Origin of the sequence: Paeniglutamicibacter selenitireducens (assembly GCF_051550675.1) — a bacterium.
Lineage (GTDB): Bacteria > Actinomycetota > Actinomycetes > Actinomycetales > Micrococcaceae > Paeniglutamicibacter.
In genome coordinates this window covers 169,800-225,410 of the sequence record NZ_JBPULF010000003.1, presented here as the reverse complement: position 1 = coordinate 225,410, position 55,611 = coordinate 169,800, and the positions used below count along the sequence as shown (strand labels likewise).

Sequence of the window (55,611 nt, the reverse complement as noted above, 5' to 3'; positions counted from 1 at the left end):
CTGGCGGCCCGTGATTCGGCGGCGGCGATCTTCGTCCCGGCCACTTCGATGGCAGTGGCGGCCTTTGCCTCCTCGCGCCCGAGCTCCTCAAGCCGCGCGGTTGCGGCGGCGAGGTCGGAGGCGGCCCGGGCGGCGGCCACCGAGGACTCGGTGGCTTCCCGGTGGGCCCGCGATGCTGCGTCGAAGTCGGCGGTTGCCGTATCCGGATCGAGGTCGCCGATCCTGTCGCGCACCAGCGCCAGCGCGGTGTTTGCCTTTTCCAGCCGGGCTGCGGCCCGGCCTTCGTCGGCTTCGGCCACGGCGGTCCGCTCCCGGGCACCCTCGATGGCGTCCGGTTCGATGAGCTCGCCGTCGGGCAGGCTCGCCGGCCGTGGGTGTTCCCGGGAACCGCAGACCATGCAGGGATCCCCCTCGCGCAGTTGCGCGGCAAGGGTTGCCGCGGACTGCTCAAGGCGGCGGCTGACCAGCACGGCCGCGGCTTCCCGCAGCGTCAGCGTACGGGTCTTGGCGTCGTTGAAATCGGTGTGCGCCTTGAGCTGGGCCTGTTCGGCCGTGCCGCGCGCCGACACCTGGGTTCGGCGTTCGGCGGCCGCCTGGACAGCTTGTTCAAGGGCCGGCAGGGATGCCAGCAGCGCGTCGGCGGTGGTGCATGCCGCCCGGAGCGCGGGGAGCCCGGTTTCCACCTCGAGCTTGTCCGCGGCGCGGCGGGACTGCAGCGCCGCTTCGGATTCCAACGCGGCGGTCAGGCCTTCAAGCTCTGCGCGGGTGGCCTCGAGTTCCTGCTCGTCGGGCAGTGCCGCCTCGATGACGGCTGCACCCTGCAGCGCGGCAGTTGCAGCAGCCCGCGCCTGCCCGGCCAGCTGCAGTGCCGTTCCCGGGTCCACCCCGGGCTCCTGGGCCGCGGCAAGGAGCGCCGCGGAGCCCTCTTCCGTACCGAAGTCCCCGCCATGCGCCCCGGGTGCGTCACCGCCGGTTCCCGTCCCGGATTCCAGGAGCTCGGCGGCGGCCAGGCGCAGCACGGCCTCCGCGCGCCCTGTGGCCTCCGCGGCGCGCAGTGCCTGCTGCCTGTAGGGCGTGAGAGCGGTGGCGGCTGCGTCGAGCTTGAGCCTGGCGGAGAGTTCCGCGACCTCGGACCCCTGCTGTTCATGCGCCAGGCGCAGGGCATCGAGCTCGGCGAGTTGGGCATGCCGCGCGGTGCGTTCCTTGAACACGGCTTCCGCGCTGCGCGCGGCGTCCGACTGCTCGTCGGCCGCCGCCAGCCGGTCCTTGAGGCCCAGCCGGGCCGTCGCCAACGTGCTGCCGAAGTACTCCCCCAGTGCCTCGAACGCACCGGCGTCATGCAGCTGGGCGGCGTCCTCGGGCAGCCCGGCGGCTTCCGGGTACAGGGTTGCCAGGGCATCGGTGACGAGCTGTTCAACGGTGGCCCGCTGGTTGCGTTCGGCGGCCTCGGCGTCGGCCTTGGCGTCGGCGAAGCGCTCGCCCAGCACCTTTTCGGTGAGTGCATACTCGCTGGTGTCGAAGAGCGAACGCAGCAGGTCCTCGCGGTCCTTGTCCTTGGCGCGCAGGAAGGCGGCGAAGGCACCCTGCGGCAGCATCGCGACCTTGGTGAACTGTTCCTTGTCCAGGCCGAGGATCTCACCGAGTGCGGCACCGACCTCGTCGTTGCGCGTGGACTTCTCGACCCAGCTGCCGCCGACGAATTCGCGAAGCCGGCTTTGGGCCTGGGCGGTGGTGGTGCCGTTCTTGCCGCGCTTGGTCGGCCTGTCCCACGCGGGCGAGCGGGTGACCTCGAAACGACGCCCCCCGGTGGAGAACTCGCAGACCACCTCGGGTGCCACGGCAGACTCGGCATGGTCGCTGCGCAGCGACTTGCTGCCCTGGCGGACCCCGGGCAGCGAACCGTAGAGCGCGTAGCAGATCCCGTCGAGCACGCTGGTCTTGCCGGCACCGGTCTCGCCGTTGAGCAGGAAAATGCCGCCCTCGGAGAGCGCATCGAAGTCGATGGCCGCGCGCTTGGCGAACGGCCCGAAAGCCTCGATCTCGAGTCTGTGGACCCTCACTTTTCAACCCTTTCGCTGCGTACCTGGGCCAGGACGGAGACGAGCAGCTCGTCCTCCGCCTCATTGAGCGGGCGGAGGCGGACGTGCTCGACGAACCCGGAGCAGACCTCCATCGGAGACTTGGCTACCGCCAGACGGTCGGCATAGCTGTGCGGGGCGTCCTCGGGCTTTTCGTCGGGATCGAAGTTCAGCACCAGGGTGTCGGGGAAGCGCGAGCGCAGCCGTTCCATGGCGGCAGCAGGCCGGTGCTTGTCGGTGAGCGTGATCTGGCACCAGGCGTCCCGGGCGGAGGCGTACTGCTCGTCGGTGAGCAGCTCGTCGATTTTTCCGCGCAGGATGCGCAGCTTCTTGGAGGCGGGCCAGTCGACCTTCCTGACCTCGCCCAGGCCCTCGGACGTCACCTCAAGCACCCATGCACCCTTGGCGTGGCCGGCCTCCGAGAAGGAGTACGGGATGGGCGAGCCGGAGTAGCGAATACCGTCGGCCAGTTTCTGGCGCCCGTGCAGGTGCCCGAGTGCCGCGTAGGTGAAGTCGCCGAAGTGCGTGGTGGGGACGATGTCCAGCCCGCCAATGCTCAATTCCCGCTCGGACTCGGCTCCTACTCCCCCGGAGGCAAAGACGTGTGCCAGGACGATGCCGTGGACCGGCGCCCCGGAATCGGACCGGCGCGTGGCCAGGTCCCCGCGTACCAGGTCCAACGCCGCCTTCACGACGGGGCCGTGGCCGGGCTCCTCGACGCCCAGCCGTTCAGCGACCATGCGCGGCTCCAGGTAGGGCAGGCCGTAGATCGCGACGGCGAATCCGGTGCCGTCCACTGTCACCGGCCTGTCGATGTCCTCGAGGCGCGTGCGCAGGTGAAGCCCGGCATGCTCCAGCAACGCAGACCCGAAGCCCAGACGCAGCGCCGAGTCGTGGTTTCCGCTGGTGATCACGATTTGCACCCCGGTCGCGCGCAGCCGCACCAGGGACCTGTCGAAGAGTGCCACGGCGTCGACCGACGGCAGGGCCCTGTCGTAGACATCCCCTGCGACAAGGAGCACGTCGATGCTCTCCTCCCGGATGGTCTCCAGCAGTCGGTCGATGAATTCCTCCTGGGCAGCGAGCAGGGAGGCCCCGTGGAAGGAACGGCCCAGGTGCCAGTCTGAGGTGTGCAGGATTCGCATGCCTCCAAGCCTATCGATGCCGCCGGACGCTTTGCCCACCGACGCGGGGGCCCGGGGGAAAACCCCTAGACTGGTGGGGTGAGTGATTCAATCGATCCGTACGCGCTTCCCGCTGATTTTTCCGACCGAGTCTTCGGCGTGCTTCTGGCCGCCGTCGACGGTGCCACCCATGCCCGCGACGGCCAGGAACCGGGCGAAAGCGAAACGCTCTCGCTCTTCCTGCTGGACGGATTGCTCGAGGCCCTGGAATGGGCCAACGAAGGTGTTGCCTCCGACGAGGCCGCCTGCATGTGGCTTGCCGGCCTGCGCTGGTACAAGCTCGTCATCAAGTCCTTCCCCGAGGGGGCACCCGAACCGCAGCTGCGCTGGATCGACGAGGCGTTCGAGGGCGCGGAGGACTTCGCCCCCGGAGACCCCCAGCATCTGCTGGCGCTCGTGAACCCCGACATGGCGTCCGTGGGCAGGCCTGCTTTCCCCGAGGCGGACTCCACCGGCGTGCTGGGCCGTGCGGCGTTCATGGCGTTGCTGCCGCGCGTGGACGAGGCAACGACCCACAAGCTCGCCACGGACGCCGCGGCCCTGACGCACGGCTCCCCGTTGGCGCATTCCGCCGCCGGCCAGGCCGCCCTCGTGGTGCGCGCCGCACTGGAAGACGGCTCCGCTGCCGCACCCCGCTGGGCCGCGCTCGTCGAGGGGCTCGAGGGCACCGCCGCGGAGGCACTGCGCACCGTGGTGGGGTTCGTCACCGAGGCCCTGGAAAACACCGACCCCACGGCCGCCTACGACGCGCTCTTCGAGCTGCTGGGCGAGGAGCCCGACGTCGAGACGGCATCCTTCGCCTGCGCCCTGCTGGCCGCGGTGCTGGGAACCGACGCCGTGGCCGAGCGTCCGGCCTCGGTGCTGGACCCGATCCTCGACCAGATGCACGAACGCTGGATCGGGCTGACCGTCGGAACCTGACCTCCGTGCCCGGGGGCGGGAGGCCGCCCGCACCCGGGCGCTCCCGCACGTAGCGTGGAATCGCGCCGGAACATGTTGTATCAAGGGAGGACCACCGCCCGCAGGGGCACCTCGGTGACGCACGGGACGAAGGGGCAACACATGGGCGCGACGGGCAAGCCGGACGGTGCGGAAGGCGCGCACGGCACACTTTCCGCGTTCACCGCCACGGCGCACGCCACGGTCTCCGGGGCCGTGGTCAAGGCGCCCTTCACCGTGGCGCTGATGGGGGCCATCGTGCTCTGCGGGCTTGTCACCGGCTCGCTCTTCCGGACCTCGGCGAACAACCGCTGGTTCGAGGACCTTGCCTACGGGCTGCCGGCGTTCGGCAACGGCGACTGGCTCACCGCCGTCACCGGCACCTTCGTCCTCAGCGAGCCCGTGTCCTACCTCCTGGTGGTGTTCCTGCTCCCGCTCAGCGTCGGCTGGCTTGAGGTCTCGCGCGGGACGCGCTCCGCCCTCACGACGTTTTTCCTGGGCCAGTTCGCTTCGCTCGCCGCTGTCGCCGCGGTGCTGCTGCTCTTCAGGGGCCTGGGCTCCCCCTGGATCGATGCGCTGGCGCGGGACCTCGACACGGGGCCCACCGGGGGCATCTTCGCCTGCCTCACATTCGCGGTCTGCCACCTCCGGCAGCCGTGGAGGCTGCGCTGGCAGTTCCTGCTGGCCAGCTTCGCCGTGGTGAGTGTGACGCTGGTCGGGGAAATCAGCGACCTCGAGCGCGCGGCGGCGATCACCCTGGTGCTGCTGTGGAACCTCCGCACGTTCGCGCGGCCGACGTTGCGCGAACAGCGCTTCATCGCCTGGGTCGGACTGCTCTCGCTGGTCGGCATCCAGGTGCTGACCATCATGGTGCCCACCAACGGGCCCTTCGGCCCCACGCAGGCAGGCGGAGGCATCATCGCGGTGCTCGTCGACACGCTGCTGGCCGTGGTGTTGACCCAGGGGCTGCGTGCGGGCCGCCGTGCGGTCTGGGTTGCGGCGATCGTGCTGTCCGTGCTGAACGTGCTGCGCGGGATCGTCGGCCTGACGCTCATCGTCACGCTCGGGCCCGAGCTCAGCCAGGGGTCGCGGATCGCCTCGTTTGCCGCGGCGCACGCTGCCCTGTGGGCGCTGATGCTCGCCTACCTGATCCTGTGCTGGCGTGCTTTCGGGGTGCGTCGGCGCCGCCACCTGCCGGCGGCCGCCGGGCACCGCGGGATGGATGCCGACGAGGTACTCGCCCAGCTGCGGCGGTACGGCGGCGGGACCATCTCGTGGATGGGCACGTGGCGCGGCAACCAGCACTTCCGTTCCGGCGGCGGGTCGTCCGTGGCCTACCAGGTGCATGCCGGATGCGCGATCGGCCTGGGCGAACCCATCGGCCCGCCCGCGGACCGGGATGCCGCCATGGCGACCTTCGCCACGGCTGCCGAAAAGGCCGGCCTGTGCCCGTTCTTCTTCTCCACCGATGCCCCGCTCGCCACGCCGCCGGATCGCTGGCGGGCCATGCAGATCGCCGAGGACACCCTGGTTGACCTGTCGGGGCTGGAGTTTGCGGGCAAGAAGTGGTCGGACATCCGCACCGCGCTGAACCGGGCCGCGCGGGAGGGGATCACGTTCAGGGCCACCCGGCTGGCCGACGAACCGGCCTCGGTCAGGACCCAGCTCGAGGACATCTCCAAGGAATGGGTGGGAGACAAGTCCCTGCCCGAGATCCGGTTCACGCTGGGCACGCTTCAGGAGGCCGCCGACCCGATGGTGGTGCTGGCCCTGGCCGAGGACACGCGCGGGGAGGTGCAGGGGTTCCTGAGCTGGATGCCGGTGCACGCCCCGGGCGGGCGGATCTCCGGCTGGACGCTGGACCTCATGCGGCGGCGCGACTTCGGCTTTGCCTCGGTCATGGAGTTCCTCATCGCCTCCTCCCTCAAGCACTTCTCGGCAGCGGGTGCCGACTTTGTCTCGCTCTCCGGGGCGCCGCTGGCGCACACCCTCCACACCGCCGCGCAGGAGCCTGTCGACAAGGTGTTGGCCTCGGTGTCCAAGGCGTTGGAACCGCTCTACGGTTTCGGTTCGCTGCACGCGTTCAAGGCCAAGTTCAATCCCCGCACGGCACCGATGTACCTGGTGTACCGGGACGAAAGCGACCTGCCGCGCATCGCCGGCGGGTTGACGCGGGCCTTCCTGCCCGAGGCCACGGTGGCCCAGCTGGCCCGCGAGGGCTTCGGTGCGCTTCGCGACATGCGTGCGCAGCGGCGCTAGGCCGCTCCGAAGCCGTCGATCAGCTGAAGGAACTCGCCCTCGGCCAGGATCGCCACGCGCTGGCCGGCCTCCTGGAGCCGCAGCACGCGCTTGGCCTTCCCGGTGAGCCGGCCGTTGGCCAGGTCCTCGGGAACGAACCCGTCGCCGACCACCAGGACGGTGGTGGCCTTGGTGACGCGGCTGGCCGTGGTGGCACCGCGTTCTGCAGCACCGTCCTTGGCCACCTGCCGGCTGATGCCGAGGTTTCCCGTAAAGACGACGGTTTCCCCGTAGAGCGGGTGCGCCGGGTCCGCCTCCAGGTTCGGTGCCGGGTCGTTGCCCTCCTGCGGCCACACCGCCCAGTCGGGCTGGACGGGCACGGTGTTGCCCCGCGCGGCCCAGCCCTGGGCGTCGCGGGTGGCCTTCGAGAGTTCGTCGCCCGGCGCATACGCCTGGGCGAAGCCCAGCTTGACCTTCAGCTTCCCGGCGGCCAGCGCCACGGTGTCCGCTTCCTGGCGCCGGGCGATGTCCACCATGATGGCGGCACAGGCATGGGCGTCGGCGAGCGCGTCGTGGTGGTTGACCATCGGCGAGCCGGCTTCCTCGGCGACGAAGGGCAGCGAGTAGGAGGAGAGCTCGTAGGTCTTCCTGGCCAGCTTCACGGTGCACGCGTAGTCGTAGGCGGGGCCGGAGAGTTCCGAGACCTCCAGGGCGGAGCGGATCACTCCCAGGTCGAAGGCCGCGTTGTGCGCCACCAGGATGTCGTCGCCGATGAAGTTGGCCATGGGGACGAAGAGCTCGCCGAAGCGCGGGGCGTCGGCGACCATGTCCGCGGTGATGTGGTGGATCATCGTGTTGCGCGCATCGAAGTGGTCGAATCCGGCGGGTGGGCGCATCAGCCAGGAGACTTCCTCGACGATTTTTCCGTCGCGAACCTTGCTCAGTCCCACGCTGCAGGCCGAGCCGCGGAATCCGTTAGCCGTCTCAAAGTCGATCGATGTAAAGTCCAAAGGCACGTGTGAAACGATACCGCCGATGACCGTCATTCCGGGAACCGCGGCCCCGGCATGTGGCGCGAATGACAGGGCCGCAGACAGGGCCAGCCTCCGCCTGCGCACCGCAAACGCACCACAAAAAGGTTGGCTCCCCACCTTCAGTGCGGGGAGCCGACCACCGGTCGCGGGTGTCCGCGCGGCCGGCTAGGTGGTCGCCTTGCGCAAGGTGACGTACGATCCCCCGGCCAGCAGCACGCACACCGCACCCATCATCAGGGAGACGCCCAGCGCGGAGAGCGAGCCCAGCCAGGTGCCGAGCGGGATCCACCAGTCGTTCAGGGTCAGCATTGCGATAAGGGCCAGCAGGAGCACGGCGGCGCCCAGGCCCACGATCAGCATCCCCGTGGCCTTCCAGCGCAGGTACACCGTCGCGCACCAGAATCCGATCATGAACAGCAGCACCATGGCCACGAAGTAGAACAGGATCTGGACCGCCGCGTTGTTCTGTGCGATCCAGTCCAGCGCGAAGAGCTGTCCGTTCATGCCCCAGCCGCCGGTGGCCTTTTCGATGAGCCCCAGCACGTAGTAGAGCACGGAGTAGGATAGCGCTATCACCGCGAACAGGCCCAGCGTGCCCAGGTAGAAGGACCGGCGGGAAACACTCATGGCCTGGGAGAAGGGGAACGTCAGCGTCAGCGACTGGATCCCGAGCGCCAGAAAGTACCACATGACGGCCTGCCCGGACCCGGAGAACAGGACCGCCTCGCTGGAGTTCCTTGTCACGAGGTACCAGATGGCGAAGGTGAACGACGTGCTTGCCACAAGGATCACCATCGGAATGCCCAGGAAGGTCCACTTGTTGATCAGTTGCATCCGCACAACGTTGACGATGCGGCTCATTTGAGGGCCTCCAGGCTTTCCTCGTTGTTTTCCTTGGATTGTTCGGCGAGCGTGGTGCGAACGACCAGCTGCTGCAACGGAACCGGGGAGAGTTCGAGCCCGAGCTCCGCGGCCATCTCGCGCTGGGTGTCGGTGAGCCTGGCCTTGATGGTGACCGAGGCGAGGGACCCCAGCGAGTCGCGGTGCAGCACCTCGTAGCCGTCGATGAACGCGCCGACCTTCTCCGAGTTGCCGGTCACGGCCACGGCGGATCCCCGCAGGGTTTCGGCGTCCTCGTCGAGCATGATCCGGCCCTTGTCGATGACTACCACGTGCTCGAGCAGGTTCGCGATCTCATCGATCAGGTGCGAGGACAGCACGATCGTGCGGGGGTACTCCGAGAAGTCCTCGACGAGGCGGTCGTAGAAGATCTGCCGGGCCACCGCGTCGAGCCCGAGGTAGGGTTCGTCGAAGAACGTGATCTCGGCCCGGGAGGCCATGCCGATGATGACGCCCACGGCCGAGAGCTGCCCGCGGGAGAGTTTCTTGATCCGTCGTTTCAGCGGGAGGGAGAACTCCTGGACCAGTCGGTCGGCGAGTTCCTGGTTCCAGTGCTCGAAGAAGAGCGAGGCGGCCTTGAACGCCTGCCTCGGCGTGAAGTCGTCGGGGTACTTCTGGGATTCTCGGATGAAGCAGATCCGCGAGAGCGTTTCGTCGTGCTCGAACGGGTTGGCACCGTAGATCAGCGCCTCGCCGCTGGTGGGGTATCCCTGCCCGGTCAGGATGGACATCAGGGTTGTCTTGCCGGCGCCGTTGCGGCCCAGCAACCCGTGGATCCTCCCCTCCTGGAGCGTGAGCGAAACGCCGTCCAGCGCGTTGAGCTCCCGGTAGGACTTGACGAGGTTGCGCACCTCGATGGCGGGTGTTCGTTGGTCGTTCATCGGAGGCCGTTCCCTTCAGCTACTTCTGCGATGAGTGATTGCTTGATCATGAGGCTGAGTTCCTCGCCGCTGATTCCGAGTTTCCTTGCCTCGCGTGCCACCGGTTGGATGAACTGCACCTGGAAGTCCTGGCGGCGCTCGTCCAGCAGTCGTTCCCGCGCCCCGGTTGAGACAAACATGCCGATTCCCCGTTTCTTGTAGAGGATCCCGCTGTCCACCAGAAGGTTGACACCCTTGGCTGCGGTGGCTGGATTGATGCGGTGGAAGGCCGCGAATTCGTTGGTCGAGGGAACCTGCGATTCCTCGCCAAGGGTTCCCGAAACGATGTCGTTCTCGATCAATTCCGCGATTTGCAGGAAGATCGGGCGGGAATCATCGAACACGCTCATGGGGCGCAACCTCCGGCGATTCCCCGAAACAACCAGTTGGTTGGCTCAGTGGTTCATTACTCATGTAACTAACCTAAATTCATGGCGACCCGCTGTCAAGGCCCACGGGCACCCGGATTCCCCCTGCCGGACGTGGCCCGGGCAGCAAAAAGCCCGGCCGCCGCATGCCTCCCGTGAAGGGAAGCTGCAACGGCCGGGCTCCAGAACAAGCCGGGCGCAGGCGCTAGCCGACGATTTCGCTGTCCTGCTCGGACGGCGCCGGTGCCGCCTTGCGCTTGCGCAGCTTCAGCACGACCCACAGGGCAACCAGCAGGACCACGGCGATGATCACGATCTTCTGGAAGACGTCGGCGTAGGTCTCGACGATGTGCCAGTTTTCACCCATGAAGAAGCCTGCCAGCACGAAGATCGAGTTCCAGATCAGGGACCCGGCAGCGGTCAGGGCCAGGAACTTGCCCTGGTTCATCTTGGTGATGCCGGCGGGGATGGAGATCAGCGAACGGAAGATCGGGATCATGCGGCCGAAGAACACTGCCTTGGATCCGTTGCGGTCGAACCAGCCCTCGACCTTGTCCACGTCGTTCAGGTCGACCAGCGGCAGCCAACCGAAGATCTTGCGGGTGCGTTCGCGTCCGAGCGCGCGTCCCACCCAGTAGAGTGCGTAGGCGCCGAAGATGGAGCCGAGCGTCGTCCACAGGAGCGCCTCGAAAAGCGTGAACGATCCGCGGCTCGCGGTGAATCCGGCCAGCGGCAGGATCACCTCGGAAGGCAGCGGGGGGAAAAGGTTCTCCAGGGCGATGGCCAGGGCCGCGCCGGGGGCACCGATGATTTCCATCAGTCCCACGGCCCAGTCGGCAAATCGGTTGATCAGGCTGTCGCCGGAAGGATCGGCGGTGGCGGCCTGTAGCGCAATCAGAGTCGTCATCACCATTCAGTCTCCCCTACCTGCCCGGAAGTTTCCTGTGACAAGCGCCGCGATGTGGCGAACGCCTCACGGGCAACGGCCCTATGATCCATTCATGAAGCCCGCCAGCGATCGAAACCCACGGATCATCCGCATGTTTCCCGACTACGCAGACTCCGTGCTCTGGGTCGACGGCCCCGTCGACTATTCCGAAACCGGACTCAGTGCCGGGCTTGTTGAGGGCCTGCAGGCTTGGGAGCAGTCCTTCTACGATGCACTCAACGGCGACTACGCGTTTCGATCGCGGGCCCTTGAGGAAAAGTTAACCCTCGAAGGAATCCGCCTCGCCAAGCTGGTCGCCGCGGAAATCGGCTCCGGACACGTCGTTGAGTACACCGATGCCGCGATGCTCAAACATGCAGTGCTCTTCCGATGCCCTGGCAACGCGTCCAACCCGGCGGCAGCCAGGCGCTTCGACGACCTGGTGGAAGCCAAACTGCGGGTGGCCCGGCAGATGCAGGAGGCGTTGAAGGAAGGTCCCTTCTACGCCTATGCGCCTTTGAGCGGTACAGTGTTCGACCCGCAGGGGGTGCTCACAGGACACGGCAAGGCGCGCAAGCGCAGAGACAAGCACGGAAAGTAGTCCGCACCCCGGTCCTGGGCCTCCCCGCCGCGCGCCTCAGGAGGCGGCAGGAGGCACGGTCCGGTCGGTCTTGGCGACGCTGAGCAGGAGCCCGGATTCCTCCAGCGCGGTGATCTGCGAAGTGCCCGAGGGCATGACCAGCAGGTCCCCGGTGCGGCCCTCCCAGCTGTCCTCCCCCGAGGTCAGCCGGATGCGGCCGTTGAGCACCATCACCGTGGCCTCCCCCGGATTCAGGTGTTCCTTAAGCTCGGTTCCTGCCGCCAAGCCCATGACGGTCTGCCGCAGCGTGTGCTCGTGCCCGCCGAAGACGGTGCTGGCGCTGCGTCCGCTGGATGCCGCCGCGGCGGCACGCAGCTGCGTTCGAGCAATGGCCGTGAGTGAGAACTTCTTCATGCTGCCCCGATTCCCGCGATCTCCGATGCCCAATGTCTACCCGGTGCTCCACGCCCCGGTCAAGGCTCCCGCCGCGGCGCCCCCGGGAAACGGAACAGGCGTTGGCCCCCGTCCAGTCGGGGTGCCAACGCCTGCGTGGCGCGCTGCGGGTCGGCTAGCGCGCGTCGGCCTCGGTGAGCGCGCGGACGATCTGCGGCAGCAGCCCCCGGAAGGCGCGGCCGCGGTGGCTGATCGCGTTCTTTTCGTCGCTTGTCAGCTCGGCCAGCGAGACGGTGTAGCCCTCGGGCTGCATGATCGGGTCGTAGCCGAACCCGCCGTTGCCGCGGCGCTCGCGCAGCAGCGTGCCGGGCAGGTGCCCGAGCTCCACCGCAACGTACCCCTGCGGGGTGGCCAGCGCGGCCGCGCACACGAACGAGGCACCGCGGTGCTCATCCTTGATGTCCCCGAGCTGGGCCAGCAGCAAGTCGATGTTGGCCTGGTCGTCCCCGTGGCGGCCTGCCCAGCGGGCGGAGAAGATGCCCGGGGCACCGCCCAGCACGTCGACGGACAGCCCGGAATCGTCGGCCAGGGCGATCAGGCCCGTGGCCTCGGTGACGGCGCGGGCCTTGAGCAGCGCGTTGCCCTGGAAGGTCACCTCGTCCTCCACGACGTCGGGGGCACCGACGGACGAGGCGTCGACCACCTGGGTGTCGACGTCGAGGCCGGGCACCTGGCCACGCAGCAGCTCGCGCAATTCGCGCAGCTTGCCCTGGTTGTGGGTGGCCAGCACCAGCCGCGGGGTTGCACTCATGCGGTGGCGCCCAGGGAGTCGCGCTGGATGCGGGCCAGCTCGGTGGTGCCTACAAGCGCCAGGTCCAACAGTGCGTCGAGTTCGGCACGCTTGAACGGGGCGCCCTCGGCGGTGCCCTGGACCTCGACGAAGTCGCCGCCGCCGGTGACCACGACGTTCATGTCGGTCTCTGCATCGACGTCCTCGACGTAGGGAAGGTCGAGCATCGGGGTCCCGGCGATAATGCCCACGGAGATCGCGGCGACAGAGTCGGTGAGGACCGTGGCGTTCTTCTTGACAAGGTTGTTGGCCTTGGCCCATTCGATGGCCTCGGCCAGCGCCACGTAGGCGCCGGTGATCGCGGCGGTACGGGTGCCGCCGTCGGCCTGCAGCACGTCGCAGTCCAGCACGATGGTGTTCTCACCCAGCGCCTTGGTGTCGATCACGGCGCGCAGCGAGCGGCCGATCAGGCGGGAGATCTCGTGGGTGCGGCCGCCGATCTTGCCCTTGACCGATTCGCGGGAGTTGCGGGTATTGGTGGCGCGCGGCAGCATCGAGTACTCGGCGGTGACCCAGCCGGTGCCCTCTCCCTTGAGCCAGCGCGGCACCCCGGCGGTGAAGGAGGCGGTGCACAGTACCTTGGTGTTGCCGAATTCGATGAGGGCCGAACCCTCGGCCTGCTTGGACCAGCCACGGGTGATGGTGATCTCGCGGAGTTGGTCTACCGCGCGCCCGTCGGCGCGCACTGCTGCTGAAGTCGATGCTGAAGTCATGGCTTCAAGTCTAGTGCGCGCATCCCCCGGGCCGCACGGCGCGCCCGCGGGATGCCCCGGGCGCCGCCGGCGCGCTACTTCTTTTTCTTGGGCTTCGCCCCGCGCCATTCGCGGGTGGGCGCCGAGCGCACGATCGAGACCGGTGCGGTGGGCAGCGACTTGGGGGTGCCCAGCTGGGAACCGGACCAGACGCCGTAGGTGACGCCGGAGACCGCCACCGCGATGCCGCCGTTGTAGACCTCCTTGGCCTCGTTGACCACGGTGTTGATGTCCGTCCAGACGGGGATGTGGGTCAGCAGCAGGCGCTCGACCCCGGCCTCGGTCGCCGCCTGGCCGGCGCGCCGGCCGGTGAGGTGCACGCCCTTGATCTCGTCGTCGCGTCCCTCCTGGAAGGCCGCCTCGCAGAGGAACATGTCCGCCCCGGCGGCGGCCTCGATGAGGCCCGGGCACGAATCGGTGTCGCCGGAGTAGGTGAGCACGGAGGTGCGCATGGTGCCGTCGTCCATCGGCTCGGTGGCCTCCACGCGCAGCGCGTAGGATTCCTCGATGGGGTGCAGCACCGGGTACGGGGTGATGGAGAACGGGCCGATCTTCACCGGCTCGTGGGGCTTCCAGCTCTGGAAGTCGAAGTCCGGGTGCATGCCCTCCTCCAGCGGCAGGCCGTAGGCGGTGGCCATGCGGTCGGCCGTGGCGGCAGGGCCGTGGACCAGCATGCGTTCGCGGCCCCAGCCGGCGGGGTCCCAGCGGATGGCCACGTGCATGCCGCACAGGTCCATGCAGTGGTCCGGGTGCAGGTGCGAGATGAAGATCGCGTCAAGGTCCTTGATGTCGGTGTAGCGCTGCAGCACGCCCAGCGCCCCGGAGCCCAGGTCCAGCAGGATCTTCCACTGGCGTTCGCCGTCGAACGCACTGACCAGGTAGCAGGAGGCCGGCGACCCCGGGCCGGGGAAGGACCCGGTACAGCCGATGATCGTCAGTTTCATGACGCACTCGCTTTCGAAAGGGCGACCATTGCCGGGGTGATCATGGCAATGGAGCCGGTCGGGTAGTGGGCGGCGACGTGGTCGACCTGTTCAACGGCCAGGACCTCGGGGCCAAGGAAACGGCGGGCCAGCACCTCGAAGCTTGCGGCGTCCCCGGTGGAAAGGAACTGGTGCGTCGGGGCCTCGGCCTCGTCGCGGGCCAGGTCGTGGCGCATCAGCGCGCGGTACACGTCCTTGGCCGTTTCCTCGGCACTGGAGACCAGGGTGACGTCCTCGCCCATGACGTAGGAGATCACGCCGGTGAGCAGCGGGTAGTGGGTGCAGCCGAGCACCAGGGTGTCGACGCCGGCCGCCTTGAGCGGGGCCAGGTACTCCTCGGCGGTTTCCAGCAGCTCGGCGCCGGTGGTGATGCCGTTCTCGACGAACTCGACGAAGCGCGGGCACGCCACGGAGGTGATCGAGAGCTGCGGTGCCGCGGCGAAGGCATCCTCGTAGGCCCGCGACCCGACGGTGGCCAGTGTGCCGATGACACCGATCCGGCCGTTGCGCGTGGCCGAAACGGCGCGGCGCACCGCCGGCTGGATGACCTCCACGACGGGGATGCCGTAGCGGGCGGTGTAGCGTTCGCGGGCGTCGCGCAGTACCGCGGCGGAGGCTGAGTTGCACGCGATGACCAGGAGCTTGACCCCGGAATCGACGAGTTCGTCCATGACTCCGAGGGCGTTGGCACGGACCTCGGCGATGGGCAGCGGGCCGTAGGGCGAGTTCGCGGTGTCCCCCACGTACATGGTGGATTCGCCGGGAAGCTGGTCGATGATGGCTCGCGAAACGGTCAGGCCGCCGACGCCGGAGTCGAAGATGCCGAGCGGGGCATTGGCCCGGGGCCGTTCGAGCGGGAACGTTTCGCTGGTGGACGCACTTGTCATGGTCTACGAAGACTACTAGGTGCCCGCGCCATACAACCAGCAAGCGCGCCACACTGTAGCCCAGCTCACAAAGATTTCAACATGGCCTGCATGAGGGACTCCTGGAGCCAGGTCACGAAATTGTAGACAAGGGCCAGGTACTCGTCGACGGTGTCGGCCTTGGACCAGTCGTCCTGTGCGTGGATGCGCTCGGCGTCTTCCTCGCTTTCCAGGCCCAACCGCTCGGCCAGCACCAGGCGGACGTCGTTAAGGGCCGCGGCGAAGCGCGGGGCCGATTCCTCGCCCAGCAGGACCGTGGAGGACTCCATGAGCAGCGCTGCCTCGCGCAGTGCGCCGATCTTGCGCTCCCTGATGCCGCGCTCGCTCAGGCGCCGGAATTCCAGGGCCGCGATCGGGTCGTTCGGGTCGGCGTCGGGAAGCAGCCGCTTGGTGGCCGGGTCGGTGGGGGCCGCGAAGTGGTCTTGGTGGGCGTTGGGGTCAAGGCCCACCATGGCCCACAAGGGGTCCTCGTCCGCCGCGCGCTCGGGTTCCAGCAGCTGGATGACATCCTCGAAGAGCCCGCGCAGCAGCTTGCGCTCGGCGCTCTCCAGGGTTGCGGAGAACCCGCGCATGGTGTTCTTGAAAGCGTGTGCCATGGTTATGCGGCGTCCGCCTTGGAGAGGGTCGCCCAGAGCCCGAAGCCGTGCATGGCGGCGACGTCGGCCTCGATCTTCTCGCGCGTGCCGGTGGAGACCACGCTGCGGCCCTGCTGGTGCACCTGCATCATCAGCTCGTCGGCCTTGGCCTCCGCGTAGCCGAAGTAGGAGCGGAAGACGTAGCTGACGTAGCTCATCAGGTTGACCGGATCGTTCCAGACAATCAAGACGTAGGGTTGGTCGGCTTGCAGCGCTTGGGCCTGCTCTACGTGCTCAAGCACATCGGGCATCGCAGTCATGAATGGCATGCTCCCATTCTACGACCGCGCATGGCCTGCGCGAACCGCCGGCGAGGGGCGCAAAATGCCGCGCGGGTCTAGAGTGTCTACTAAGAACCCGGCTCCGCGGCACGCTCCTGACCAGCTCGCTTGCTGCTCCGGCCGGGCACCCGAGCCCGTGGGGGTGCGCCGCGGCGCGGCCCCCGCCACGTCCCACCTTGCGAGGAGCCAACCGCATGTGGCAGCAGCCAACCTCCCTGTTCACCGACCACTACGAGCTGACGATGCTGCAGGCCTCCCTGCACTCCGGTGCAGCCCACCGGCCCAGCGTGTTCGAGGCCTTCGCCCGGCGCCTGCCGGAGGGCCGGCGCTACGGCGTTGTCGCGGGTACCGGCCGCATCCTGGAGGGCCTCAAGGAGTTCCGCTTCGGCGAGGATCAGCTGGACTTCCTGCGCGAGACACGCGTGGTGGACGAGACGACGCTCGAGTACCTGCGCAACTTCTCCTTCAGCGGAAACATCTACGGCTACGCGGAGGGGGAAATCTACTTCCCGCAGTCGCCGGTGCTGATCGTCGAGTCCACGTTCGCCGAGGCCTGCGTGCTTGAGACCTTCATCCTCTCAGTGTTGAACCACGACTCCGCGATCGCCTCCGCCGCCTCGCGCATGATCGCGTCCTCCGGCACCCGCCCGTGCATCGAGATGGGGTCGCGGCGCACCCACGAGGAGTCGGCCGTTGCCGCGGCCCGGGCCGCGATCATCGCCGGTTTCGATTCGACCTCCAACCTCGAGGCCGGGCACCGCTACGGGCTCAAGACGGTGGGCACCGCGGCACACTCCTTCACGTTGCTGCACGACTCGGAGCGCGCCGCGTTCAAGGCGCAGGTAGCCTCCCTGGGCGCCGACACCACGCTGCTGGTGGACACCTACGACGTGGAGAACGGCGTGCGGACCGCGGTCGAGGTTGCAGGCCCGGAACTTGGCGCCGTGCGCCTGGACTCCGGCGACCTGGTGGAGCAGGCCCGCTGGGTCCGCGATCTGCTCGATGACCTCGGCAACGAGAACACCCGCATCCTTGTCACCTCCGACCTCGACGAGTACGCGATTGCCGCCCTGGGCTCGGCCCCTGTCGACGCCTACGGCGTGGGCACCTCGCTGGTCACCGGCTCCGGCCACCCCACCGCCTCGATGGTCTACAAGCTCGTGTCCCGGCAGAACGACGACGGCGAGTTCGTTTCCGTCGCCAAGGCCGCGAAGAACAAGGCCTCGGTGGGCGGGCGCAAGTTCGCCCTGCGCCGGCTCAACGAGCGCGGGCGCGCCACCGAGGAACTGGTCGGCGTCGGGGAACTGCCCGAGGCCGACGCCAACGACCGCGTGCTGCTGCAGCAGTTCGTGGCAAACGGCGAAATCCAGGACGGCTGGACGGGCGCCGAGGGCGTGCGCCGCGCGACGCAGCGCCACAAGGACTCCATCCTGGAGATGCCCGGCAGCTCGCGGCGCCTGCAGCGCGGCGAACCCGTCATCCCCACCACCTACATCGACTGACCCGCCCGCCGGGATTCCCCGGCGCGGTGGTGCGCACCCCGAAAGGACACCAACCATGAGCAGCGACCCCCTGAACCGGGCGGACTCCCCCGCGGTGCAGCGCCAGTCCGCGCGTGCACTGGTCATTGTCGATATGCAGAACGACTTCTGCGAGGGCGGTTCGCTCGCCGTGGCGGGCGGGTCGGCCCTGGCCACGGCCATCGCCGAGGACCTGCTGGCCCGTCGCGCGAGCTACTCCGTGGTCGTCGTAACGCAGGACTGGCACATGGATCCGGGCGACCACTTCTCCGAGACCCCGGACTTCGTGGATTCCTGGCCCGTGCACTGTGTCGCAGACACCGCCGGCGCGGCCCTGCACCCGAACCTGTCCCCGGCACTGCACCTTGTCGACGCCGCGTTCCTCAAGGGCCGGTACAACGCCGCCTACTCGGGCTTCGAGGGGCGCATGGCCCTGGCCGGCGCCGGCGTCCAGGACGAGTCGGGTCCGCTGCTGGGCGACTGGCTGCGCGAGCAGGGCATCGCCTCCGTGGACGTCGTGGGCATTGCCACCGACCACTGCGTGCGGGCCACGGCGCTCGACGCGCAGGAGCAGCGGTTCGCCACCACGGTGATCTCCCCGCTCACCGCCGCGGTGGATCCGGCCAACAACGCCGCGGTTTTCGCGCAGCTGCGCGCTGCCGGCGTCACGGTGCTGGCCCTGGGCTGAGGCCCGGGCAACCAGGCGAACGACGCAGGCACGGGTAACCAGGGGGCGCGCACCGGAAGGAAATTCCTCCCGGTGCGCGCCCCTTGCCGCATGCCCTACTTCTTGCCGATGAACCAGCCCTGCAGCTTGGCCAGGCGCTTCTGCAGCTGCTCGGCGTTGGCCTGCGCAACGGCCGGGCCTCCGCAGACCTCACGCAGCTTGGTGTGGATGACCCCGTGCGGGGTTCCGGTACGCGCGCTCCAGGCGGAAACGTTCTTCGAGAGCTGGGTGCGCATGTCCATCAGCGCGCGGTGGTCCACGACGGGCGCCGCAGCTGCATCCTCGTGGCTCTTGCGCACCTTGCGCCGGGTGACCTGCTCGGCCTGGCGCTGGCGCAGCAGCACGCCCACCTGTTCGGCGTCCAGCAGGCCCGGTATGCCCAGGAAGTCCTGCTCCTCCTCGGAGCCCACGGCTCCGCCGGTGCCGAACTCGCCGCCGTCGAAGAGCACGCGGTCGAATGACGCGTTGGAGTGCAGGGCCTCGAACTTCTGCTTGTTCAGCTCGTCGCTGGCCTTTTCCTCGCGGTTTGCCTCGGCGACAAGCGCGTCCTCCGGGTTGTAGTCCGGGTCCTCGTTGTGCTTCTCTGGGCGGTCCAGCGCGTGGTCGCGCTCCGCTTCCATCTCGTTGGCCAGGGCCATGAGGATCGGCACCGAGGGCAGGAACACGCTGGCAACCTCGCCGCGCTTGCGGCTTCGCACATAGCGGCCGATGGCCTGGGCGAAGAACAGCGGGGTGGAGGTGGAGGTCGCGTACACGCCCACGCACAGGCGCGGGACGTCGACGCCCTCGGACACCATGCGCACGGCGACCATCCAGCGGCTGTCGCTGGCGGAGAACTCGTCGATCTTCTTCGAGGCTCCGGCGTCGTCGGAAAGGATCGTGGTGACCTTTTCACCGGTGATCTTCTCCAGCTGGGCCGCGTAGGCGCGCGCGTCCTCGTGGTCGGTGGCGATGACCAGGCCGCCGGCGTCGGGCACGGTGCGGCGGACCTCGGTCAACCGCTTGTCGGCCGCCGCGAGCACCGAGGGGATCCAGTCGCCGGCCGGGTCCAGCGCGGTGCGCCAGGCGTGGGCCGTGATGTCCTTGGTGAAGCCCTCGCCGAGCTGGGCTTCCATTTCCTCGCCGGCGCTGGTCTTCCAGCGCATGTTCCCCGAGTAGGCCATGAACAGCACGGGGCGGACCACGTGGTCCTTCAGGGCGTTCCCGTAGCCGTAGGTGTAGTCGGCCTTGGAACGGCGGATGCCGTCGGCGCCCTCGATGTAGTCGACGAACGGGATCGCGGCGGTGTCGGAGCGGAACGGGGTTCCGGTCAGTGCCAAGCGGCGGGTCGCCGGCTCGAAGGCCTCGCGGATGCCGTCGCCCCATGACAGCGCGTCGCCGCCGTGGTGGATCTCGTCCAGGATCACCAGGGTGCGCGCGGCCTCGGTCTTGGCGCGGTGCAGCAGCGGCTTCGAGGCCACCTGGGCGTAGGTGAGCACCACGCCGATGTAGCCGTCACCGTGGCGTCCGTCGGCGTTCTTGAAGTTGGGGTCGATGGCCAGGCCGACACGGCCCGCGGCATCGGCCCACTGCTTCTTGAGGTGGTCGGTGGGCGCCACGACGATGATGCGGTTCACCGTCTTGGCGTCGACAAGCACCTTGGCCAGGCGCAGCGCGAAGGTGGTCTTGCCTGCCCCGGGCGTTGCCACGGCGAGGAAGTCCTTCGGCTGGGTGGTGAAGTACTTATCGAGCGCTTCCGCCTGCCAGGCGCGCAGCTTGGGGCCGGTGCCCCAGGCGGCCCGTTCGGGATAGGCCGGCGGGAGCCGGTCCTCCATGGGCAGCTTGTCTCCAAGGGAGAACAACGTTTCTGTCATGCACACACCCTCCGTGGCGCTCGGGAACCATCGCCCGCGCATGAGGGCACGGGTTGGCCAGGGACTTGATCGGTGTGGGTGTTACTTCTTGCCCTTGTCTCCGCCGCCGGAAAGGGACTCGTAGATTTCCTTGCATTCGGGGCAGACCGGGAACTTGTTAGGGTCGCGGCCCGGAACCCAGACCTTGCCGCAGAGGGCAATCACCGGGTCGCCGGAGAAGGCGGACTCCATGATCTTTTCCTTGCGCACGTAGTGGGCAAAGCGCTCGTGGTCGCCGGCCTCCACTTCCTGGGCGATCTCGGTGCGCTCGATGGTCGTGGCACCGCCGCCGGAAGTCGTGCGCGGGTCGTCTTTGAACGGATCTAGGGGCATGCTCATGTCCACCAGTCTAACAACCCGGACACCGAAACAGGGCGAAACCGGTGGTGCGGTAAGTCGCACCACCGGCCGCACTACTTGTTGACCATGACCGCCTGCATGAGTTCCGGCAGACGGCTTTCCAGCCAGCGCCCGCCGAGCCTGATGCCGAGAACCAACAGCACCGCCCCGAGGAGGATGCCGACCGGAAGTGCCAGCCAGCCGTAGAGCATCTGCCCGGTGACCAGCTGCGCGACGAGCAGCCCCAGGGCCGGAAGCAGCAGCACGAACATGATGCCGAAGGTGCACAGTTGCACCACCGCCATGCGCGCGCCGGCGCCGGGAGGCGTCTTGAAGGGGCTCTCCCCCGGCAGCGGCACCGAGTAGGTGAAACGAGCCGAGGCGACCGAGGCGACGCCGAAGCCCGAGAGCAGCGCGCCCACGGAGAGCCCGAGAAGGCCCGGCAGCAGGTCCGTGCGCCCCGTCATGACAGGGGGCAGGATCGCGGCCAGGAGCGTGACGGGCAGGGCGAACAGTCCGCAGGCGATGACGCGGCCGGCGCGGTCCGCCACCCCGCTGACCCCAGTGAGCACGTGCAGGGAGAAGGCCGTCGAGTCGTAGGAGACATCCGCCGAGATCGAGAAGGCGAGCAGGATCGCCAGGAACGGGCCGAGCCCCAGCATGAGGGCACCGGTGCCCGAGTTCGAGGAGACGAACCAGAGGACCACCGGCAACAGCGGCACAATCACGATGCTCGCGGCGTAGCGCGGGTCCTTGAGCCAGTAGGTCAGGGCGCGGGCCGCGACGGCGCCGGTCGGGGTGGCCGGGAAGACGTTGAACAGGCCCATTCCGACAGCCTTGCTGCCCGTCGACGGCGCGACGGGGTTCTCCATGGCACGGTGCAGGGAACGCTCCCACGCCCACACCACCACGGCCAGGTAGGCCAGCGCCAGCACGAAGCGCAGCAGGGCGGTGAGCGGGTCGCCGGATGCCAGGTCCCCCGGTACCGCGGCGAAGGCCCCCAGCGGCGTCCAGGCAAGCACCGCGGCGAGTGTCGGCAACCAGCCGAGCGCCGATTCGAAGCCGCCTGCCACGGTGCCGATGATGGGGCCCAGCATGATCAGCGGGATGATCGCGAGGATGCCCGCGACGTCACGGAATCGCCGGGATCCCGTCATCCCCGTCATGGAGGTGGTGGTCAACCGGGCCAGGGCCAGGCACATGAACGCGGCGAGCACTCCGCAGACCACCGAGGCGGCCATGGCCGCCGCGTCGAAGCGCCAGGCCAGGAACTGCGAGCCCAGCAGCAACAAGGTCAGCAGGCCCGGGATGCCGATGAAGCCGGAGAGCAGCAGGCCCGCAGCAAGCTTGGGCCGGGAAATGGTGAAGGTCGTGAAGCGCGCCGGGTCAAGGGTCAGGTCCATCCCGAAGGCCAGCAGCGGGATGACCGCCCAGCCCAGGGTGACGGCCGATACGGCCAGCACGAGGTACATGAGGATGTCGGTCGGTTCCAGGGATGCCGCGAAGGCCAGGGCCGCCACGAGCATGGCGACGAGGCCCAGGCCGTAGAGGCCGCCGATGACCACTCCGACCAGTTGCCAGGGGCTGCGCCGGAAGGAGTTGCGCAGCAGCAGGAGCTTGAGGCTTAGGAGGTGTGCAACCACGAGAGCCCCTCGTTCGATCCGCGGCCGCCGACGAGGTCGACGAAGCGGTCCTCCAGGGACATCCCGGCACGCACCTCGTCCACGGATCCGGCGGCCAGCAGGTTGCCGTTGGCTATCACCGCGACGTGCGAGCACATGCGCTGGACCAGGTCCATGACGTGGGAGGAGACGATGACCGTTCCGCCGTGCGCGACGTAGTCGGAGAGGATGTCGCGGATGTTTGCAGCGGACACCGGGTCGACGGCCTCGAACGGTTCATCGAGCACCAGCACGCGCGGGGAATGGATCAGCGCCGTGGCCAGCGCGATCTTCTTCGTCATGCCGGCGGAGTAGTCGACGACCAGCTTGCTTCCTGCCTCCTCCAGGTCCAGCACGCGCAGCAGGTCGTCGGTGCGCGCATCGACAGTGTTGCGGTCCATGCCGCGCAGCAGCCCCGAGTAGGTGACAAGCTGTCGGCCCGAAAGCCTGTCGAAGAGTCGCACACCGTCGGCGAGCACGCCGAGGGAGGCCTTCGCCTTGGCGGGTTCTGCCCAGACATCGGTCCCGTGGATCCACACCTGTCCGGCGTCGGGGCGCATGAGTCCGGTTGCCATGGACAGCGCCGTTGTTTTGCCGGCGCCGTTGGGCCCCACCAGGCCGAAGAAGGAACCGCTTGGAACATCCAGCGAAATCCCGTTCACTGCGACTTTTTCGCCGAATCGCTTGCCCAGCGATCGTATCGACAGGGCCGCGGCGCCGGGCTCCAGGTAAGAATTGCTCATGGCTAAAAAGTACCAGCGTGACATTGCCCGGCGAATCATCCCAACGGACTAATCCAGAGGTCAGCCCGGAGGTTGACGACTAAGGGCACATTCGCGGGCGCTATTCCATTTGCTTTGTGTTAGCCATGCCTAATAAATTATGGGGCGATGACTACTCAAACTGACCTCGCAGCGGCCCCCGCGACCGCCGTTTCCTTCGCCGCCGACCTGGCGCGCCACGGGGAGCGGATCGCGGTCCACCACGACAACGGATCGCTGAGCTACGCCGAGCTGGCCGCGAGGGTCGAGTCGACAGTGCGCTCCCTGGGTCCGGTGCGCCGGCTCGTGGCGCTCGAGGCCGAGAACTCGCTGCCCTCGCTTGTCGCCTACCTCGCGGCGCTGTCCGCCGGGCACCCGCTGCTGGTGCTGCCCGCGGGCGGCGGAGAAGCCGCGGCGGCACTCATCGAGGCCTACGACCCCGATGTCGTCATCAGCACCGCAGGCGATGCCTCGCTGCTGCAGGAACGCCGCGAGGGCACCGGCCACCTGCTGCATCCGGAACTGGCGCTGCTGCTGAGCACCTCGGGCTCCACCGGCTCCCCCAAGCTGGTCAGGCTCTCCGCGGCCGGGATCCAGGCCAACGCACAGGCCATCGCCGAATACCTGGACCTGCTCCCCGGCGACGTGGCGGCAACGACGCTGCCGCTGTACTACTGCTACGGCATGTCGGTGGTCAACAGCCACCTGCTGGTGGGTGCCGCGCTCGCCCTGACCACCACCTCGGTGGTCGACCCGTGCTTCTGGGAGCTCATGCATGCGCGGAAGGCCACGTCCTTCGCGGCGGTCCCCTACACCTTCGAGCTGCTGGAGCGGGTCGGGTTCGCCGACATGGACCTGCCGTCGCTGCGGCACATCACCCAGGCCGGCGGCCGGCTGGCCCCGGACAAGGTCCGCTCCTACGCACAGCTGGGTCGCAGCCGCGGCTGGAAGCTGTTTGTCATGTACGGGCAGACCGAGGCGACGGCGCGCATGGCCTACCTTCCGCCGGAGCTCGCCGAGGCCCACCCCGGCTCCATCGGCGTGCCGATCCCCGGCGGCGCCTTCCACCTGGAGCCGGTGCCTGGGCTGGACGACCGCGAACTTGTCTACACCGGACCCAACGTCATGCTCGGCTACGCCGGGTCCCCCGCCGACCTGGCCGCCGGACGCACCGTGGAACGGCTGCACACCGGGGACCTGGCCCGACTCACCCCCGAGGGCCTGTACGAGATCACCGGCCGGCGCAGCCGCTTCGTGAAGATCGTCGGGCTCCGCGTGGACCTGGGCCAGGTGGAGCGGAAGCTCACCGAGCTGGGGGTGTCCGCGGCAGTGGCCGGCACCGACGAGGTCATCGTCGCCGCAGTCGAGGGCGAGCACGACCTGCCGATGCTCACCGGCATCCTGGCCCGTGAGATCGGGATCCCGCGCGGCGCCGTGGCCCTGCACCAGGTCCCCGAACTGCCGCGCCTGGCCAACGGCAAGCCCGACTACCCCGCGGTGCTGGCCCTGGGCGGGACGTCCGCCGAGGGCGGCAGCCTCCGGCCCGGGGCCAATCCCCCGGCGCCAGGGGGCGCGGCCGCGGGGCCGGACAGCATCCGGGCCGCACTGGGCGATGCACTGGGCGATGCGCTGGGCCGCCGGGAGATCGACGGCGCAGACACCTTCGTGTCCCTCGGCGGCGACTCGCTCTCATTCGTCGCGGCCTCCGTACGGCTCGAAAAGCTGCTCGGCACCCTGCCCGCGGGGTGGCACCTGATTCCGGTGGCGGACCTCGAGGCGCTGGCCGGCGGCCCGCGCCAGGAGCAAACGGGCAACAGGGCCCTTCGCGTGCTGCGCCGGATGGTGCCGCCGATGGACACCGGGGTCGTGGTGCGCGCCATCGCCATCGTCTTCATCGTCTCCTCCCACATCGACCTTTTCGAGTGGCAGGGCACAGCACACGTGCTCATGGGGCTGGCCGGGTTCAACTTTGCGCGCTTCATGCTGGCCGGCACACGCAGGGAACGGTTGCGCCGGCAGCTGCGCGCCGTGGTGCGGATCGTGGTCCCCACCATGGCGGTCGTTGCGCTGGGGTTGGTGGTCACGCAGAAGTACAACTGGACAAACCTGTTCCTGCTCAATTCGTTCCTGGGAACACGGAAATTCGGCACCAACGAGCACTTCTGGTTCATCGAGGCACTGGTGTACATCCTGCTGGGGCTTGCCGCGCTGCTGGCGATCCCCGCGGCCGACAGGGCCCTGCGCAGGTGGCCATGGCTGTTCCCGATGGTGCTCGTCGGGCTTGACCTGCTGTTGCGCTTCGACGTCATAGTGCTCCCGCGGTCATGGCAGGGCCCGATGCTGTGGCTCTTCGCCCTGGGCTGGGCCGCCGCGGTCTCTCGCACGGTGTGGCAGCGCGCGGCCGTCTCCGCGGTGGTGCTCCTCTCCGTTCCGGGGCTGTTCCCCAACGAGTACCGCAACGCCACGATCATGGTCGGCATGCTGGTGGTCGTCTGGATCGCCACCATCCCGGTCCCGCGCTTCCTGCACCGCGCGGTGTCGGTGCTGGCCGGCGCCTCGCTGTACATCTACGTTTCCCACTGGCTTGTCTTCCCGCTGTTCAACAAGCAGTACCCGGCCCTGGCCGTCGCCACATCTCTGGTTGTCGGCATCGCCTACGGGGCGCTCGCAACCCGGGGCATGAACCTTGCCGAACGGGTGCTCGCGGGCCGCCCGAAAGACCGGCCATGATCGAGGCACAGGCGCCCGTGCGCCCGGCGGTGCGCGCCGGCGCCCCGGCCACGGCCGGCACCAGCGCACCGGGGACCGCCCGGCGCGTGTTCGCAGCCCTCGCGTGCACCTCGGGCTGGTTGGCCTCGGTGCTGGTGGGCCACCACCTTGACACCCCGCCCGAGGTCCACCGCCTCGGGCTCGCGGTGCACATCCTGGCGCTCGTGGTGTCCTTCGGCACGATCCTGGTGATCGACTGGATCGGCCTGCTCTGGCTGCTGGGCAAGCGCGAGATCCACGAGCCGGGCCGGCTGGAGTCCGGCGCCAAGCCGCTGATCTGGGGCGGGCTCGGCATGCTGCTGGTCTCCGGTGCCTTCATCAACCCGGACCTGGGCAGCACCCCCACCTGCATAAAGCTCGCGTGCGTGCTGGTGCTCATGCTCAACGGCCTCGCCATCGGGCCCCTCATGCACCGCCTGCTGGCCATGCCGCGCGACACCCGCTTCGGCGAGGTCTCGCGCGGTGTGCGCGCCCGGCTGATGCTCGCCCTGGCGGTGTCCCAGGCCAGCTGGTGGACGGCGGTGCTCATCGGGCTGCTCAACAGCACGCTGCGGCGCTGGACCGGGGGCTGAGCGCGAATCCCGGCGCAGCACGGGGCACCCCCGCACGGACGCACGGAGGGAGGCCGGTCGGTGACCGGCCTCCCTCCGTGCGTCCGTCTTGTTGAAACCGGGTGCTAGAAGAGCACCCGTGCCAGCTTCTGCCGCGAGGCCACGACGCGTTCGTCGTTGGTGCCAACGATCGAGTAGAGCTCGACAAGGCGCGCGCGGGCAGCCTCGCGCTCGTCGCCGACGTTGCGGCCGATGAAGTTCACGAGCCGGCCGAAGGCGTCCTCGACGTGGCCTCCCACGACGTCCATGTCCGCGACGGCCAGCTGGGCCTCGAGGTCGTCGGGCTTCTCGGCGCCCGCGGCGCGGACGGCGGCGAGGTCCTGGTCCTGGGTGCGCATCAGCAGGCGCACCTGGTTCAGGCCGATAGCCGCGTCGGTGTCGTTGGGCTTGTCGTTCAGGGCGTGCTTGTAGGCGATCTCCGCGGCCTGGAAGTCCCCGGCCTCGATGGCCTCGAGCGCCGCCTGGTGCAGCGGGGGCAGCACGGCCTCGGCGGGCGCCGATCCGGTGCTGAAGGGGGCGACGGTGCCCGCCACGCCGTGCTGGAGACCCAGCGAGAGCAGTTCCTCGAGCAGCGACTGGATCTGCGAGGCCTCTGCGCTGCCCTGGAACATCGGGACCGGCTGGCCGTTGATCAGTGCGATGACCGAGGGAACCTGGGTGACCTGGAAGGCCTGGGCAATTGTCGATTCGGTTTCGGCATCGACGGTGGCCAGGACGAGCGAACCATTCTTGGCGTTGATCGCCGCGGACAGGAGGCCGTCGAGCTGCACCGAGGCCGGGGAACGCGGGCTGCCGAGGGACACGATCACCGGGACCTGCTGCGAGAGCGCAACGATCTCCGGGAAGAGCGCCTGGTCGACGGAACGCACCCAGCTGGGGGCGCCTGCCGGCGGGGCGTCGATCTGCTCGGGGTGAACCTTTTTCAGGGCAGCCAGGTCGATGGCGCCGCGTGAGGATGGTGCAGTGGGTTCAGGCATGCTGGAGGTCATGCTTCTACTTTAGGCCGCCGCACGCCCGCGGGGAAAACCTGCCGACACGCGAAAAGGCGAAGTGGACCGAATTTTCCCTCGGTCCACTTCGCCTTCGCACCGCCTGCCCGCACCGGGGCGGCGGTTCCTACTTCAGCAGGCTGGCGCGCCGGGTAACCACCTCGGCGGCGACGACGCTGACCTTGTCCTTGGATCCCGCTGCCGGGATGTACAACAGCACCGGCTCGCCGTAGGTGATGGAGATGCCCTTCTTGGTCTCCTTCACGCCGGTGATCTTCGCGGTAGTCGCATCGAGTCCGATGGTGCCGCCGGTTTCCTTGGGCTTGGCCACGGTCTCCGAGGTGATGTGGCCCGAGACCAGGGCGCCGCCGCCGGGGACGGACACGACGGTCGTCTGCTTGTCGTTGACGGTCCGCTTGAACGTGATCTTCGCGTTCTTGTTGGCCTTCACCAGTGCGTTCTGGTCCTTGGCGTTGAGCGTGAGGAAGGCGCTCTTGGCGAAGTCGTCGGCGTACTTGGACTTCTCGTCATCCATGACGTCGGCCAGGTGGGACAGCGCGTCCTTCGGCGTCACGGTCAGGCCCTCGGCCTCATCCGTGGCCATCTTCACGGCGGTGTCGCCCACGGCGATGCCCGGGAAGGTGGAGCCTGGAAGCATCGGCGTGGCAAAGACGAGCTTGTAGTCGTCGCGCGGACCGTCCTGCGTCAGCGTCATGGCCATGGGGATCGTTGCGGCCTCGGAGTCCTTGGCAGTGACAACCATGATCGAACGCGGGAACGACGCCGCGCTATCGGTGGGCACCGCAGCGGAGCGGATCACCGAGGTATCGACGACAGGCATGGCATCGACCTTCACGCCGTCGTTGCGCAGCCCGTAGTTCTCGCTGCGCAGGATCTTCAGGGCACCGGCGGTGCGCTCATCGAGATCCTTGGCGTCCTTGGACTTGTCGGCTGCCGCGACTGACTTCGAGACCGACTCGAGGATCCGCTCCAGCTGGTCCTGCAAGACCACCGGGTAGACCTGCTCGTCCTGCTGTGTTGCGCTCTCGGTCGGGCTCGGCGTCGCGCTGGCGAATGCAGGGGTCGACGGTACGGCGACGAGGGCGAGCACACCCAGGGTTGCCACGACCTTCTGCGTGGTCGAGGAGCCCTTGGGGTCCTGCGTGTCCTGGACCTGCGGCAGGGTTCCGGTCGCCGCCTCGGAATCGCGCTCGGCAACACGGCGTCCGCCGCCGGAGCCGCCGCGCGGCTTCGGACGGAACACCAGTCCGGCCAGGCCCGCGACAACCAGGAGCGAGCCGATGATGATCAGCGGCATGGACAGCGGGGTCGCCGTGTCGCCGGGCCAGGTCACCGTGATGTCGGTCGGTGCCGCGGACTTCCCGTCGGCTGCCACGAGCAACGTCCAGGAACCGTCGTCCGGGTTCGTCCAGTGGTAGGTCATGGTCTTGTCGGCCTCTTCGGTGGCCACGAAGATGTCGCCTCCGACGGGGTTCGGGACGCTGTCCTCACCGGTCACGGAGGTTGACTCGATGGCCTTGTTGGCAGCGTCGACGCCCGTCACGTTCGTGTGGGCGGCCTTGCCGACCCATGCCTCGGCGTCGGAAGTACGCACCATGGAGGCGCTGAACTTGCCTTCGCCGTTGATGGTGATCACCGCGGGCTGTCCGGAGACGGTTCCAACTTCGGACTGGACAAGCGTCACGGGGGCTGCGGCCGGCGGCTGGGAGAAGGAAGCGGTCAGCGTCTCGGGCGGAGCCCAGATGGTTCGCTGACCGATGCCCACTACCAGGGCTACCAGCCCTAGAATGATCGCGATCGCTGAAATGATCTTTCGCACAATTACACCTAACGGAACGGGGGTCGAAAATCGGCCTCAGTGTGCTCGCCAATTAATCAGTCCAATTGGCGGCACACCCCAAGTCTAACGAGTGGGCACTACCAAGTGTTCCAAGATGTAACGAGAACCACCAGAGTCGCGGGCCTCCAACTCGTCCCTTTTCCGTGTCGCCATCCGCTGTGGCCGGATGCCGCCGGCCGGGCACCGAGGTATTAGGCTCGGGCTGTGACTACTCATGATGCGGACGAACCACACGGACCGATGGCACCCGCCGAGGGCGCCTCCGAACACGGCGCCTCTTCACAGGAGATTCCCGGGAAACCCGCGGACTCCGCGGCTGAACCGTTGTGGCGGCGTGTTGTGGGCCGGGCGCAACACGCGCTGGATTCGCGCATCAAGCCGCCGGAGAATTTCGGGTTCCCGCCGGCACCCTGTGCCGAAGGGGCGGAACCGGCCCAGGAGACCCTCAACGGCTCGCGGTCGCACCCCATCACCTTTGGGTTCCTCTTCACCGTCGGCGTCGGGCTGGCCCTGCTCGGGTTCTTCCTGCTGACCAACGTGGGGCCGCTGGTCATCTGGATTTCCATAGCGCTGTTCATCGCCCTGGGCCTGGATCCCGTGGTCCGTTTCTGCGTGGGCAAAGGGCTTTCGCGCACCGCCGGCGTGCTGATCACCATGGCCCTGCTCTTCGGTGTGGTCGGCGGTTTCATCGGGATCATCATCCCCACCATCGTCACCCAGACGGCGCAGTTCATCGAACGGGCCCCGGGCATCGTCGACGAGTTCCTGCGCTCGGAATTCTTCATCACCCTTGACCAGCAGTACCACGTCTCGGACCGCATCAGCGAGGAAATCGGCAAGTTCTTCTCGGACACCGGCGCCGTGGGCGGCATGTTCGGAGGTGTCCTGGGCATCGGGACCGTCGTGGCCCAGGGACTGTTCGGTGTCTTCATCGTGCTGGTGCTTGCGATCTACTTCCTCGCCTCGCTTCCCGCCTTCATGGCCTTCGGCTACCGGCTGGCGCCGCGCTCCAAGCGGGCACGTGCGGAGAAGCTGGGCAACACCATCACCCGATCCGTCGGCAACTACGTCATGGGCCAGGCCTTCGTGGCGGTGCTCAACGCCACCGTGGCGCTGATCCTCATGAGCATCCTCAAGGTCCCCTTCGCCGCGCTGCTCACCCTGGTGGTCGCCATGCTGGCGTTCATCCCGCTCATCGGGGCGGCAATCGCCGGCATCCTGGTCTCCCTGATATCGCTGACCCTGGGCTGGCAGAGCGCCGTCATCTACGCCGTCTGCTACTTCGGCTACCTGCAGCTCGAGGCGTACTTCATTTCGCCGCGCGTGATGCAGCGGGCGGTATCGGTTCCCGGTGCCGTGGCGGTGATCTCGGTGATCGCCGGCGGAACGCTCATGGGCGTGCCCGGGGCCCTGATGGCCATTCCGACCGCCGCCGCCGCGATGCTCATCCTGCGCGAGGTCTTCATCGCCCGGCAGGACCAGCGCTAGGAACCCTGCCGGAACCCGTCTGCCGCAGTGCTCGGCCCGCGCGCTCAGTACTTGTAGGAGCGCGAATCCCAGCACCGCGAATGCCAGTGCCGGCGGGCCGCAGCCGAGGCATCGTCGCCTGACCAGTGGTCGGCGCGCCAGGCCACCACGTGCTCGATGCCCGGCTGGATGAACTGCCCGCACCCCGGGCACTTGTAGGTCTTCGAGGCCCCGACTGCCGAAATCCTGCGCACGTGCCACTGCCCGTCCGGCGCGTCCTGGAGCCGCTGCACGCCGTAGCGAGCCTTCTCCAGCCACGGTTCGTCGCTGCCGGCCTCGGGCCGGGTCCACTTGTTGGTGCGCCCGCCGCGCGGTGCGGGGGTTGATGAGCGTCGGGGGCGATTCGAGCGGGCCATGCCTTTAATTCTGCCCCAAGTCCCGATGGCGCCTGTGCCGCCGCACACCCCTGGCCGCGGCCGGTGCCCGAAACCCGGTAGAGTGCACGGTGTGCGTTTAGTGATTGCCAAGTGTTCAGTTGATTACGAGGGCCGTTTGCGTGCCCACCTCCCCCTGGCGACCCGCCTGCTGATGGTGAAGGCCGACGGCTCGGTCCTGGTCCATTCGGACGGCGGCAGCTACAAGCCGTTGAACTGGATGAGCCCGCCGGCCGTCATGCGGGTCGCCGCACCCGACGAGGAACAGGCCGCGGAGGGCGACATCGAGCTCTGGCACGTCGCCCACCAGAAGTCCGACGACCGGCTGGTGGTCCACATCAAGGAGATCATCCACGACACCGAGCACAACCTCGGCATCGATCCCGGCCTGATCAAGGACGGCGTCGAATCGGACCTGCAGCGCCTGCTGGCGGACCAGATCGAGACCGTGGGCGCCGGGTTCACCCTCGTGCGCCGCGAGTACATGACGGCCATCGGCCCGGTGGACATCCTGGCCCGCGACGCCGACGGCGCCACGGTGGCCATCGAGCTCAAGCGCGTCGGGGACATCGACGGCGTCGAGCAGCTGACCCGCTACTTGGAGCTGCTCAACCGCGACCCGCTGCTCAAGCCGGTGCGCGGCGTCTTCGCCGCCCAGAAGATCAAGCCGCAGGCACGCACGCTGGCCACCGACCGCGGCATCGATTGCCTCGTGCTTGACTACGACGCCATGCGCGGGGTGGACGACAGCGCCGCACGGCTCTTCTAGCACCGCAGGCGAAGGGCCGCAGTCCCGGCGGGACTGCGGCCCTTCGGCGTTTCCGGGTTCGGGTGCAGCGCGCCTCGCGGCGGCCCCACGGGGAGCGGCAACGTCAATCCCCCGCCAGCCGGGAAGGCACCCCTAGAATGGGCTCATGACGCCACCAGCATCCCCGGCCCGCTACGCGCTCACCGGACGCATCCTCTCGCACGGAACCGACATCACCGACGGCATCGTTGCGGTCGAGGGCAACCGCATCGCGTTCGCCGGAAACGCAACGGAGTTCGCCTTCCTCGAGGATGCCGCAGGCTTTGCGCTGCGCGAGACCCCGCCCGGAACCATCATCACCCCCGGCCTGATCGACCTGCACTGCCACGGGGCCGTGGGCGGGGACTTCCCCTCGGGAGACGAGGAGGCCATCGGCCGGGCCATCGGATTCCTGCACCGCGCCGGCACCACCACCCTGCTGGCGTCCCTGGTGACGGCAGACCGCGGGGACATGCTCGCCTCCGCCCGCGTGCTCGCCGGGTTCGCCGAGCGCGGCGACATCGCCGGCATCCATGCCGAGGGCCCCTACCTCTCGGACATCCGCTGCGGCGCCCAGGACCCGGCCTACCTTTCCGACCCGGAGCCCGACTTCGTCGACGACCTGATCGAGGCCGCAGCGGGCCAGCTGCGCACCATGACCTACGCCCCCGAGCGGCCGGGCTCCGATGCGCTGCTTGAGCAGCTGGTCTCCCAGGGCGTTGTCCCCTCGCTGGGGCACACCAATGCCGACGCCGCCTCGGTGACCGCCTCTCTGGAACTGGCGCGCGAGGAGCTCGGCAGCGCCGGCGTGGACGGCTTCACCGAACGCCCCACCGTGACCCACCTGTTCAACGGCATGCCCTCGCTGCACCACCGCTCCCCCGGCCCCGTGGCGGCCTGCCTGGAACTCGCGGCGGCCGGGAAGATCATCGTCGAGCTCATTGCCGACGGCGTGCACCTTGACCCTGTCACGGTTCGCACCGTCTTCAGCCTCGCCGGGGCGGGTTCCATCGCCCTTGTCACCGACTCCATGGCGGCCGCCGGACTGGCCGACGGGGACTACTCGCTGGGCCCGGCCCAGGTGAAGGTTGCGAACGGCGAGGCGCGCCTGGCCTCCAACGGGTCCCTGGCCGGCGGCACGGCGACCATGCTCGACGTCCTTCGGTCCGCAGTGGCCGGCGGCGTCCCACTGGCCGATGCGCTGCTCTCGGCGACGAAGGTTCCGGCCGAAGTCCTGGGACTCGTCGACGAGGCGGGACAGCTTCACCAGGGCTTTGTCGCCGACCTGCTCCTGCTCGACGGGGACCTCAACCTGTTGCAGGTCATCCGCAATGGCGAATCGATTTATGAAGTTTCTGTTTAGCACCAACACAAAAGGTGTTGACCCAGATCACAGGGCTATGTGATGCTGGACTCAGTCTTTGTGTTGGTTAGTCATACCCGCCAAAGCTAGGTTGCGGGTGTGAAGCGGCTGATGCGGTCCAGGCCATGTCAGTGTTCTTCTCACTTCTGTACCACTCACGGCCGGCGCACGGTGTGCCGGCCGGTTTTTCGCACTAAATGAGGAGAAATACATGGCTCAGGGAACCGTGAAGTGGTTCAACGCCGAAAAGGGATTCGGCTTTATCACTCCGGATGGCGCCGAGGCTGACGTTTTCGTTCACTACTCGGAGATCCAGACCAGTGGCTTCCGCACCCTGGAAGAGAACCAGCGCGTGGAATTCGAAGTCGGCCAGGGCGCCAAGGGTCCCCAGGCAACCGGCGTTGTCGGTCTCTAGGACCTCTCAAGCCCTTTGAACCAGTGATCCGCTCCAACGCCCCGGGGCCCGGTGTCCCGGCGCAGCGGAGGCATCGCCACGGTCCGAGGAGTTGAAAAAGCAGTGGGGCGGGATGATCTTCATCATCCCGCCCCACTGCTTTGTGCGTTTAGTCTTGCCGCCAGGTGCCGACGCCCGCGACGGGGCCGGCCTCCAGCCAGGCTGAGAGACCGTTGTAGGTCCCGTAGTCCATGGCAATCAATATTTCTCGGCCTTCGTAAGTCATCATCACGATGACGCTGCCGGGCTGTACCAGGTGCCTTTCCTCTTCCGAGGGTTTCCGCCATCCATTGAGTTCAATGGAGCTGCGCAAAAACTTGTGCACCGCTATCGGGGAGACGGAAAAGAGCTTGAGGAACTCAAGCTCTCCGGCTCCATAACGAGCTACAACCATCATCCACTTCCCGGGGGTCGTGGAGATCGATGCGTCGAATGTGCCAAGAGTGCGCCGTAACTGAATACGGCGCACTCCCATGGCGCCCAAGAACATCACCACCAGCAGCAAGGCTGCCAGAACGATGAGTACAGGAATGCCGAGTTCGTTCAAGGCAGGACTATCGGGTTCCCGCCGGGGCAGATTCGGCCATGACGGCGTTATCGGCAACGATCACAACGCGGTTGGTATCAACGGAGAAGAACCCGCCGTCAACCTGGACCGAGAAGCGGGGACCGGAAACCGGTACGATTTCCAGATCTCCGGCAGCCAGCACGGCCAGCATCGGCGCGTGGTCGGGAAGGATCCCGATCTCGCCTTCGCTGGAACGTCCCTTGACCAGTTTTGCCGCGCCGGACCACACGAAGTGGTCGGCAGCAACAATTTCGACTTGGAGTTCGGCCATGATTACTTGGTCGATTCCTGGATCTTGGCCCACTGGCGCTCGACATCGTCCATGCCGCCAACGTTGAAGAAGGCCTGCTCTGCGATGTGGTCGACGTCGCCGTTGCAGATCGCGTTGAAGCCTTCGATGGTGTCCTTGATGGCAACCGTCGAACCCTCGACACCGGTGAACTGCTTTGCGGTGTAGGTGTTCTGCGACAGGAACTGCTGGATGCGACGTGCGCGCGAAACAACGATCTTGTCTTCTTCGGACAGTTCGTCGACACCGAGGATGGCGATGATGTCCTGCAGTTCCTTGTTCTTCTGGAGGATCTGCTTGACGCGTACCGCGGTGTTGTAGTGGTCGTGACCAACGTACTGCGGGTCAAGGATTCGCGACGTGGAGGTCAGCGGATCGATGGCCGGGTACAGACCACGGGAAGCGATTTCACGGGAAAGTTCCGTGGTCGCGTCCAAGTGGGCGAAGGTCGCTGCCGGAGCCGGGTCGGTGTAGTCATCGGCAGGCACGTAAACTGCCTGCATCGACGTGATCGAGTGGCCCTTGGTCGAGGTGATGCGCTCCTGGAGGAGACCCATCTCGTCGGCCAGGTTCGGCTGGTAACCCACGGCCGAAGGCATGCGGCCCAGAAGGGTCGACACCTCGGAACCGGCCTGGGTGAAGCGGAAGATGTTGTCGATGAAGAGCAGAACGTCCTGGTTCTGAACATCGCGGAAGTACTCCGCCATGGTCAGTGCGGACAGTGCCACGCGCAGACGCGTTCCTGGCGGCTCATCCATCTGGCCGAACACCAAGGCGGTGTCCTTCAGGACGTTTGCCTCGTCCATTTCGACCCAGAGGTCGTTACCTTCACGGGTGCGCTCGCCAACACCGGCGAATACCGAGGTACCACCGAAGTTACGTGCAACACGGGTGATCATTTCCTGGATCAACACGGTCTTGCCAACGCCTGCGCCGCCGAACAGACCGATCTTGCCGCCCTTGATGTAAGGGGTCAAAAGGTCGATCGACTTGATGCCGGTTTCGAGCATTTCGGTCGAACCTTCAAGGCTTGCGAAGTTCGGAGCCTTGCGGTGGATCGGCCAGCGCTCGGAAACCTGGATCTCCGAGGCGGGGACGTCCAGGGGCTCGCCCAGGACGTTGAAGATGTGACCCTTGACGCCGTCGCCTACCGGCACGGAGATCGGGGCACCCGAATCGACCACGGTGGTGCCGCGGACGAGTCCGTCGGTAGCCTGCAGTGCGATTGCGCGAACCAGCGAGTCACCGAGGTGCTGGCTGGTTTCGAAGGTGATGGTCTTGGTCTCGCCGTTGAGGGTGATCTCAGCGGAAAGAGCGTTGTAAATGGCAGGCAGGGAGTCGGCGGGGAATTCGACGTCGACAACCGGGCCGATAACGCGTGCGATACGGCCGGTTGCACCGGTCGTGGCAGCGGTACCCTGCTCGTTAAGTTGGGCAGTCATCTCTCTCTCACTTCATTTGTGTAGATGGCGTGGATGTAAGTGTTTGGGAAGATCTCGGTTAGCTGTTCAGCGCGTCTGCGCCGGCAACGATTTCAGAGAGTTCCTGGGTAACCTCGGCCTGGCGGGCGTTGTTACGAAGACGCGTGTACTTCTTGATCAGTTCCTTGGCGTTGTCACCGGCGGTCTTCATGGCACGCTGGCGTGCGGCAAGCTCGGAAGCTGCTGCCTGCAACATTGCATTGAAGATACGCGACTCGATGTAACGCGGAAGCAGTGCGTCAAGCACCTGCTCCGGTTCCGGCTCGTATTCGTAGAGCGGCAGCAGTTCATCGGCAGGAGTCTCGGACTCCTCCTCGACGACCTCGAGCGGCAGCAAACGAATGACCGTCGGTTCCTGAACGACCATGGACTTGAACTGGGTGAATACAACGTGGATTTCGTCCACGCCGCCCACTTCAAATTCGTCGGCGAAGTCCTTGAGCAGGACCTCGCGCAGTTCGCGTGCGGTTTCAAACTCCGGGGCGTCGGTTCCACCGGTCCACACCTGCGCGTATTCGCGTCCGCGGAAGTCAAAGTACGCCTGCGCCTTGCGGCCGACCAAGTAGGTCTTGACGTCCTTGCCTTCTTCACGGAGCAATTCAACGAGGTGCTCTGCCTGCTTCAAGACGCTGGCGGAGTAGGACCCGGCGAGTCCGCGGTCCGAGGTCATCACCAGGACTGCCGCGCGACGGATGGACTCCGGCTCGGTGGTCAGCGGGTGTTCGATCTCGGACTGTGACGCGACGGCAGTAACAGCACGGGTAATCGCATTGGCGTACGGCAGCGATGCCGAGACACGCGCGCGTGCCTTGCCAATACGGGAAGTAGCGATCAGTTCCATCGCCTTGAAGATCTTGCCCATCGACGTCGTCGATGCAATCTTCTGGCGGTAGACCCGGATCTGGGCTCCCATGTTTGTCCTTTCCTTATCCCTTTGCAGAGGTTGCCGCACCGCACTCGGTGGCGCGGCAACCCCTACTCAAAGGTGATGTCAGCGCTTTTGCTTGACGATCTTTTCCTGGTCGACGGATCCCTCGGCCAAGGCGTCGAATTCTTCGTGGCCGGCGGCGACAAGCTTGTCGTCGCCTTCACCGAAGAAGCCGGCCTTGAAATCGGCGATGTTCGACTTGAGCGAATCCACGGTCTCGTCCTCGAGCTTGCCGGTCTCGGCAATCACGGTCAGCACGTTGGTGCGGTGACGCAGGTGAGCCAGGAAGTCGGTCTCGAAGCGGCGAACGTCCTCAACCGGGACATCGTCCAGGTAGCCGTTGGTGCCGGCCCAGACGGAGACAACCTGATCCTCGACCGCGAACGGTGCGTACTGGCCCTGCTTGAGCAGTTCCATCAGGCGTGCGCCACGGGTCAGCTGCTGCTTGGAAGCGGCATCCAGGTCCGAGGCAAACATGGCGAAGGCCTGCATGTCGCGGTACTGTGCCAGTTCCAGCTTCAACGTACCGGCAACCTTCTTCATTGCCTTGATCTGCGCGGAGCCACCAACGCGGGACACCGAAACGCCCACGTCGACTGCCGGACGCTGGTTGGCGTTGAAGAGGTCCGACTGCAGGAAGATCTGGCCGTCGGTGATGGAAATGACGTTGGTCGGGATGAAGGCCGAGACGTCGTTTGCCTTGGTTTCGATGATCGGCAGGCCGGTCATCGAGCCCGCGCCGAGCTCGTCGGAGAGCTTTGCACAACGCTCGAGCAAGCGGGAGTGCAGGTAGAACACGTCGCCCGGGTAGGCTTCGCGTCCCGGCGGGCGACGCAGCAGAAGGGAAACAGCGCGGTAGGCTTCGGCCTGCTTGGACAGATCATCGAAGACGATCAGAACGTGCTTGCCGTCGTACATCCACTGCTGGCCGATGGCCGAGCCGGCGTACGGTGCCAGGTACTTGAAACCAGCCGGATCCGATGCCGGGGAGGCAACGATCGTGGTGTATTCCAGTGCACCGTGGTCTTCAAGGGTCTGACGCACTGCGGCAATGGTCGAAGCCTTCTGACCGATTGCCACGTAGATGCAGCGGACCTGCTTGTTGGTGTCGCCCGAAGCCCAGTTGGCCTTCTGGTTGATGATGGCGTCGACGGCCAGGGCGGTCTTGCCGGTCTGACGGTCGCCAATGATCAGCTGGCGCTGGCCGCGGCCGATCGGGATCATCGCGTCGATGGCCTTCATGCCGGTCTGCAGCGGTTCGTGAACCGACTTACGCTCGGTGACGCCGGGAGCCTGGGCTTCCAGTGCACGGCGACCGGTGGACGCGATCGGTCCCAGGTCATCAATCGGCTCACCCAGCGGGTCGACCACGCGGCCCAGGAAGGCGTCGCCTACCGGTACCGAGAGGATCTCGCCGGTGCGCTCTACGCGCTGGCCTTCTTCGATGCCGGTGAAGTCGCCCAAGACGACGACACCGATTTCGCGGGTGTCAAGGTTCTGGGCCAGGCCCAGGGTGCCGTCTTCGAAGCGAAGCAGCTCATTTGCCATGACGGAGGGAAGACCCTCCACCTTGGCGATACCGTCACTTGCCGTGGTTACGCGGCCGACCTCGGTGCGCTCAGCTTTGCCCGGTTCGTAGGACGCTGCGAACTCATTCAAGGCATTGCGGACGTCGTCGGCGTTGATGGTCAAATCGGCCATCTGCAGTCCCTGCTCTCCTAAGTTGTGATTACCGCGGTTCTATCGTGTGCGGTAACCGAAAATTGATTCAGTCTATGGTGACTGGCCGGCAGGTAGACCCCGGAGGGGTCTACCTAGCCTGCCAACCGGCGGCGAAGATCCGACACGCGGGTGGCGATCGAAGCGTCAACCACTTCGTCTCCCACCTTCACGCGGATGCCGCCGACTAGTTCCGGGTCGATGTTGACATTGATCTTCAAGTCTCGACCGTAAAGGTTATTCAGGCCTGCCTGCAGGCGCGCGAACTGCTCAGCGGTGAGGTCACGAGTGACGCTTACCTGGGCAATCCAGCGATCCTGGCGCTTAGCCACCAATTCCACGAAGCGCTCCAGCAGTGCGACGGGCTTGAGCCCACGCGGCGAAGCGACGGCCTGGCGGATCAGCAGTGCAGATGCTTCGCCGGCAGTCGGGACAAGCTTCAGCGCCAAGGCGCATTTGGCTTCCGTCGTTGCCTGAGCATCGTCGAGTGCACGCTGCAGATCATGACTGGACCCAACAACACGGATGAACGCGAAGAGGTCTTCTTCGAGCCTCTCCAGGCCAGCGGAACCGCCCTGACGTTCGGCGACCATGATTGCAGCAGTCGCTGCCACGGTCTCCAATGCATCGCCAATGTCTCGTGCCGAGCTCCAGCGCGAAGTGGCAAGACCAGCGACGGTGGCCTCGGCGTCGGCCGAAACCTTTCCGCGCAACAGCTGGGCTACAAGCCCGGCCTTGTCCGAAGCCCCACGGGCGGGATCAGTCAGTGCGCGACGCAGGCCTGCATTGCCGTCGATGACCTCAAGGGCACCGAACAGCTCTGCGGACAATTCCAAGGACGCGTGTGCAAGCTTGGTTTCCAACGACGCCAGCGCCGCGGCGAGTGACTCGCTCGATACACCTGCCATTAGTTCGATGCACCTGCGTTCTGCTGGTTTTCCAGATCCGCCAGGAACTTGTCGACCACGCGAGCTGCGCGCTCGTCGTTCTCAAGAGCGTCGTCGACGATCTTGCTGGCCAGCGAAGTTGCCAGGGTTCCGACCTCGGCGCGCAGTGAGGTAACTGCTGCAACGCGCTCGGCTTCGATCTGACGGTGGGCCTGCTCGGTGATACGAGCGGACTCCTCGGAGGCCTTGGTCTTCAGCTCAGCAAGGATCTGGGCACCTTCTTCGCGCGCTTCCTCACGGATGCGGTTGGCTTCGGTGCGTGCTTCCAGCAGCTGGGCCTTGTACTGCTCGAGGGTGGCGTTGGCTTCTGCCTGTGCGGCTTCAGCCTTCTCAAGTCCACCTTCGATGGCCGTAACGCGGTCCTGGTAGGACTTCTCGAATGCCGGGGCAATGTACTTGACCACGATGAACAGCAGGACAGCGAAGCCTGCCGCAGTGACAAGAATTTCCCACGGGTTCGGAAGCAGAGGGTTGGCACCCTCACCTGCAGCGAGGATCAATTCGTTGCTGATCATTCTCACTCTTCCTTATCTCTTAGGTTCCAATTGCAATAGCCCTGCGATAGTGGCAGGGCCACCACCGAAGAAACTAAGCGCCGATGACGAAGGCGAAGACCAAGCCCAAGATAGCCAGTGCTTCTGCAAGGGCGAAGCCCAGCATGGCGATTGGCTGAAGGATGCGCTGTGCTTCAGGCTGGCGAGCAACACCGTTGATGTAGGCAGCGAAGATCATGCCCACGCCGATGGCCGAACCGATTGCAGCCAGGCCGTAGCCGATCATGTTGAGGGAGCCGTGGAGTTCCATTTCGTTCCTTTCAAGATACCGACACTTTGTCGGCAGGTTGTGAGGTCATTCCCTGGTGAAGGGGAAAGCTTTGGGTTGGTTTAGTGCGAGCCCGAATGCTTAGTGGGCGTCTGCATCCAGGGCACCCTGGATGTAGATGGCGGTCAGCAGGGTGAATACGAAGGCCTGCAGGACCATGATCAAGAGTTCAAGGAAGTACATCGCCACGGAACCGGCGATGACCGCGACGCCAACGGCGTTCATGGCCAGCGATTCCTGCACCATGATCAGGTGGCGTGCGCCGGTGGCGGCAAGCATCACGATCATGTGGCCGGCCAGCATGGTGGCCATCAAACGCAGCGAGTGGGTCAGCGGGCGAACGATGAAGTTGGAGATGATTTCCAACGGCACCATCAGCGGCATGATCCAGCCCGGCACGCCGGAGGGGACGACTGCAAGCTTGAAGTAGCGGATACCGTGGTTCTTCACGCCGACGGCAATCCAGGTGCCGTAGATGATGATCGCCATGGCGTACGCCGAGCCGGCGTGCGAGAACGATGGGAGCTGAAGGAACGGGATCGCGCCGAAGAGGTTGTTCAGCAGGACGAAGAAGAAGGTTGCGAAAAGCAGCGGTACCCAGGGGCGGAAGTTCTTCTCGCCGATGATGTCGCGGCCCACGGAGTTGCGGACAAAGCCGTAGGCGCTTTCTGCAAGGAACTGTGCCTTGCCTGGAACCAACTTCGGGTTCTTAATTGCGGACTTGAAGAACCACACGATCAAGATGATCGAGAGGATGATCATGATCATCTGCTTGCCGAAACCGGTCCCGTACTCGGCTAGCCAAGGAAACACCTCGGGAAGGTGGGTGTCGGAAATCGTCGGCGGGACATATGGTTCTGTGGCCGTCGGAAGCGCAAACGCGGTCAACGCGCTGTCCTCTCTGCAGTTTCGGTCATGGGGCAAAGTTGGTGACTCGGCGCAGGGCGCCTCTCACCGTGTGAAGTTCTAGTGGTCGATCTCATTACTCGGTGCTGTCTTCGCGGCGTCGGTGCCGTTGATGATGGCTTGCCAAGAAGTATCCCGCGGTGGCACCAAGCAGCGCACCAGCGAAGAGTATCCATCGGGTGTCCAGTAAAAGATCCAGACCCCAGCCTATCAAACCCCAGGCGATGAGCCCGCCAACGATGTAGTTGATGAATTCACGCACCGGGCGTTCATGAGGCATTTCATCGGGGTGGTTAGCGTGGGGTTCCATGTTCGGTCCCTCCGCTTCCCGGGGATGCCGGATCCTCGTCGGCGAAGATGGGAAGGCGTGCCTTCGAGAAGGCCCGGATCTCCCCGAACTGCCACAGGACCAAGGCCCCGATGGCTCCCCACATGAATGCGGGGCGGTACACCCAGTCGGGAAGCCCGGAAAAGAGAACCAGGAGTCCCATGCCGACGATCTTGAGCATGTAGGTGAACAAGAAGGCCGGCAAGGCCCAGCTGCTGCGGTACCGTCCGGCAAGTTCGGCAATAAGCAGGCTGACACCAAAGAAGATGATGACCAGGCCCGCGCCGAATCCGACCGAACCGGCAAAACCTGCACCGAGGATCGGCCACAGCACCAGGGACGCTGCGGCACCGGCACTGAACGTGTACGCGGTGCAGGTCTTCAGGATGCCCATCCAAGGGGAACGCGGAGCCGACGAGGCGGCAACCGCATCGTTGGCCTTCGAGCCGCGAACCGGCTTGGTCATCTGCATCCTATTCCCTGGTGTACTGCGGCCCCGGCACAGGGAAGCTGTGCAACAAGGAGTCTGGCGGGGATTGGCCCCCACTGGAAGCCTCATTGAATTCTACACGAGATAGAAGGGCGGCTCGACCCGCGGAAGCCCTTGGGCCCGGGCGCCGCACGGGCTACTTGGCGCGGGCGGCCTTGCGCTGGGTGTAGGCGTGCCGGATCATCGGCCACCATGTGGCGAACCCCACAGAAATCAGCGCCGCAACATAGATGGGCACCACGATCTTGCGGTTGCCCAGCGAAAACGCCATGACGCCCGAGGCACACAGAGCGGCCCACAGGTACATGAGGATGACGGTGGTCTGCTCGCTGTGGCCGCCCTTGACCATGCGGTGGTGCATGTGGCCCTGGTCGGCGTGGAACGGCGATTGCCCGCGGGACATCCGCCGAATGACCGAAAGCCCCAGGTCCAGCAGCGGGAGCATGACCACCGCGGCGGGAAGGATGACAGGCATGTAGGCCGGGACGTTGCGGAAGCGGAAGGCGTCCTCCCCCAGCACGTCGCCGGTGACGGCTATGGAGGAAACGGCTAGCAGCAGGCCGATGGCCAGAACGCCGCTCTCCCCCATGAAGATGGATGCGGGGTTGAAGTTGTGCGGCAGGAACCCGAGTGCGGCACCCAGCAGGATGGCGCACAGCAGTGCCGAGAAGTTCGAGTAGTCCTCGGCACTGACCCGGGTTGCCAGGTAGTAGCTGTAGACGAAGAACGTCGCGGCTCCGATGGCCGAGACACCGGCGGCCAGCCCGTCGAGTCCGTCCATGAAGTTGATGGCATTCATGATCAGGACGATCAGGATGACTGTGACCGCCACCTGCACGGCCTTGGATTCGAAGTTCACCGAGCCGATCGGCAGGGCCTTGATGACGATGCCGTGGCCGGCGATGATCAGGCCGATGGAGGTCTGGCCGAGCAGCTTGACCCACCACGGCAGGTCCATCAGGTCGTCCATGACGCCCATGACCAGCACCACGGCCAGCGCCAGCGCCACGCCCTGGATCGGTTCAGGGTTCTTGAACACCCCGGCCAGGAAGGGCAGCCGGCTGGCCATCACCAGGCAGAGGTATATGGCACCGATGATCGCCACGCCGCCGAGCTTGGGCGTCGGGCGCTTGTGCATGTCGCGCGTGCGCACCGAATCCTCGGGGAGGAACCGGGTGCCGACGGCCCGCATGAGCGGTGTCAGCACATATGAGGTTATGAATGCGACCCCGATCAGCAGGAGATAAGTTCTCATGAGTCGGTGGCCGGCTCCGATGCCCCGCGGGCTTCTCCGTCGGATCCGGAGCCCGGCGATCCTGCCGCCTCCGCGGCCGTGGCGGTAGCCGTGGGCTCCTCGCCCAGGCCCAGCAGCCCGGGGACCACCACGCGCAGGGCGTCAAGGCCCAGGGCACCCTCGCGAACCACGCGCGGCGGGTTCAGCGTGCAGTCCACGATGGTGGAGCTCAGGGCCTCGCCGGCAACGGGCCGGCGCCCGGCCTCGAGATAGACCTCGACGGATTCGCCGAGCTGCTCGAAGGCCTCGGCCGCGGTTGCCGCGGCCTGCATGCCGGTGCGGTTGGCCGAGGACACGGCCAGCGGGCCGGTGACGGCGAGCAGGTCGCGGGCAACCTCGTCGTCCGGCACGCGCAGCGCCACGGTGCCGCGGGTCTCCCCCAGGTCCCAGGTCAGCGACGGCTGCGCCTGCAGGATCAGGGTGAGCGCGCCGGGCCAGAACTCCTCGGCCAGGGCACGGGCGTCGGCCGGCACGTCGACGGCGAGCCCGTCCATGGTCTGGATTGCGGGCATCAGCACCGGCGGCGGCATGTTCCGCCCGCGGCCCTTGGCCGCCAGCAGGGTGGCAACCGCCTGGGCGGAGAACGCGTCGGCGGCGATGCCGTAGACGGTGTCCGTAGGCATCACAATGCAGCGCTGCTCGGAGAGCGCGGCCTGTGCCGCTGCCAATCCGGCATCCCGCTGCTGGCCATCTAGGGCGTCAAAACGTGAAGTCACGCTGTCCATTCTTCCATGTGTAGGGTCCTGCTATCGGCGGATTCCGCTGGTTGAGCGGTCCCTGCCCGTCAAATCCCGGTGCGTGCGCACCTCTGTCCAGTCGCCCGTCCCTTCCAGGAGGGCCGCCATCTGCGGCGCCTGAACCTCGGCATGTTCCATCACGAACAGGCCGCCGGGGCGCAGCAGGCGTGCGGCAGTGCGCTCCGCGGCTCGGGGCATGACCATTCCATCCGCTCCGCCGCCGTAGAGCGCCATCTGCGGGTCGTGGTCTCGGGCCTCGGGCTCGCGGGGAACGGCGTTGGCCGGGATGTACGGCGGGTTGGAGACCACCACGTCGCAGCCGCCGTCCAGCTCCGCGAAGGCGTCGCGCATGTCCCCGTGGACCAGGTGCACGCCCAGCGGCGCCAGGTTGCGGCGGGCGTAGGGGAAGGCAAGGTCCGAGAGCTCCACCGCGTGCACCTCGGCACCGGGCAGCTCGTGCGCCAGCGACCCGGCGATGGCGCCGGAGCCCGTGCCCAGGTCCACCAGCCGCGGCGCCTGGAGCGTCCGGGCGAAGTCGATGGCGATCTGCACCACCGTCTCGGTTTCCGGCCGTGGAACGAACACCCCGGGGCCCACCTCGAGCTCCAGGTACCTGAAGTAGGCGACGCCGGTGAGGTGCTGCAGGGGTTCGCGGGTGGCCCGGCGGGCCACCAGGCCGGCGAAGGCCACGTCGTCCGCCGCGGAGAACGACTCCCCCATCATCTGCAGGCTCTTGAGCCGCCCGCGGCTGGTGTTCAGCACGTGGGCGGCCAGCAGCTCGGCGTCCACCGCGGGCGAGGGGACGCCGGCAGCGGCCAGCGTCGCCGTGGCCGCGGCCAGCACCTCGGCCAGGGGTTGGCCGAAACACTTCTCGGACATGGCAGCCTAGTCCTTGTCCCCGCCGATGGCGTCAAGACGCTGCTGCTCGTCCATTTCGATGCAGGAGTTGATCACCGGATCCAGGTCGCCGTTCATGACGGCGTCGAGGTTGTAGGCCTTGTACCCGGTGCGGTGGTCGGCGATGCGGTTTTCCGGGTAGTTGTAGGTGCGGATGCGCTCGGAGCGGTCCATGGTGCGCACCTGCGACTTGCGGATGTCCGAGTTCTCCGCGTCGATGATCGCCTGGTGGTGCGCGAGGATGCGCGAACGCAGCACGCGCATTCCGGCCTCGCGGTTCTGCAGCTGCGACTTCTCGTTCTGCATGGCCACCACGATGCCCGTGGGGATGTGGGTGATGCGGACCGCGGAGTCGGTGGTGTTGACCGACTGGCCGCCCGGGCCCGAGGCACGGTAGACGTCGATCTTCAGGTCGTTCGCGTGGATCTCGACCTCCTCGGGCTCGTCGACCTCGGGCAGCACCAGCACGCCGGCTGCCGAGGTGTGGATGCGGCCCTGGGACTCGGTCTGCGGCACGCGCTGCACGCGGTGCACACCGCCCTCGAACTTCAGGTGTGCGTACACGCCCTCCGCCGGGTCGTTCGACTTGCCCTTGATGGCGACCTGGGCGTCCTTGTAGCCGCCGAGGTCCGACTCGTTGAAGGAGATCATCTCGGTCTTCCAGCCGCGGGACTCCGCGTAGCGGGTGTACATGCGCAGCAGGTCTGCGGCGAACAGCGCCGCCTCGTCGCCGCCTTCGCCGCCCTTGACCTCGAGGATGACATCGCGCGCGTCGTTGGGGTCGCGCGGGATCAGCAGACGGCGGAGCTTTTCCTCGGCTTCGGGCAGCTCGGCCTCGAGCTGTGCGACTTCCTCGGCGAAGTCCGGGTCCTCGTCGGCCATCTCGCGGGCGGCGTCGAGGTCCTCGGTCATCTGCTTCCAGCGCTTGTGCGCCTCGACGATGCCGTTGAGCTCCGCGGAGCGGCGGCCGAGCTTGCGGGCCAGGGACTGGTCCTGGTAAACGGCGGGATCCGAGAGCTGGGCCTGCAGGGCTGCGTGCTCATCGAGTAGTCCCTTGACGGACTCAAACATGGGTTTCAACTTCTTTCACGACGACTGGTTCCAGTGTAAGGAACAACGAGGGGGAATGCGGTGTTAACGACCGACGCCCGGTCCGCCGGGCCCGCCGGGAGGCGGGCACGGCAAAACCGGGCGTGTGGCGTAGCTAGGCGTCGTTCTTGGAACCCAGCGTGGTCTTGTTGATGAGCATCAGGAACTCGGCGTTGGACGAGGTCTCGCGGATCTTGCCCGTGAGGGTTTCCAGTGCCTGCTGCGTGTCGAGGCCCGAGAGCACGCGGCGCAGGCGCCACATGATGCGAACCTCGTCCGGGGAGAGCAGGTTCTCCTCGCGGCGGGTGCCGGACTCGTTGACGTCGACGGCCGGGAAGATGCGCTTGTCCGCGAGCTTGCGGGACAGGCGCAGTTCCATGTTGCCGGTGCCCTTGAATTCCTCGAAGATGACCTCGTCCATCTTGGAACCGGTCTCCACGAGTGCGGTGGCCAGGATGGTCAGCGAGCCGCCGTTCTCGATGTTGCGTGCGGCACCGAAGAAGCGCTTGGGCGGGTACAGGGCCGAGGAATCCACGCCGCCGGAAAGGATGCGTCCGGAGGCAGGTGCGGCAAGGTTGTAGGCACGGCCCAGGCGGGTCATCGAGTCCAGCAGGACCACGACGTCCATGCCCATTTCCACCAGGCGCTTGGCGCGCTCGATGGCGAGCTCGGCGACGGTGGTGTGGTCGTCGGCCGGGCGGTCGAAGGTCGAGGCAATGACCTCGCCCTTGACGGTGCGCTGCATGTCCGTGACTTCTTCGGGACGCTCGTCGACCAGGACCATCATGAGGTGGACCTCGGGGTTGTTGATGGTGATGGCGTTGGCGATCGACTGCAGGATCAGGGTCTTGCCGGCCTTCGGGGGCGAGACGATCAGGCCGCGCTGGCCCTTGCCGATCGGTGCCACGAGGTCGATGACGCGCGGGCCGACGAGCTTCGGGTCGGTCTCCAGGCGCAGGCGGTCCGTCGGGTAGAGCGGGGTCAGCTTGGAGAACTCGACGCGGTTGGCGTTCTCCTCCGGGGTCTTGCCGTTGATGGCCGTCAGCTTCACCAGGGCGTTGAACTTGGCACGCGTGTTGGCGTTCTCGTTCTCGCGCGGGGCGCGGATGGCGCCGACGACGGCGTCGCCCTTGCGCAGGTTGTACTTCTTGACCTGGTTCAGGGTCACGTAGACGTCGTTCGGGCCGGCCAGGTAGCCGGTGGTGCGGATGAACGCGTAGTTGTCCAGCACGTCCAGGATGCCGGCGACGGGCAGCAGCACGTCGTTCTCGTTCATCTCGGTGTCGTCGACATCCGGCTGGTTGCGGTTGCGGCGGTTGCGCGAGTTGCGGTCGTTGCGGTCATTGCGATCGCCACGGTCGTTGCCGCCGCGTTCGTTGCGGTCGCGGTTGCGCTCGCGGTTGCGCTCGTTGCGTTCGCGGTTGCGCTCACGGCGGTTGGCGTTGCGGTCCTCGCCGGACTCGCGGACGCGTTCCTCGGACTTCTCGGCCGGCTTCTCGGTGGCCTTGTCCTCGGCCGCGGGGGCCTCGGTGGCTTCGGCCTGCTCGGCGTTGTTGTCGCGGCGGTTGCGGTTGCGGTCGCGGCGGTTGCGGTTGCGGTCCTGGCGCTCGGTCCGCTCCGGGCGGGACTCGGCGGCCTCTGCGGCATCGCCCTGCTCGGTGGCTGCGGCGGGTGCCGCCTCGGCGGACTCGGCAGCCTTGTCGGCGGCGGGTGCGCTCGGTGCGGATTCAGCACGGCGGTTGCGCGAGTTGCGGCGCGGTGCGCGCTCCTCGGCGGCCGGGGCTTCCGGCGCCTCGGTGGTTTCTGCGGCGGCTGCCGGGGCCGTGACGGTTCCCGTGGATTCGGCACGGCGGCTGCGGCCGCGGCGCGGGGCGCGCTCCTCGGCTGCGGGGGCCTCGGCTGCCTCGGCCGGGGCCTCGGTCTTGGCTTCGGCCGGGGCCTTGGCGGTGCGTCGGGTGGCGGCCTTGGCCGGTGCCTTTGCCTCGGTCTTGGCTTCGGCTGCGGCCTCCGCCTTCGGTTCGGCCTTCGCCTTGGCATCGCGGTCGGCCACGGAGCCGCCGCGCTGGTGGTTGGAGATCGCGGTGACAAGATCGCTCTTGCGCATCCGGGATCCGCCGGTGATCCCCAGCTGGGACGCAAGCGCCTGCAATTGTGCAAGCTTCAGGCCGGCAAGTCCGCCACCCTTGGATGCGTTGTTTTCTTCCACGCCTGCATTCAGGCTGGTGGTTTCGGTCACGAAGGTTCCTTCCCCCTCGTCGGGCGGATCGCATCAGAGAGATCCGCAACGTTTGACTGCCCTCTGCCCGCTTCAGATGCGGGAAAGGTTGAACCGTGCATGGACCCGTGAGGGCCAATACCTCGGTCGATCGTGCGTGGGACACACCATGGGACTGGACGCCCACCAAGGACGATGGATCCGGTCGGATGATGTGAGGGTGCTTGCGCGCCTTGCTAAAAGTGGTTTGGCGGCGGCCGGGCGCCGCGAGTGGCGGCGATCGACGGCTGCACAAAACACAGCCAACCGTTCCCGTGATCTGGAACGGTTCCTTTAGAGACTTGTGCTAAAGCAGTTCTACTCTAACACCGCTTTGCGGCACAGACGGAATCTGGACACGCCAGGACGTTTCGCGGTGCTCCGCGGCGTGGGCGGCAATGACCTGCGCAACCCGGTCCGCCTCGGCCTGCCCGGCACAGAGCACCAGCACCGTCGGACCCGCACCGGAAACGACGGCCGCATGCCCCAGGGAACGCAGGTGGGCGATCAGCTCGGCGCTCGGGGCCATGGCGGGAGCGCGGAAGGACTGGTGCAGGAAGTCCTCCGTGCCGCGCAGCAGTGCCGCCGGCTCGTGGGCCAGCGCGTGGATCAGCAGCCCCACGCGCCCGCTGTTCGCCGCGGCGACGGCGTGCGGAACACTCTGCGGCAACAGGCCGCGGGCCGCGTGCGTGGACAGCTCGACGTCCGGGATCGCGATCACGGGGACTATCGATTCGTGCAGCACCCCGTTGAGGGTGCCGAAGCCCTCGCCGTCGACCCAGGACAGCGTGAGTCCGCCGAAGACGGCGGGGGCAACGTTGTCCGGGTGGCCTTCCCAGCGCGCGGAGGCCTGGAAGATCTCCTCCAGGCCCTCCTGCGCGTCGGCGGGAAGAAGCGCGTTGGCGGCGGCCAGCGCGCTGACCATGGCGGCGGCGCTGGAGCCCATGCCACGGCCGTGGGGAATGCGGTTTGTCGCCTCCAGGCGCAGGCCGCAGGCCTCGTAGCCGAGCTCGGCCCAGCGTTCCAGGATGGTCTTGGCGATCAAGTGCGTTTCGTCGGTGGGCAGCGTCTCGGCGCCCTCCCCCGTCACCGAGACCTCGACCCCGGGCTCCTCGAGCGTGCGGACCACCAGCGTGTCGAACACCGACAGCGCCATGCCCAACACGTCGAAGCCCGGCCCCAGGTTGGCCGTCGTGGCCGGCACGTGGACGGCAATTGCCTGTCCGGCCTGTATCTGCGCCATGCTGCGTTTATTCCCTTGGTGTATCGCGGTTAGGCAAGGCCGAGCGCGCCGGCAACGGCCACGACGTCGAAGGCGACCTTGGTGGGTGCCACCTCCGAGCCGTCCTCGGTCTGCAGGGCCCAGTTCGGGTCCTTCAGGCCGTGGCCGGTCACGGTGATCACGATGGTCTTGCCCTCCGGGACGTTCCCCGCTGCCTGGTGCTTGATCAGGCCGGCAACGCCAGCGGCGGAGCCGGGCTCCACGAAGACGCCCTCGCGGGAGGAGAGCCAGCGGTGCGCGGCGAGGATTTCCTCATCGGTCACCGAGTCGATGATGCCGCCGGACTCGTCGCGTGCGTCCTCCGCCTGCTTCCAGGATGCGGGGTTGCCGATGCGGATGGCGGTGGCGATGGTCTCCGGCTCGGTGACCGGGTGGCCCAGCACGATCGGCGCGGCGCCGGCTGCCTGGAAGCCCCACATGATCGGGGTCTTGGTGGACACCGGGGCGAGCACGTCTCCGGCCGGGTTGGTGTACTCGGAGGAGTACTCCTTGTAGCCCTTCCAGTAGGCGGTGATGTTGCCCGCGTTGCCCACCGGCAGCACGTGGTAGTCAGGTGCGTCGCCCAGGTAGTCGACGACCTCGAAGGCGCCGGTCTTCTGGCCCTCGATGCGGGCCGGGTTCACGGAGTTGACCAGGAACACGGGGTAGTTTTCGCTCAGCTTGCGGGCGACCTCGAGGCAGTTGTCGAAGTTGCCGTCGATCTGGATGATGTCGGCGCCGTGCGCGATGGCCTGGGACATCTTGCCCAGCGAGATCTTTCCTTCCGGAACCAGCACGGCGCACTTCAGGCCGGCCTGGGTCGCGTAGGCCGCGGCGGAGGCGGAGGTGTTGCCGGTTGAGGCGCAGACAACGGCCTTGGCGCCTGCCGCAACGGCGGCGGTCATGGCCATGGTCATGCCGCGGTCCTTGAAGGAACCTGTCGGGTTCATGCCCTCGACCTTCAGGTAGACCGTCGAACCCGTCAGTTCGCTCAGGGCCGGGGCGAACACCAGGGGTGTTCCGCCCTCACCGAGGGTGACGACCTTGGTGTTTTCGTCAACGGGCAGGCGGTCGGCGTATTCGCGGATGACTCCGCGCCACTGGTGGGCCACTTAGTTTCCTTCAACTCGCAGGACAGAGATTACTTCTTGGACGGCAGGCAGTTCCGCGACTGCCGCAACGGTGGCGGAGAGCGCGGATTCGGTGGAGCGGTGGGTGACGATGCGCAGCTCGGCCACCTCGGGTGCCGCTTCCGGGTTCGCGGTCTGGCGCAGCGCCTCGATGGAGACGCCGTGCGTGGCGAAGATCGAGGCGATCGAGGCGAGCACGCCCGGCTCGTCGGAGACACGCAGGCCGATGGCGTAGCTGGTGGCCGCCTGGGCGAAGTCCATGACCTGCACGGACTGCTGGGCGGAGATGGCCGGCAGCGGACCGCCGGAGACGACGCGGCGTGCCACCGCGACGGTGTCGCCGAGCACTGCGGAGGCGGTCGGCGAGCCACCGGCTCCGCGTCCGTAGAACATGAGTTCGCCGGCGTTTTCCGCCTCGACGAAGACCGCGTTGAACGCGCCGTGCACGGCGGCCAGCGGGTGGGTGCGGCGCAGCAGCGTCGGGTGCACGCGCACGCCGATGCCGTTCTCGCCGCGTTCGGCGATGGCCAGCAGCTTGATGACCATGCCGGCTTCCTTGGCCGCCGCCACGTCGTCGGCGGTGATCTTCGAGATGCCCTCGCAGTACACGTTCTCCAGCGCGAAGTCGGTGTGGAAGGAGAGCGAGGCGAGGATCGCGGCCTTGGCGGCGGCGTCGTGCCCCTCGACGTCGGCCGTCGGGTCGGCCTCGGCGTAGCCCAGTGCCTGGGCCTCGGCGAGCACGTCGGCGAACTGCGCGCCGGTGGTGTCCATCGCGTCGAGGATGAAGTTGGTGGTGCCGTTGACGATGCCCATGACCTTGGTGATCCTGTCGCCGGAGAGCGAGTCGGAGATCGGCCGCAGGATCGGGATGGCGCCGGCGACGGCCGCCTCGTAGCGCAGCTGGGCGTCGTTGGCGAAGGCCAGGGCGCTCAGCTCGGCGCCGCGGGCCGCCAGCAGTGCCTTGTTGCCGGTGATGACCGAGGCGCCGCGTTCCAGCGCGCGGCCGATCAGCTCGCCGGCAGGCTCGAGGCCGCCGAGCAGCTCGATCACGATGTCGGCGTCGTCGACCAGGGCGGCCGAGTCGGTGGTGAACAGCCCGGCGGGGATGCCGGCGGCGCGCGGGGTTGCTACATTGCGTACTGCAATGCCCGTCAGTTCGAGCTTTGCCCCTGCGCGGTCGGCAAGGACCGGCGCGTCTTCCAGCAGGATGCGTGCCACCTGGGCCCCCACGTTGCCGCAGCCAAGCAGGGCCACCTTCAGTGTCTTCACGGTTCTAACTATGCTCCCAAGTCGCGGGCCAACAGATCGGCTTCGGTTTCCCTGCGGATGATGGCGCGGGCGGCGCCGTCCCTCACCGCAACAACGGCCGGGCGGCCCAGGTAGTTGTAGTTGCTGGCCAAGGCCCAGCAGTAGGCCCCGGTTCCCGGTACGGCGAGCAGATCGCCGGCGGCAACATCCTCGGGCAGGTAAACGTCCCTTACGACTATGTCACCGGACTCGCAGTGTTTGCCAACCACGCGGGAAATAATCGGTTCACTTGCCGTCACACGGGAGGCGAGCACCGCCGTGTAGTCGGCGTCGTAGAGCACCGGGCGGGCGTTGTCGCTCATGCCGCCGTCCACCGAAACATAGCGGCGCGGCACCAGCGTGCCGTCCGCGGTTTCCACCTGGACGGACTTGCGCACGCCTGCCTCGTAGAGGGTGAAGGTGGAGGTCCCGGCGATGGCGCGGCCCGGTTCGATGGAGATGCGCGGCACGGCGATGCCCAGTTCCGCGGCGGTCTGGCCCACGACCGTGGCCATGGCCGCGGCGAGGGTGGCCGGGGAGCTGGGGGTGTCCACCTCGGTGTAGGCGATGCCGTAGCCGCCGCCCAGGTCGAGTTCCGGGAGCTCCACGCCGTGGACCTCCTTGATCCCGGCCAGGAAACCGAGCAGCTTCTGCGCGGCCAGGGCGAAGCCCTCCGCCTCGAAGATCTGCGAGCCGATGTGGGCGTGCAGGCCCAACAGGTTCAGCTCCGGCCGCCCCAGCGCGAAGGCGACGGCCTCGGCTGCCGGGGAAAGGTCGCCACCCACGGGGATCATCGAGAGGCCGAACTTCTGGTCCTCGTGCGCGGTGGCGATGAACTCGTGGGTGCTGGCGTGCACGCCGGGGGTCAGCCGTAGCATGACGTTGGCGCGCAACCCGGTTTCCCGGGCCAGCACCGCGACGCGCTCGAGCTCGTCGAGCGAGTCCACGACGATGCGCCCGAGGCCGGCCTCCAGTGCCGTGCGGATCTCGGCGACGGACTTGTTGTTCCCGTGCAGCGAGAGGTTCCCCGCCGGCACGCCGGCCACGCGGGCCACGGCCATTTCCCCGCCGGAGCAGGTGTCCAGGCGCAGGCCCTCGGCGGTGACCCAGCGGGCCACCTCGGTGCTCAGGAACGCCTTGCCGGCGTAGTAGACGTCAACGCCGCCGCACAGGTCCTCGAAGGCGGCGTCGAACGCCTGCTTGAAGCCACGGGCGCGGGCACGGAAGTCGTCCTCGTCAAGCACGAAGAGCGGGGTGCCGAACTCGGCTGCCAGGGCCGAGACAGGCAGGCCCTGGATGGCCAGCTCCCCGCCCCCGGTGCGGGCCACTCCCGCGGCCCACTCGATGGGGCGCAGGGCGTTGGCGTCCCCGGGGTAGGACAGCCACTGGGGTGCGAGCGGGGAGATGGCCATGGGTTACATCTTCTCCGGTGCCGAAACGCCCAGCAGGTCAAGGCCGTTGGCCAGGACCTGGGTGGTGGCGTCGTTCAGCCACAGGCGGGTGCGGTGGATCGCCTCGACGGGCTCGTCGCCGATCGGGGTGACGCGGCAGGCGGCGTACCAGGAGTGGTAGGCGCCGGCCAGCAGCTCGATGTGGCGGGCCACGCGGTGCGGTTCGCGGTGCGTGGCGGCCTGGGCGACAACGGACGGGAACTGGCCGAGCGCTGCCAGCAGGTCGTTCTCCGTCTCGTGGGTCAGCAGCGCGGCGTCGAAGTCGCTGCGCGAGACACCCTTCTCCGCGGCGTTGCGCGCGGCTGCGGCGGAGCGCGCGTGGGCGTACTGGACGTAGAACACCGGGTTGTCGTTGGTGTTCTTCTTCAGCTGCTCCGGGTCGATCGTCATCGGCGAGTCGGCCGGGTAGCGGCCCAGCGAGTAGCGCAGGGCGTCGGAGCCGAGCCAGTTGATCAGGTCGCGCAGCTCGATGATGTTGCCGGCGCGCTTGGACAGGCGGGCGCCGTTCACGGAGATCAGCTGGCCGATCAGCACCTCGATGTTGACCTTCGGGTCGTCGCCGGCGGCGGCCGCGATGGCCTTCAGGCGGTTGACGTAGCCGTGGTGGTCCGCGCCAAGCAGGTAGATCTTCTCGCTGAAGCCGCGGTCCTTCTTGGAGAGGTAGTAGGCGGCGTCGGCGGCGAAGTAGGTGGGCTCGCCGTTGGCGCGGATCAGCACGCGGTCCTTGTCGTCGCCGAAGTCCGTGGTGCGCAGCCAGACGGCGCCGTCGGTGTCGTCGATGTGGCCCTGTTCGCGCAGGCGCGCCACGGCGTCCTCGACGGCTCCCCCGGCGTGCAGCTCCTCCTCGGAGAAGAACACGTCGAACTCGACGCCGAAGTCGTTGAGCGTCTCCTTGATGTCTGCCATCTGGGCCTGGTAGGCGGCGTGGCGGATCACGGGCAGGGCCGCGGCCTCGGTGAGTTCGCGGATGTCCGGGTGCTCGGAAAGCACGGCGTGGGCCAGCTCCTGGATGTATTCGCCCGGGTAGCCCCCCTCAGGCACCGGCAGGCCGTGCAGGCGGTTGTAGACGGAGCGGGCAAAGATGTTCATCTGGTTGCCGGCGTCGTTGATGTAGTACTCGGAGGTCACCGTGGCTCCGCTGGCCTTGAGCACACGGGCGATCGAGTCGCCCAGCGCGGCCCAGCGGGTGTGCCCGATGTGCAGCGGACCCGTCGGGTTGGCGGAGACGAACTCCATGTTGATGTTGTGGCCAACCAGGGCCTCGTTGGTGCCGTAGGCGGCGCCGGCCTCGACGATGGTCTTGGCTAGCTCGCCGGCGGCACCCGCCTCGAGCGTGATGTTCAGGAAGCCCGGGCCGGCGATGTCGACCTTGGCGACGCCGTCGGCCTCGGCCAGGCGACCGGCAAGGACCTGGGCGAAGTCGCGCGGGTTCATCCCGGCCTTCTTGCCCAGCTGCAGGGCGATGTTGGTGGCCCAATCGCCGTGCTCGCGACTCTTCGGTCGCTCCACACGCACAATCTCGGGTACTTCAACGGAAATCTGGCCGGCGGCGACGGCGTCGCGGAGGCAAGCGGAAATGGCTGTGGAGAGTTCTTCAGGAGTCACCCCTCAAGGATAACCGGGGCCGAACGGCTCCACCGACGTTGTGACGCCGCGACGTCGCACACATCAGGCGGGCTTTTGCGCCAGTCCCCCGCCGCACCGGGCACCGATTTGTGATTCGGCACTTCACACCTGCTAAGCTCTTTTACGTTCCCCGCCGGAAATGGTTGGTTCGCCGAGAAATCGGCAGACGCCCTCCGGCACGCCCTCGTAGCTCAGGGGATAGAGCGTCCGCCTCCGGAGCGGAAGGTCGAAGGTTCGAATCCTTTCGAGGGCACCACCGAAGAACCCCTTGCTTCACCGCAGCAATGCGCGAGGCAAGGGGTTCTTTTTTGCCCGGAAACGGGCCAGGCACGCTAGGCAGCCAGGTGGCTGCCCTCCGCGTCGCCGGGGAGCCCGGCACGTGCCGCCCGCGACGCCGCCGCTGCACGGTTCGCCGAGACGTTTTCACGGGCCAGGAAGGTGCCCAGTTCGCTGATGGTGCTCATCAGCGGGGCGGGGAAAACC

Annotated in this window: 54 protein-coding genes and 1 tRNA gene (2 of these 55 running past the window's edge); 12 read left to right on the top strand and 43 right to left on the bottom strand. The window is 67.3% G+C overall.

The genetic code is table 11. The annotated features are described in order from the left end of the window. Together ACSYDW_RS07800 and ACSYDW_RS07795 are read right to left on the bottom strand one after the other, a co-directional pair. Positions 1–2,060, bottom strand: the 5' portion of a protein-coding gene (locus ACSYDW_RS07800; protein ID WP_438338158.1) for an AAA family ATPase. The gene continues 1,075 nt to the left of window position 1, outside the view; 2,060 of the gene's 3,135 nt are visible here — the first part of the coding sequence; it begins with the start codon at positions 2,058–2,060; the stop codon falls past the left edge of the window. Beyond that, positions 2,057–3,223, bottom strand: a complete 1,167-nt coding sequence (locus ACSYDW_RS07795; protein WP_438338157.1) for an exonuclease SbcCD subunit D — start codon at positions 3,221–3,223, stop codon at positions 2,057–2,059. The genes ACSYDW_RS07800 and ACSYDW_RS07795 overlap by 4 nt, the downstream gene beginning before the upstream one ends. 78 nt (positions 3,224–3,301) lie before the next feature. Here ACSYDW_RS07795 and ACSYDW_RS07790 point away from each other — a divergent pair, with 78 nt between their 5' ends. Beyond that, a complete protein-coding gene (locus tag ACSYDW_RS07790; protein WP_438338156.1) occupies positions 3,302–4,183 on the top strand; it encodes an ADP-ribosylglycohydrolase family protein in 882 nt (293 codons plus the stop codon). A gap of 141 nt (positions 4,184–4,324) precedes the next feature. Beyond that, the gene (locus ACSYDW_RS07785; RefSeq protein ID WP_438338155.1) at positions 4,325–6,460 is read left to right on the top strand and encodes a bifunctional lysylphosphatidylglycerol flippase/synthetase MprF; all 2,136 of its coding nucleotides are present in this window, start codon (positions 4,325–4,327) and stop codon (positions 6,458–6,460) included. Here ACSYDW_RS07785 and ACSYDW_RS07780 read toward each other — a convergent pair. The 5 genes from ACSYDW_RS07780 to ACSYDW_RS07760 all read right to left on the bottom strand — a co-directional run bounded on the left by ACSYDW_RS07780 (position 6,457) and on the right by ACSYDW_RS07760 (position 10,568). Next, positions 6,457–7,455: a 3'-5' exonuclease gene (locus tag ACSYDW_RS07780; RefSeq protein WP_438338154.1), complete on the bottom strand. Its 999-nt coding sequence runs from the start codon at positions 7,453–7,455 to the stop codon at positions 6,457–6,459. The genes ACSYDW_RS07785 and ACSYDW_RS07780 overlap by 4 nt on opposite strands. 183 nt (positions 7,456–7,638) lie before the next feature. Further along, entirely contained in the window at positions 7,639–8,334 is a 696-nt protein-coding gene (locus tag ACSYDW_RS07775) for a hypothetical protein (RefSeq protein ID WP_438338153.1), read from the bottom strand. Further along, positions 8,331–9,254, bottom strand: coding sequence for an ABC transporter ATP-binding protein (locus ACSYDW_RS07770; protein WP_438338152.1), 924 nt, complete (start codon positions 9,252–9,254; stop codon positions 8,331–8,333). Before ACSYDW_RS07770 ends, ACSYDW_RS07775 begins: the two co-directional genes overlap by 4 nt. Beyond that, positions 9,251–9,643 carry a GntR family transcriptional regulator gene (locus ACSYDW_RS07765; protein ID WP_438338151.1) on the bottom strand — a complete coding sequence of 131 codons (393 nt, stop codon included), beginning with the start codon at positions 9,641–9,643 and terminating at the stop codon, positions 9,251–9,253. Before ACSYDW_RS07765 ends, ACSYDW_RS07770 begins: the two co-directional genes overlap by 4 nt. Positions 9,644–9,866: 223 nt before the next feature. Then, entirely contained in the window at positions 9,867–10,568 is a 702-nt protein-coding gene (locus tag ACSYDW_RS07760; protein ID WP_438338150.1) for a DedA family protein, read from the bottom strand. 94 nt (positions 10,569–10,662) lie between these two features. Between ACSYDW_RS07760 and ACSYDW_RS07755 the strand changes: the two genes are divergently transcribed. Further along, positions 10,663–11,190: an immunity protein CdiI family protein gene (locus ACSYDW_RS07755; protein ID WP_438338149.1), complete on the top strand. Its 528-nt coding sequence runs from the start codon at positions 10,663–10,665 to the stop codon at positions 11,188–11,190. Positions 11,191–11,226: 36 nt separating this feature from the next. Here the strand turns inward: ACSYDW_RS07755 and ACSYDW_RS07750 are convergent, their stop codons facing one another. From ACSYDW_RS07750 to clpS, 7 genes are all read right to left on the bottom strand, one after another. Next, entirely contained in the window at positions 11,227–11,583 is a 357-nt protein-coding gene (locus ACSYDW_RS07750; protein WP_438338148.1) for a cupin domain-containing protein, read from the bottom strand. Between the two features lie 154 nt (positions 11,584–11,737). Further along, on the bottom strand, positions 11,738–12,373 hold the full coding sequence (gene rdgB / locus ACSYDW_RS07745; protein ID WP_438338147.1) for an RdgB/HAM1 family non-canonical purine NTP pyrophosphatase: 636 nt from the start codon (positions 12,371–12,373) through the stop codon (positions 11,738–11,740). Continuing rightward, the gene (gene rph, locus ACSYDW_RS07740; RefSeq protein WP_438338146.1) at positions 12,370–13,125 is read right to left on the bottom strand and encodes a ribonuclease PH; all 756 of its coding nucleotides are present in this window, start codon (positions 13,123–13,125) and stop codon (positions 12,370–12,372) included. Before rph ends, rdgB begins: the two co-directional genes overlap by 4 nt. Before the next feature lie 74 nt (positions 13,126–13,199). After that, positions 13,200–14,108, bottom strand: a complete 909-nt coding sequence (locus ACSYDW_RS07735; protein WP_438338145.1) for an MBL fold metallo-hydrolase — start codon at positions 14,106–14,108, stop codon at positions 13,200–13,202. Continuing rightward, the gene (gene murI, locus ACSYDW_RS07730; RefSeq protein ID WP_438338144.1) at positions 14,105–15,034 is read right to left on the bottom strand and encodes a glutamate racemase; all 930 of its coding nucleotides are present in this window, start codon (positions 15,032–15,034) and stop codon (positions 14,105–14,107) included. Before murI ends, ACSYDW_RS07735 begins: the two co-directional genes overlap by 4 nt. A 65-nt stretch (positions 15,035–15,099) precedes the next feature. Further along, positions 15,100–15,669 carry a DUF2017 domain-containing protein gene (locus tag ACSYDW_RS07725; RefSeq protein ID WP_438338143.1) on the bottom strand — a complete coding sequence of 190 codons (570 nt, stop codon included), beginning with the start codon at positions 15,667–15,669 and terminating at the stop codon, positions 15,100–15,102. A 2-nt stretch (positions 15,670–15,671) separates the two neighbouring features. After that, a complete protein-coding gene (clpS, locus tag ACSYDW_RS07720; RefSeq protein ID WP_438338384.1) occupies positions 15,672–15,968 on the bottom strand; it encodes an ATP-dependent Clp protease adapter ClpS in 297 nt (98 codons plus the stop codon). 215 nt (positions 15,969–16,183) lie between these two features. Between clpS and ACSYDW_RS07715 the strand changes: the two genes are divergently transcribed. Together ACSYDW_RS07715 and ACSYDW_RS07710 are read left to right on the top strand one after the other, a co-directional pair. Next, entirely contained in the window at positions 16,184–17,491 is a 1,308-nt protein-coding gene (locus tag ACSYDW_RS07715; RefSeq protein WP_438338142.1) for a nicotinate phosphoribosyltransferase, read from the top strand. 55 nt (positions 17,492–17,546) lie between these two features. Further along, positions 17,547–18,197 carry an isochorismatase family protein gene (locus ACSYDW_RS07710; RefSeq protein ID WP_438338141.1) on the top strand — a complete coding sequence of 217 codons (651 nt, stop codon included), beginning with the start codon at positions 17,547–17,549 and terminating at the stop codon, positions 18,195–18,197. A 95-nt stretch (positions 18,198–18,292) separates the two neighbouring features. Here ACSYDW_RS07710 and ACSYDW_RS07705 read toward each other — a convergent pair whose 3' ends face one another. The 4 genes from ACSYDW_RS07705 to ACSYDW_RS07690 all read right to left on the bottom strand — a co-directional run bounded on the left by ACSYDW_RS07705 (position 18,293) and on the right by ACSYDW_RS07690 (position 22,871). Next, on the bottom strand, positions 18,293–20,089 hold the full coding sequence (locus ACSYDW_RS07705) for a DEAD/DEAH box helicase (protein ID WP_438338140.1): 1,797 nt from the start codon (positions 20,087–20,089) through the stop codon (positions 18,293–18,295). Between the two features lie 81 nt (positions 20,090–20,170). Then, positions 20,171–20,467: a DUF3039 domain-containing protein gene (locus tag ACSYDW_RS07700; RefSeq protein WP_387532604.1), complete on the bottom strand. Its 297-nt coding sequence runs from the start codon at positions 20,465–20,467 to the stop codon at positions 20,171–20,173. Between the two features lie 74 nt (positions 20,468–20,541). Next, positions 20,542–22,110, bottom strand: a complete 1,569-nt coding sequence (locus ACSYDW_RS07695) for a transporter (protein WP_438338139.1) — start codon at positions 22,108–22,110, stop codon at positions 20,542–20,544. Continuing rightward, complete coding sequence (locus tag ACSYDW_RS07690; RefSeq protein ID WP_438338138.1) at positions 22,092–22,871, bottom strand: ABC transporter ATP-binding protein; 780 nt, start codon at positions 22,869–22,871, stop codon at positions 22,092–22,094. The genes ACSYDW_RS07695 and ACSYDW_RS07690 overlap by 19 nt, the downstream gene beginning before the upstream one ends. Positions 22,872–23,018: 147 nt before the next feature. Here ACSYDW_RS07690 and ACSYDW_RS07685 point away from each other — a divergent pair, with 147 nt between their 5' ends. Both ACSYDW_RS07685 and ACSYDW_RS07680 read left to right on the top strand, forming a co-directional pair. After that, positions 23,019–25,619 (top strand): AMP-binding protein, encoded by a 2,601-nt coding sequence (locus ACSYDW_RS07685; RefSeq protein ID WP_438338137.1) that lies wholly within the window; start codon positions 23,019–23,021, stop codon positions 25,617–25,619. Then, positions 25,616–26,230 (top strand): hypothetical protein, encoded by a 615-nt coding sequence (locus ACSYDW_RS07680; RefSeq protein ID WP_438338136.1) that lies wholly within the window; start codon positions 25,616–25,618, stop codon positions 26,228–26,230. Before ACSYDW_RS07685 ends, ACSYDW_RS07680 begins: the two co-directional genes overlap by 4 nt. A 104-nt stretch (positions 26,231–26,334) precedes the next feature. On the opposite strand, the gene ACSYDW_RS07675 is transcribed toward ACSYDW_RS07680, so the two are convergent. Together ACSYDW_RS07675 and ACSYDW_RS07670 are read right to left on the bottom strand one after the other, a co-directional pair. Further along, complete coding sequence (locus ACSYDW_RS07675) at positions 26,335–27,246, bottom strand: tetratricopeptide repeat protein (RefSeq protein ID WP_438338135.1); 912 nt, start codon at positions 27,244–27,246, stop codon at positions 26,335–26,337. 139 nt (positions 27,247–27,385) lie between these two features. Further along, positions 27,386–29,098, bottom strand: a complete 1,713-nt coding sequence (locus ACSYDW_RS07670; protein WP_438338134.1) for a hypothetical protein — start codon at positions 29,096–29,098, stop codon at positions 27,386–27,388. Between the two features lie 225 nt (positions 29,099–29,323). Between ACSYDW_RS07670 and ACSYDW_RS07665 the strand changes: the two genes are divergently transcribed. Next, entirely contained in the window at positions 29,324–30,607 is a 1,284-nt protein-coding gene (locus ACSYDW_RS07665; protein ID WP_438338133.1) for an AI-2E family transporter, read from the top strand. 44 nt (positions 30,608–30,651) lie between these two features. Here ACSYDW_RS07665 and ACSYDW_RS07660 read toward each other — a convergent pair whose 3' ends face one another. Beyond that, the gene (locus tag ACSYDW_RS07660) at positions 30,652–31,002 is read right to left on the bottom strand and encodes an Rv1322 family protein (protein WP_438338132.1); all 351 of its coding nucleotides are present in this window, start codon (positions 31,000–31,002) and stop codon (positions 30,652–30,654) included. Between the two features lie 91 nt (positions 31,003–31,093). On the opposite strand from ACSYDW_RS07660, the gene nucS reads away from it, so the two are divergent. From nucS to ACSYDW_RS07645, 3 genes are all read left to right on the top strand, one after another. Beyond that, positions 31,094–31,789, top strand: coding sequence for an endonuclease NucS (gene nucS / locus ACSYDW_RS07655; RefSeq protein WP_438338131.1), 696 nt, complete (start codon positions 31,094–31,096; stop codon positions 31,787–31,789). A 145-nt stretch (positions 31,790–31,934) separates the two neighbouring features. Next, entirely contained in the window at positions 31,935–33,170 is a 1,236-nt protein-coding gene (locus ACSYDW_RS07650; RefSeq protein WP_438338130.1) for an N-acetylglucosamine-6-phosphate deacetylase, read from the top strand. Between the two features lie 211 nt (positions 33,171–33,381). Further along, a complete protein-coding gene (locus ACSYDW_RS07645) occupies positions 33,382–33,585 on the top strand; it encodes a cold-shock protein (RefSeq protein ID WP_438338129.1) in 204 nt (67 codons plus the stop codon). 148 nt (positions 33,586–33,733) lie between these two features. Here ACSYDW_RS07645 and ACSYDW_RS07640 read toward each other — a convergent pair whose 3' ends face one another. From ACSYDW_RS07640 to argS, 21 genes are all read right to left on the bottom strand, one after another. Then, positions 33,734–34,171, bottom strand: coding sequence for a DUF2550 domain-containing protein (locus ACSYDW_RS07640; RefSeq protein WP_438338128.1), 438 nt, complete (start codon positions 34,169–34,171; stop codon positions 33,734–33,736). Between the two features lie 7 nt (positions 34,172–34,178). Further along, a complete protein-coding gene (locus ACSYDW_RS07635) occupies positions 34,179–34,463 on the bottom strand; it encodes a F0F1 ATP synthase subunit epsilon (protein WP_438338127.1) in 285 nt (94 codons plus the stop codon). Between the two features lie 2 nt (positions 34,464–34,465). Beyond that, the gene (gene atpD, locus ACSYDW_RS07630) at positions 34,466–35,923 is read right to left on the bottom strand and encodes a F0F1 ATP synthase subunit beta (RefSeq protein WP_438338126.1); all 1,458 of its coding nucleotides are present in this window, start codon (positions 35,921–35,923) and stop codon (positions 34,466–34,468) included. Positions 35,924–35,981: 58 nt separating this feature from the next. Then, a complete protein-coding gene (locus tag ACSYDW_RS07625) occupies positions 35,982–36,875 on the bottom strand; it encodes a F0F1 ATP synthase subunit gamma (protein WP_438338125.1) in 894 nt (297 codons plus the stop codon). Between the two features lie 78 nt (positions 36,876–36,953). Further along, complete coding sequence (gene atpA / locus ACSYDW_RS07620) at positions 36,954–38,591, bottom strand: F0F1 ATP synthase subunit alpha (RefSeq protein ID WP_438338124.1); 1,638 nt, start codon at positions 38,589–38,591, stop codon at positions 36,954–36,956. 113 nt (positions 38,592–38,704) lie between these two features. Further along, positions 38,705–39,517, bottom strand: a complete 813-nt coding sequence (locus ACSYDW_RS07615) for a F0F1 ATP synthase subunit delta (RefSeq protein WP_438338123.1) — start codon at positions 39,515–39,517, stop codon at positions 38,705–38,707. Continuing rightward, positions 39,517–40,071: a F0F1 ATP synthase subunit B gene (locus ACSYDW_RS07610; protein ID WP_438338122.1), complete on the bottom strand. Its 555-nt coding sequence runs from the start codon at positions 40,069–40,071 to the stop codon at positions 39,517–39,519. The genes ACSYDW_RS07615 and ACSYDW_RS07610 overlap by 1 nt, the downstream gene beginning before the upstream one ends. Before the next feature lie 73 nt (positions 40,072–40,144). Further along, complete coding sequence (locus ACSYDW_RS07605; RefSeq protein WP_209996269.1) at positions 40,145–40,360, bottom strand: ATP synthase subunit C-like protein; 216 nt, start codon at positions 40,358–40,360, stop codon at positions 40,145–40,147. Positions 40,361–40,459: 99 nt separating this feature from the next. Beyond that, complete coding sequence (gene atpB / locus ACSYDW_RS07600) at positions 40,460–41,266, bottom strand: F0F1 ATP synthase subunit A (protein WP_387532553.1); 807 nt, start codon at positions 41,264–41,266, stop codon at positions 40,460–40,462. Positions 41,267–41,360: 94 nt separating this feature from the next. Beyond that, the gene (locus tag ACSYDW_RS07595) at positions 41,361–41,594 is read right to left on the bottom strand and encodes a hypothetical protein (RefSeq protein ID WP_438338121.1); all 234 of its coding nucleotides are present in this window, start codon (positions 41,592–41,594) and stop codon (positions 41,361–41,363) included. Next, on the bottom strand, positions 41,578–42,078 hold the full coding sequence (locus ACSYDW_RS07590) for a hypothetical protein (RefSeq protein WP_438338120.1): 501 nt from the start codon (positions 42,076–42,078) through the stop codon (positions 41,578–41,580). Before ACSYDW_RS07590 ends, ACSYDW_RS07595 begins: the two co-directional genes overlap by 17 nt. A 160-nt stretch (positions 42,079–42,238) precedes the next feature. Further along, positions 42,239–43,357 (bottom strand): MraY family glycosyltransferase, encoded by a 1,119-nt coding sequence (locus tag ACSYDW_RS07585; RefSeq protein WP_438338119.1) that lies wholly within the window; start codon positions 43,355–43,357, stop codon positions 42,239–42,241. Next, positions 43,354–44,112, bottom strand: a complete 759-nt coding sequence (locus ACSYDW_RS07580) for an L-threonylcarbamoyladenylate synthase (RefSeq protein ID WP_438338118.1) — start codon at positions 44,110–44,112, stop codon at positions 43,354–43,356. Before ACSYDW_RS07580 ends, ACSYDW_RS07585 begins: the two co-directional genes overlap by 4 nt. A gap of 30 nt (positions 44,113–44,142) precedes the next feature. Beyond that, positions 44,143–45,012, bottom strand: coding sequence for a peptide chain release factor N(5)-glutamine methyltransferase (prmC, locus tag ACSYDW_RS07575; protein ID WP_438338117.1), 870 nt, complete (start codon positions 45,010–45,012; stop codon positions 44,143–44,145). Between the two features lie 6 nt (positions 45,013–45,018). Next, on the bottom strand, positions 45,019–46,101 hold the full coding sequence (gene prfA / locus ACSYDW_RS07570) for a peptide chain release factor 1 (RefSeq protein WP_438338116.1): 1,083 nt from the start codon (positions 46,099–46,101) through the stop codon (positions 45,019–45,021). Between the two features lie 133 nt (positions 46,102–46,234). Next, positions 46,235–48,355, bottom strand: a complete 2,121-nt coding sequence (rho, locus tag ACSYDW_RS07565) for a transcription termination factor Rho (RefSeq protein WP_438338115.1) — start codon at positions 48,353–48,355, stop codon at positions 46,235–46,237. A 325-nt stretch (positions 48,356–48,680) separates the two neighbouring features. Beyond that, positions 48,681–49,616 (bottom strand): homoserine kinase, encoded by a 936-nt coding sequence (gene thrB / locus ACSYDW_RS07560; protein WP_438338114.1) that lies wholly within the window; start codon positions 49,614–49,616, stop codon positions 48,681–48,683. Positions 49,617–49,645: 29 nt separating this feature from the next. Further along, positions 49,646–50,746, bottom strand: a complete 1,101-nt coding sequence (gene thrC, locus ACSYDW_RS07555; protein WP_438338113.1) for a threonine synthase — start codon at positions 50,744–50,746, stop codon at positions 49,646–49,648. After that, positions 50,747–52,033 (bottom strand): homoserine dehydrogenase, encoded by a 1,287-nt coding sequence (locus ACSYDW_RS07550; RefSeq protein ID WP_438338112.1) that lies wholly within the window; start codon positions 52,031–52,033, stop codon positions 50,747–50,749. 8 nt (positions 52,034–52,041) lie between these two features. After that, entirely contained in the window at positions 52,042–53,463 is a 1,422-nt protein-coding gene (gene lysA, locus ACSYDW_RS07545; RefSeq protein ID WP_438338111.1) for a diaminopimelate decarboxylase, read from the bottom strand. Positions 53,464–53,466: 3 nt separating this feature from the next. Beyond that, entirely contained in the window at positions 53,467–55,107 is a 1,641-nt protein-coding gene (gene argS / locus ACSYDW_RS07540) for an arginine--tRNA ligase (protein ID WP_438338110.1), read from the bottom strand. A 201-nt stretch (positions 55,108–55,308) separates the two neighbouring features. Between argS and ACSYDW_RS07535 the strand changes: the two genes are divergently transcribed. Beyond that, positions 55,309–55,384: transfer RNA gene (locus ACSYDW_RS07535), tRNA-Arg, on the top strand. Positions 55,385–55,460: 76 nt separating this feature from the next. Here ACSYDW_RS07535 and ACSYDW_RS07530 read toward each other — a convergent pair. After that, positions 55,461–55,611: the 3' portion of a slipin family protein gene (locus ACSYDW_RS07530; protein ID WP_438338109.1), read on the bottom strand. It continues 701 nt past the right edge of the window; 151 of the gene's 852 nt are visible here — the last part of the coding sequence; the start codon falls outside the window, past its right edge — the gene reads right to left on this strand; its stop codon occupies positions 55,461–55,463.

What these genes read in the sequence shown, in the direction of transcription:
- ACSYDW_RS07795 (WP_438338157.1), bottom strand. Translation starts at nt 3,223, where the DNA reads ATGCGAATCCTGCACACCTCAGACTGGCACCTGGGCCGTTCCTTCCAC.
- ACSYDW_RS07785 (WP_438338155.1), top strand. Translation starts at nt 4,325, where the DNA reads ATGGGCGCGACGGGCAAGCCGGACGGTGCGGAAGGCGCGCACGGCACA.
- ACSYDW_RS07775 (WP_438338153.1), bottom strand. Translation starts at nt 8,334, where the DNA reads ATGAGCCGCATCGTCAACGTTGTGCGGATGCAACTGATCAACAAGTGG.
- ACSYDW_RS07770 (WP_438338152.1), bottom strand. Translation starts at nt 9,254, where the DNA reads ATGAACGACCAACGAACACCCGCCATCGAGGTGCGCAACCTCGTCAAG.
- ACSYDW_RS07765 (WP_438338151.1), bottom strand. Translation starts at nt 9,643, where the DNA reads ATGAGCGTGTTCGATGATTCCCGCCCGATCTTCCTGCAAATCGCGGAA.
- ACSYDW_RS07760 (WP_438338150.1), bottom strand. Translation starts at nt 10,568, where the DNA reads ATGACGACTCTGATTGCGCTACAGGCCGCCACCGCCGATCCTTCCGGC.
- ACSYDW_RS07755 (WP_438338149.1), top strand. Translation starts at nt 10,663, where the DNA reads ATGAAGCCCGCCAGCGATCGAAACCCACGGATCATCCGCATGTTTCCC.
- ACSYDW_RS07750 (WP_438338148.1), bottom strand. Translation starts at nt 11,583, where the DNA reads ATGAAGAAGTTCTCACTCACGGCCATTGCTCGAACGCAGCTGCGTGCC.
- rdgB (WP_438338147.1), bottom strand. Translation starts at nt 12,373, where the DNA reads ATGAGTGCAACCCCGCGGCTGGTGCTGGCCACCCACAACCAGGGCAAG.
- rph (WP_438338146.1), bottom strand. Translation starts at nt 13,125, where the DNA reads ATGACTTCAGCATCGACTTCAGCAGCAGTGCGCGCCGACGGGCGCGCG.
- ACSYDW_RS07735 (WP_438338145.1), bottom strand. Translation starts at nt 14,108, where the DNA reads ATGAAACTGACGATCATCGGCTGTACCGGGTCCTTCCCCGGCCCGGGG.
- murI (WP_438338144.1), bottom strand. Translation starts at nt 15,034, where the DNA reads ATGACAAGTGCGTCCACCAGCGAAACGTTCCCGCTCGAACGGCCCCGG.
- ACSYDW_RS07725 (WP_438338143.1), bottom strand. Translation starts at nt 15,669, where the DNA reads ATGGCACACGCTTTCAAGAACACCATGCGCGGGTTCTCCGCAACCCTG.
- clpS (WP_438338384.1), bottom strand. Translation starts at nt 15,968, where the DNA reads ATGACTGCGATGCCCGATGTGCTTGAGCACGTAGAGCAGGCCCAAGCG.
- ACSYDW_RS07715 (WP_438338142.1), top strand. Translation starts at nt 16,184, where the DNA reads ATGTGGCAGCAGCCAACCTCCCTGTTCACCGACCACTACGAGCTGACG.
- ACSYDW_RS07710 (WP_438338141.1), top strand. Translation starts at nt 17,547, where the DNA reads ATGAGCAGCGACCCCCTGAACCGGGCGGACTCCCCCGCGGTGCAGCGC.
- ACSYDW_RS07705 (WP_438338140.1), bottom strand. Translation starts at nt 20,089, where the DNA reads ATGACAGAAACGTTGTTCTCCCTTGGAGACAAGCTGCCCATGGAGGAC.
- ACSYDW_RS07700 (WP_387532604.1), bottom strand. Translation starts at nt 20,467, where the DNA reads ATGAGCATGCCCCTAGATCCGTTCAAAGACGACCCGCGCACGACTTCC.
- ACSYDW_RS07690 (WP_438338138.1), bottom strand. Translation starts at nt 22,871, where the DNA reads ATGAGCAATTCTTACCTGGAGCCCGGCGCCGCGGCCCTGTCGATACGA.
- ACSYDW_RS07685 (WP_438338137.1), top strand. Translation starts at nt 23,019, where the DNA reads ATGACTACTCAAACTGACCTCGCAGCGGCCCCCGCGACCGCCGTTTCC.
- ACSYDW_RS07680 (WP_438338136.1), top strand. Translation starts at nt 25,616, where the DNA reads ATGATCGAGGCACAGGCGCCCGTGCGCCCGGCGGTGCGCGCCGGCGCC.
- ACSYDW_RS07675 (WP_438338135.1), bottom strand. Translation starts at nt 27,246, where the DNA reads ATGCCTGAACCCACTGCACCATCCTCACGCGGCGCCATCGACCTGGCT.
- ACSYDW_RS07660 (WP_438338132.1), bottom strand. Translation starts at nt 31,002, where the DNA reads ATGGCCCGCTCGAATCGCCCCCGACGCTCATCAACCCCCGCACCGCGC.
- ACSYDW_RS07650 (WP_438338130.1), top strand. Translation starts at nt 31,935, where the DNA reads ATGACGCCACCAGCATCCCCGGCCCGCTACGCGCTCACCGGACGCATC.
- ACSYDW_RS07645 (WP_438338129.1), top strand. Translation starts at nt 33,382, where the DNA reads ATGGCTCAGGGAACCGTGAAGTGGTTCAACGCCGAAAAGGGATTCGGC.
- ACSYDW_RS07635 (WP_438338127.1), bottom strand. Translation starts at nt 34,463, where the DNA reads ATGGCCGAACTCCAAGTCGAAATTGTTGCTGCCGACCACTTCGTGTGG.
- atpD (WP_438338126.1), bottom strand. Translation starts at nt 35,923, where the DNA reads ATGACTGCCCAACTTAACGAGCAGGGTACCGCTGCCACGACCGGTGCA.
- ACSYDW_RS07625 (WP_438338125.1), bottom strand. Translation starts at nt 36,875, where the DNA reads ATGGGAGCCCAGATCCGGGTCTACCGCCAGAAGATTGCATCGACGACG.
- atpA (WP_438338124.1), bottom strand. Translation starts at nt 38,591, where the DNA reads ATGGCCGATTTGACCATCAACGCCGACGACGTCCGCAATGCCTTGAAT.
- ACSYDW_RS07615 (WP_438338123.1), bottom strand. Translation starts at nt 39,517, where the DNA reads ATGGCAGGTGTATCGAGCGAGTCACTCGCCGCGGCGCTGGCGTCGTTG.
- ACSYDW_RS07610 (WP_438338122.1), bottom strand. Translation starts at nt 40,071, where the DNA reads ATGATCAGCAACGAATTGATCCTCGCTGCAGGTGAGGGTGCCAACCCT.
- ACSYDW_RS07605 (WP_209996269.1), bottom strand. Translation starts at nt 40,360, where the DNA reads ATGGAACTCCACGGCTCCCTCAACATGATCGGCTACGGCCTGGCTGCA.
- ACSYDW_RS07595 (WP_438338121.1), bottom strand. Translation starts at nt 41,594, where the DNA reads ATGGAACCCCACGCTAACCACCCCGATGAAATGCCTCATGAACGCCCG.
- ACSYDW_RS07590 (WP_438338120.1), bottom strand. Translation starts at nt 42,078, where the DNA reads ATGACCAAGCCGGTTCGCGGCTCGAAGGCCAACGATGCGGTTGCCGCC.
- ACSYDW_RS07585 (WP_438338119.1), bottom strand. Translation starts at nt 43,357, where the DNA reads ATGAGAACTTATCTCCTGCTGATCGGGGTCGCATTCATAACCTCATAT.
- prmC (WP_438338117.1), bottom strand. Translation starts at nt 45,012, where the DNA reads ATGTCCGAGAAGTGTTTCGGCCAACCCCTGGCCGAGGTGCTGGCCGCG.
- prfA (WP_438338116.1), bottom strand. Translation starts at nt 46,101, where the DNA reads ATGTTTGAGTCCGTCAAGGGACTACTCGATGAGCACGCAGCCCTGCAG.
- thrB (WP_438338114.1), bottom strand. Translation starts at nt 49,616, where the DNA reads ATGGCGCAGATACAGGCCGGACAGGCAATTGCCGTCCACGTGCCGGCC.
- lysA (WP_438338111.1), bottom strand. Translation starts at nt 53,463, where the DNA reads ATGGCCATCTCCCCGCTCGCACCCCAGTGGCTGTCCTACCCCGGGGAC.